The 54,631-nt window shown below is 71.5% G+C and carries 59 protein-coding genes and 2 pseudogenes (1 of these 61 cut by a window edge); 37 read left to right on the top strand and 24 right to left on the bottom strand.

Features of this window, described 5'->3' with window-relative positions:
* Positions 1–793 (bottom strand): IS5 family transposase gene (locus ACH4K1_RS31550; RefSeq protein ID WP_398092956.1). Its coding sequence is split into 2 segments (ribosomal slippage): positions 1–397 and positions 397–793, totalling 960 coding nucleotides; it reaches 166 nt to the left of the window's first position; the frame shifts between segments, so codons are not numbered across the junction.
* Between ACH4K1_RS31550 and ACH4K1_RS31545 the strand changes: the two genes are divergently transcribed.
* On the top strand, positions 782–1,411 hold the full coding sequence (locus tag ACH4K1_RS31545; RefSeq protein WP_398092955.1) for a class I SAM-dependent methyltransferase: 630 nt from the start codon (positions 782–784) through the stop codon (positions 1,409–1,411). The genes ACH4K1_RS31550 and ACH4K1_RS31545 overlap by 12 nt on opposite strands.
* A 170-nt stretch (positions 1,412–1,581) precedes the next feature.
* Here ACH4K1_RS31545 and ACH4K1_RS31540 read toward each other — a convergent pair whose 3' ends face one another.
* Together ACH4K1_RS31540 and ACH4K1_RS31535 are read right to left on the bottom strand one after the other, a co-directional pair.
* Positions 1,582–1,761, bottom strand: a complete 180-nt coding sequence (locus tag ACH4K1_RS31540) for a hypothetical protein (RefSeq protein ID WP_398092954.1) — start codon at positions 1,759–1,761, stop codon at positions 1,582–1,584.
* Between the two features lie 24 nt (positions 1,762–1,785).
* A complete protein-coding gene (locus ACH4K1_RS31535; protein WP_398092953.1) occupies positions 1,786–2,646 on the bottom strand; it encodes a helix-turn-helix domain-containing protein in 861 nt (286 codons plus the stop codon).
* Between the two features lie 942 nt (positions 2,647–3,588).
* Here ACH4K1_RS31535 and ACH4K1_RS31530 point away from each other — a divergent pair.
* The 6 genes from ACH4K1_RS31530 (at position 3,589) to ACH4K1_RS31505 (ending at position 7,189) form a co-directional block, all read left to right on the top strand.
* Complete coding sequence (locus ACH4K1_RS31530; protein ID WP_398092952.1) at positions 3,589–3,999, top strand: aldo/keto reductase; 411 nt, start codon at positions 3,589–3,591, stop codon at positions 3,997–3,999.
* A gap of 94 nt (positions 4,000–4,093) precedes the next feature.
* Positions 4,094–4,345 (top strand): aldo/keto reductase, encoded by a 252-nt coding sequence (locus ACH4K1_RS31525; RefSeq protein WP_398092951.1) that lies wholly within the window; start codon positions 4,094–4,096, stop codon positions 4,343–4,345.
* A 17-nt stretch (positions 4,346–4,362) separates the two neighbouring features.
* Complete coding sequence (locus ACH4K1_RS31520; protein WP_398092950.1) at positions 4,363–4,686, top strand: carboxymuconolactone decarboxylase family protein; 324 nt, start codon at positions 4,363–4,365, stop codon at positions 4,684–4,686.
* A 75-nt stretch (positions 4,687–4,761) separates the two neighbouring features.
* A complete protein-coding gene (locus ACH4K1_RS31515; protein ID WP_398092949.1) occupies positions 4,762–5,604 on the top strand; it encodes an SDR family oxidoreductase in 843 nt (280 codons plus the stop codon).
* Positions 5,605–5,747: 143 nt separating this feature from the next.
* Entirely contained in the window at positions 5,748–6,170 is a 423-nt protein-coding gene (locus ACH4K1_RS31510; RefSeq protein WP_398092948.1) for a cupin domain-containing protein, read from the top strand.
* A gap of 32 nt (positions 6,171–6,202) precedes the next feature.
* Entirely contained in the window at positions 6,203–7,189 is a 987-nt protein-coding gene (locus tag ACH4K1_RS31505) for a zinc-binding alcohol dehydrogenase family protein (protein WP_398092947.1), read from the top strand.
* 78 nt (positions 7,190–7,267) lie between these two features.
* Here the strand turns inward: ACH4K1_RS31505 and ACH4K1_RS31500 are convergent.
* The 5 genes and pseudogenes from ACH4K1_RS31500 to ACH4K1_RS31480 form a co-directional block, all read right to left on the bottom strand.
* Positions 7,268–7,697 (bottom strand): annotated as a pseudogene (locus ACH4K1_RS31500) (hypothetical protein); the annotation flags it as partial.
* Between the two features lie 56 nt (positions 7,698–7,753).
* Positions 7,754–8,014: a hypothetical protein gene (locus ACH4K1_RS31495; protein WP_398092946.1), complete on the bottom strand. Its 261-nt coding sequence runs from the start codon at positions 8,012–8,014 to the stop codon at positions 7,754–7,756.
* Between the two features lie 107 nt (positions 8,015–8,121).
* Positions 8,122–8,790 carry a response regulator gene (locus tag ACH4K1_RS31490; protein WP_398092945.1) on the bottom strand — a complete coding sequence of 223 codons (669 nt, stop codon included), beginning with the start codon at positions 8,788–8,790 and terminating at the stop codon, positions 8,122–8,124.
* Positions 8,787–9,914: a sensor histidine kinase gene (locus tag ACH4K1_RS31485; RefSeq protein ID WP_398092944.1), complete on the bottom strand. Its 1,128-nt coding sequence runs from the start codon at positions 9,912–9,914 to the stop codon at positions 8,787–8,789. Before ACH4K1_RS31485 ends, ACH4K1_RS31490 begins: the two co-directional genes overlap by 4 nt.
* A 118-nt stretch (positions 9,915–10,032) precedes the next feature.
* Positions 10,033–10,467: a hypothetical protein gene (locus ACH4K1_RS31480; protein ID WP_398092943.1), complete on the bottom strand. Its 435-nt coding sequence runs from the start codon at positions 10,465–10,467 to the stop codon at positions 10,033–10,035.
* A 492-nt stretch (positions 10,468–10,959) separates the two neighbouring features.
* Here ACH4K1_RS31480 and ACH4K1_RS31475 point away from each other — a divergent pair, with 492 nt between their 5' ends.
* From ACH4K1_RS31475 to ACH4K1_RS31455, 5 genes are all read left to right on the top strand, one after another.
* Positions 10,960–11,607, top strand: a complete 648-nt coding sequence (locus ACH4K1_RS31475) for a DUF6518 family protein (RefSeq protein ID WP_398092942.1) — start codon at positions 10,960–10,962, stop codon at positions 11,605–11,607.
* Between the two features lie 398 nt (positions 11,608–12,005).
* Positions 12,006–13,256, top strand: a complete 1,251-nt coding sequence (locus ACH4K1_RS31470; RefSeq protein ID WP_398092941.1) for a cytochrome P450 — start codon at positions 12,006–12,008, stop codon at positions 13,254–13,256.
* Positions 13,253–13,459, top strand: coding sequence for a ferredoxin (locus ACH4K1_RS31465; protein WP_398092940.1), 207 nt, complete (start codon positions 13,253–13,255; stop codon positions 13,457–13,459). The genes ACH4K1_RS31470 and ACH4K1_RS31465 overlap by 4 nt, the downstream gene beginning before the upstream one ends.
* 573 nt (positions 13,460–14,032) lie before the next feature.
* Positions 14,033–14,449 (top strand): YybH family protein, encoded by a 417-nt coding sequence (locus ACH4K1_RS31460; protein ID WP_398092939.1) that lies wholly within the window; start codon positions 14,033–14,035, stop codon positions 14,447–14,449.
* A gap of 188 nt (positions 14,450–14,637) precedes the next feature.
* The gene (locus tag ACH4K1_RS31455) at positions 14,638–15,351 is read left to right on the top strand and encodes a DinB family protein (RefSeq protein WP_398092968.1); all 714 of its coding nucleotides are present in this window, start codon (positions 14,638–14,640) and stop codon (positions 15,349–15,351) included.
* A gap of 89 nt (positions 15,352–15,440) precedes the next feature.
* Here ACH4K1_RS31455 and ACH4K1_RS31450 read toward each other — a convergent pair whose 3' ends face one another.
* The gene (locus tag ACH4K1_RS31450) at positions 15,441–16,100 is read right to left on the bottom strand and encodes a pirin family protein (RefSeq protein WP_398092938.1); all 660 of its coding nucleotides are present in this window, start codon (positions 16,098–16,100) and stop codon (positions 15,441–15,443) included.
* A gap of 93 nt (positions 16,101–16,193) precedes the next feature.
* Positions 16,194–16,703, bottom strand: a complete 510-nt coding sequence (locus ACH4K1_RS31445) for an ATP-binding protein (RefSeq protein ID WP_398092937.1) — start codon at positions 16,701–16,703, stop codon at positions 16,194–16,196.
* A gap of 83 nt (positions 16,704–16,786) precedes the next feature.
* On the opposite strand from ACH4K1_RS31445, the gene ACH4K1_RS31440 reads away from it, so the two are divergent.
* The 8 genes from ACH4K1_RS31440 to fabF all read left to right on the top strand — a co-directional run bounded on the left by ACH4K1_RS31440 (position 16,787) and on the right by fabF (position 23,574).
* A complete protein-coding gene (locus ACH4K1_RS31440) occupies positions 16,787–17,611 on the top strand; it encodes a helix-turn-helix domain-containing protein (RefSeq protein WP_398092936.1) in 825 nt (274 codons plus the stop codon).
* A complete protein-coding gene (locus ACH4K1_RS31435; RefSeq protein WP_398092935.1) occupies positions 17,595–17,936 on the top strand; it encodes a DUF397 domain-containing protein in 342 nt (113 codons plus the stop codon). Before ACH4K1_RS31440 ends, ACH4K1_RS31435 begins: the two co-directional genes overlap by 17 nt.
* Positions 17,937–18,060: 124 nt before the next feature.
* The gene (locus ACH4K1_RS31430) at positions 18,061–18,468 is read left to right on the top strand and encodes a hypothetical protein (protein ID WP_398092934.1); all 408 of its coding nucleotides are present in this window, start codon (positions 18,061–18,063) and stop codon (positions 18,466–18,468) included.
* A gap of 207 nt (positions 18,469–18,675) precedes the next feature.
* Complete coding sequence (locus ACH4K1_RS31425; protein WP_398092933.1) at positions 18,676–19,875, top strand: PucR family transcriptional regulator; 1,200 nt, start codon at positions 18,676–18,678, stop codon at positions 19,873–19,875.
* A gap of 89 nt (positions 19,876–19,964) precedes the next feature.
* Positions 19,965–20,882, top strand: a complete 918-nt coding sequence (locus ACH4K1_RS31420; protein ID WP_398092932.1) for an ACP S-malonyltransferase — start codon at positions 19,965–19,967, stop codon at positions 20,880–20,882.
* A gap of 9 nt (positions 20,883–20,891) precedes the next feature.
* Positions 20,892–21,923 carry a ketoacyl-ACP synthase III gene (locus tag ACH4K1_RS31415; RefSeq protein WP_398092931.1) on the top strand — a complete coding sequence of 344 codons (1,032 nt, stop codon included), beginning with the start codon at positions 20,892–20,894 and terminating at the stop codon, positions 21,921–21,923.
* Positions 21,924–21,986: 63 nt separating this feature from the next.
* Positions 21,987–22,235, top strand: a complete 249-nt coding sequence (locus ACH4K1_RS31410) for an acyl carrier protein (protein WP_014045780.1) — start codon at positions 21,987–21,989, stop codon at positions 22,233–22,235.
* A 76-nt stretch (positions 22,236–22,311) separates the two neighbouring features.
* On the top strand, positions 22,312–23,574 hold the full coding sequence (gene fabF / locus ACH4K1_RS31405) for a beta-ketoacyl-ACP synthase II (RefSeq protein ID WP_398092930.1): 1,263 nt from the start codon (positions 22,312–22,314) through the stop codon (positions 23,572–23,574).
* A gap of 128 nt (positions 23,575–23,702) precedes the next feature.
* On the opposite strand, the gene ACH4K1_RS31400 is transcribed toward fabF, so the two are convergent.
* A complete protein-coding gene (locus ACH4K1_RS31400) occupies positions 23,703–24,197 on the bottom strand; it encodes a DUF3145 domain-containing protein (protein ID WP_228993372.1) in 495 nt (164 codons plus the stop codon).
* 373 nt (positions 24,198–24,570) lie between these two features.
* Between ACH4K1_RS31400 and ACH4K1_RS31395 the strand changes: the two genes are divergently transcribed.
* Positions 24,571–25,509: an SGNH/GDSL hydrolase family protein gene (locus ACH4K1_RS31395; RefSeq protein WP_398092929.1), complete on the top strand. Its 939-nt coding sequence runs from the start codon at positions 24,571–24,573 to the stop codon at positions 25,507–25,509.
* Between the two features lie 30 nt (positions 25,510–25,539).
* Positions 25,540–25,687: pseudogene (locus ACH4K1_RS31390) on the top strand (galactose-1-epimerase); the annotation flags it as partial.
* A 70-nt stretch (positions 25,688–25,757) separates the two neighbouring features.
* Here ACH4K1_RS31390 and ACH4K1_RS31385 read toward each other — a convergent pair.
* From ACH4K1_RS31385 to ACH4K1_RS31370, 4 genes are all read right to left on the bottom strand, one after another.
* Positions 25,758–26,366, bottom strand: coding sequence for a LysE family transporter (locus ACH4K1_RS31385; protein ID WP_398092928.1), 609 nt, complete (start codon positions 26,364–26,366; stop codon positions 25,758–25,760).
* Positions 26,363–27,193: an EI24 domain-containing protein gene (locus ACH4K1_RS31380; protein ID WP_398092927.1), complete on the bottom strand. Its 831-nt coding sequence runs from the start codon at positions 27,191–27,193 to the stop codon at positions 26,363–26,365. Before ACH4K1_RS31380 ends, ACH4K1_RS31385 begins: the two co-directional genes overlap by 4 nt.
* Before the next feature lie 82 nt (positions 27,194–27,275).
* Entirely contained in the window at positions 27,276–27,704 is a 429-nt protein-coding gene (locus ACH4K1_RS31375) for an organic hydroperoxide resistance protein (RefSeq protein ID WP_398092926.1), read from the bottom strand.
* Positions 27,705–27,801: 97 nt separating this feature from the next.
* Entirely contained in the window at positions 27,802–28,821 is a 1,020-nt protein-coding gene (locus ACH4K1_RS31370; protein WP_398092925.1) for an NADP-dependent oxidoreductase, read from the bottom strand.
* Between the two features lie 130 nt (positions 28,822–28,951).
* On the opposite strand from ACH4K1_RS31370, the gene ACH4K1_RS31365 reads away from it, so the two are divergent.
* The gene (locus tag ACH4K1_RS31365) at positions 28,952–29,386 is read left to right on the top strand and encodes a MarR family winged helix-turn-helix transcriptional regulator (protein WP_228993366.1); all 435 of its coding nucleotides are present in this window, start codon (positions 28,952–28,954) and stop codon (positions 29,384–29,386) included.
* Between the two features lie 121 nt (positions 29,387–29,507).
* Here the strand turns inward: ACH4K1_RS31365 and ACH4K1_RS31360 are convergent, their stop codons facing one another.
* Entirely contained in the window at positions 29,508–30,140 is a 633-nt protein-coding gene (locus ACH4K1_RS31360; protein ID WP_398092924.1) for a hypothetical protein, read from the bottom strand.
* Between the two features lie 217 nt (positions 30,141–30,357).
* On the opposite strand from ACH4K1_RS31360, the gene ACH4K1_RS31355 reads away from it, so the two are divergent.
* From ACH4K1_RS31355 to ACH4K1_RS31345, 3 genes are all read left to right on the top strand, one after another.
* Complete coding sequence (locus ACH4K1_RS31355) at positions 30,358–30,501, top strand: hypothetical protein (protein WP_398092923.1); 144 nt, start codon at positions 30,358–30,360, stop codon at positions 30,499–30,501.
* 141 nt (positions 30,502–30,642) lie between these two features.
* Positions 30,643–31,680 (top strand): rod shape-determining protein, encoded by a 1,038-nt coding sequence (locus tag ACH4K1_RS31350; protein ID WP_398092922.1) that lies wholly within the window; start codon positions 30,643–30,645, stop codon positions 31,678–31,680.
* A 163-nt stretch (positions 31,681–31,843) separates the two neighbouring features.
* Positions 31,844–33,640 carry a GAF domain-containing protein gene (locus ACH4K1_RS31345; RefSeq protein WP_398092967.1) on the top strand — a complete coding sequence of 599 codons (1,797 nt, stop codon included), beginning with the start codon at positions 31,844–31,846 and terminating at the stop codon, positions 33,638–33,640.
* A 206-nt stretch (positions 33,641–33,846) separates the two neighbouring features.
* Here the strand turns inward: ACH4K1_RS31345 and ACH4K1_RS31340 are convergent, their stop codons facing one another.
* The gene (locus ACH4K1_RS31340; protein ID WP_228993362.1) at positions 33,847–34,278 is read right to left on the bottom strand and encodes an Lrp/AsnC family transcriptional regulator; all 432 of its coding nucleotides are present in this window, start codon (positions 34,276–34,278) and stop codon (positions 33,847–33,849) included.
* 211 nt (positions 34,279–34,489) lie between these two features.
* Here ACH4K1_RS31340 and ACH4K1_RS31335 point away from each other — a divergent pair, with 211 nt between their 5' ends.
* Positions 34,490–36,010 carry an acyl-CoA synthetase gene (locus tag ACH4K1_RS31335; RefSeq protein ID WP_398092921.1) on the top strand — a complete coding sequence of 507 codons (1,521 nt, stop codon included), beginning with the start codon at positions 34,490–34,492 and terminating at the stop codon, positions 36,008–36,010.
* Positions 36,003–37,406, top strand: a complete 1,404-nt coding sequence (locus ACH4K1_RS31330; protein ID WP_398092920.1) for a carboxyl transferase domain-containing protein — start codon at positions 36,003–36,005, stop codon at positions 37,404–37,406. The genes ACH4K1_RS31335 and ACH4K1_RS31330 overlap by 8 nt, the downstream gene beginning before the upstream one ends.
* Before the next feature lie 98 nt (positions 37,407–37,504).
* Here the strand turns inward: ACH4K1_RS31330 and ACH4K1_RS31325 are convergent, their stop codons facing one another.
* A complete protein-coding gene (locus ACH4K1_RS31325; protein WP_398092919.1) occupies positions 37,505–38,770 on the bottom strand; it encodes an MFS transporter in 1,266 nt (421 codons plus the stop codon).
* A gap of 292 nt (positions 38,771–39,062) precedes the next feature.
* On the opposite strand from ACH4K1_RS31325, the gene ACH4K1_RS31320 reads away from it, so the two are divergent.
* From ACH4K1_RS31320 to ACH4K1_RS31285, 8 genes are all read left to right on the top strand, one after another.
* Entirely contained in the window at positions 39,063–39,494 is a 432-nt protein-coding gene (locus ACH4K1_RS31320; RefSeq protein ID WP_398092918.1) for a hypothetical protein, read from the top strand.
* 229 nt (positions 39,495–39,723) lie between these two features.
* Entirely contained in the window at positions 39,724–40,218 is a 495-nt protein-coding gene (locus tag ACH4K1_RS31315) for a hypothetical protein (protein WP_398092917.1), read from the top strand.
* A 40-nt stretch (positions 40,219–40,258) separates the two neighbouring features.
* Positions 40,259–42,559, top strand: coding sequence for a hypothetical protein (locus ACH4K1_RS31310; protein ID WP_398092916.1), 2,301 nt, complete (start codon positions 40,259–40,261; stop codon positions 42,557–42,559).
* 190 nt (positions 42,560–42,749) lie between these two features.
* Positions 42,750–43,199, top strand: coding sequence for a hypothetical protein (locus ACH4K1_RS31305; RefSeq protein ID WP_398092915.1), 450 nt, complete (start codon positions 42,750–42,752; stop codon positions 43,197–43,199).
* A gap of 293 nt (positions 43,200–43,492) precedes the next feature.
* Positions 43,493–43,759 (top strand): transposase, encoded by a 267-nt coding sequence (locus ACH4K1_RS31300; protein WP_398092966.1) that lies wholly within the window; start codon positions 43,493–43,495, stop codon positions 43,757–43,759.
* Between the two features lie 690 nt (positions 43,760–44,449).
* The gene (locus ACH4K1_RS31295; protein ID WP_398092914.1) at positions 44,450–45,253 is read left to right on the top strand and encodes a BTAD domain-containing putative transcriptional regulator; all 804 of its coding nucleotides are present in this window, start codon (positions 44,450–44,452) and stop codon (positions 45,251–45,253) included.
* Positions 45,254–45,364: 111 nt separating this feature from the next.
* Positions 45,365–46,654, top strand: coding sequence for an NDP-hexose 2,3-dehydratase family protein (locus ACH4K1_RS31290; protein ID WP_398092913.1), 1,290 nt, complete (start codon positions 45,365–45,367; stop codon positions 46,652–46,654).
* Positions 46,651–47,625: a Gfo/Idh/MocA family protein gene (locus ACH4K1_RS31285; RefSeq protein ID WP_398092912.1), complete on the top strand. Its 975-nt coding sequence runs from the start codon at positions 46,651–46,653 to the stop codon at positions 47,623–47,625. The genes ACH4K1_RS31290 and ACH4K1_RS31285 overlap by 4 nt, the downstream gene beginning before the upstream one ends.
* A 69-nt stretch (positions 47,626–47,694) precedes the next feature.
* Here the strand turns inward: ACH4K1_RS31285 and rfbH are convergent, their stop codons facing one another.
* The 6 genes from rfbH to ACH4K1_RS31255 are packed head-to-tail and all read right to left on the bottom strand — an operon-like array spanning position 47,695 to position 53,376.
* Entirely contained in the window at positions 47,695–48,993 is a 1,299-nt protein-coding gene (rfbH, locus tag ACH4K1_RS31280; RefSeq protein WP_398092911.1) for a lipopolysaccharide biosynthesis protein RfbH, read from the bottom strand.
* A gap of 38 nt (positions 48,994–49,031) precedes the next feature.
* Positions 49,032–49,619: an NADPH-dependent FMN reductase gene (locus tag ACH4K1_RS31275; RefSeq protein WP_398092910.1), complete on the bottom strand. Its 588-nt coding sequence runs from the start codon at positions 49,617–49,619 to the stop codon at positions 49,032–49,034.
* Between the two features lie 38 nt (positions 49,620–49,657).
* Positions 49,658–50,608: a 3-hydroxyacyl-CoA dehydrogenase NAD-binding domain-containing protein gene (locus ACH4K1_RS31270; protein WP_398092909.1), complete on the bottom strand. Its 951-nt coding sequence runs from the start codon at positions 50,606–50,608 to the stop codon at positions 49,658–49,660.
* 19 nt (positions 50,609–50,627) lie between these two features.
* Positions 50,628–51,692 (bottom strand): LLM class flavin-dependent oxidoreductase, encoded by a 1,065-nt coding sequence (locus ACH4K1_RS31265; protein ID WP_398092908.1) that lies wholly within the window; start codon positions 51,690–51,692, stop codon positions 50,628–50,630.
* 16 nt (positions 51,693–51,708) lie between these two features.
* Entirely contained in the window at positions 51,709–52,179 is a 471-nt protein-coding gene (locus ACH4K1_RS31260) for a nuclear transport factor 2 family protein (RefSeq protein WP_398092907.1), read from the bottom strand.
* Between the two features lie 51 nt (positions 52,180–52,230).
* Positions 52,231–53,376 (bottom strand): acyl-CoA dehydrogenase family protein, encoded by a 1,146-nt coding sequence (locus ACH4K1_RS31255; RefSeq protein ID WP_398092906.1) that lies wholly within the window; start codon positions 53,374–53,376, stop codon positions 52,231–52,233.
* A gap of 218 nt (positions 53,377–53,594) precedes the next feature.
* Here ACH4K1_RS31255 and ACH4K1_RS31250 point away from each other — a divergent pair, with 218 nt between their 5' ends.
* On the top strand, positions 53,595–54,425 hold the full coding sequence (locus ACH4K1_RS31250) for an SAM-dependent methyltransferase (RefSeq protein WP_398092905.1): 831 nt from the start codon (positions 53,595–53,597) through the stop codon (positions 54,423–54,425).
* Positions 54,426–54,631: the final 206 nt, after the last annotated feature.

The following is a 54,631-nucleotide window of genomic DNA, read 5'->3' as shown; positions in this document are numbered from 1 at the left end:
TGGTAGGTGACCTTGTCGAAGGTCGGCGGCCGGCCGCCGAGGGCTCCGCGTCGGTGGCGGTTCGCCGCCTGGTCACGGCGCTCGGGGATCGTGGCGGCGATGCCCCGGCGCCTCAGCAGATGGCGGATGGCCCTGCTGGAATACGCCTTGTCACCCAGCACACGGTCCGGTGTCGTGCGCGGGCGGCCCGTGCCGAGGCGCGGGGTGCGGAGGCCGTCGAGGACCTGGCCGAACGCCGTCGCGTCGTTGACGTTGCCGGGCGTGAGCACAATCGACAGGGGCAGGCCCCGGCCATCGACGGCGAGATGGACTTTGGTGGTCAGTCCGCCTCGGGAGCGGCCGAGGGCCTGGCGCGCCTGCGAGCGGCCCGGATCTTCCAGTTCGTCCCCGTTCGCATCCCCTTTTTGCGGGCGCCGACTGCGTGCTGGTGGGCTCGGTTGATGGTGGAGTCGACGGAGACGGTCCATTCCACCCGGCCCACCGCGTCATCGCGGACCTGAACGTGCTCCAGCAACCGTGCCCAGGTGCCGTCCGCCTCCCAGCGGGCGAACCGCTCGTAGACGGTCTGCCACGGCCCGAACCGGTCGGGAAGATCCCGCCACGGAGCCCCGGCCCGCCGCCGCCACAGCACCCCGTTGACCACCTGCCGGTGATCACGCCACGGACGGCCCCGTCCGTCCACCTGAGGCAAAAGGGGCTCTATCCGCCTCCATGCCGCATCCGTCAACTCACCTCGACCTGCCACAAGATCAATTATCAGACCGGCTATAGAGTCCTGCCCGTGGCAAATCATCAGGACGAGACCAGGACGGCCTACGACGGTGTCGTCGAGCTGTACGCATCGCTGTTCGCAAACCGGCTGGAGACACAGCCTTTCTCACGGGCCATGATCGGCACCTTCGCCGAACTGGTGCGCGCGACGGGCAACCTGCGGACAGCGGACGTCGGGTGCGGGCCCGGACATCTGACAGCCATGCTGCACGAACTCGGCCTGGACGCCTTCGGACTGGACCTTGCCCCCGGCATGGTCGACCACGCCCGGCAGGCCCATCCGGCGCTGCGCTTCCAAGAAGCGCGGATGGAATCACTGCCGATCGAGGACGCCGCGCTCGGCGGCGTACTGGCCCACTACTCAATGATTCACACCCCTCCGGGAGAACTACCGGAGCTGCTCGCCGAACAGGTACGCGTCCTGGCACCGGACGGTCTGCTCCTGGTCTCCTTCTTCGGGACCGACGGACAAGAACCGGTCCGGTTCGACCACAAGGTGGCGCCCGCCTACAGCTGGCCGGTGGATCGCCTCGCCGAACTGCTGGGCGATGCTGGGCTCGATCCCTTCGCCCGGCTGCTCCACGATCCAGCCTCTGATCGGGGCTTCCTCGACGCCCATCTACTGGCCCGCCGTTCGTAGCCACTACCCAGTCCCCCCCCCAGCCGATCGGCGCACCTCCGGATTGCCAGCTCAGCCGAATCTCGCTGATCAGACCGGAATTGTCAGACACCCCCTAGGACCGTCCGGCCGATCTCGACCGGGCCCGCCGCGTGCCCGGCCCTGATCCGCCGGCCGCCCCTCAGAGGTGGTCAGGCCCTTCCGGTACGGCAGGGGGGCAGAAACGGCAGCAGCACCGCCTCCGGAGGCAGCCGCGCCTCGCGCAGCGCGGGCACGAACCCGAGGACGGCGCCCAGGGAGAGCAGCACGGTGGGCGGGGCGGTACGGAGGCGACGGCTGACGACCTGGCCGAGCAGCAGTGGCGCCCCCACGGAGAGGCGTCCCGGGGGTGCAGGTCATGGGGCCGGATTCGTTTCGTGCTGCCGGTCGGCGGCCCAGGACGCCAGAATCCGCAGGCCGTCGTGGGTGGGGGAGCCGACCTCGGCTGTCCATACCACCAGCTGCTGGTCCGGGTCGGTGGTGGCGGTCAGGGTGTCCCAGTCCAGGGACAGTTTCCCTGCGACGGGGTGGTTCAGGACCTTGGTGCCCACGCTCAGGGCGGCCACATGGTGGGCGGCCCACCATGTGCGGAAATCGGCGTCCTGTACGCACAGCTCTCCGACCAGCGCGGTCAGGCGCGGATCGTCCGGATACTTCGCCGCCTCCATCCGCAATTGCGCGACCGCGGTACGGGCAACGCTTTTCCAGTCCGCGTACAGGGTGCGCATCCTCGGGTCGGTGAAAAGGATCCGCACGTAATTGCGGTGCTTTTCCGGCACGGCTCCGAAATCGGTGATCATGGCTGCGGCGAGCGGGTTCCAGGCGATGACGTCCATCCGGCGGCCCATCACGACCGCCGGGGTGGAGGTGAGATCGTCCAGAACCCTCCGCAGTTGCGGCTGAACCTTCTGCAGGGTGCGCCGTCGCGGCTTCGCGGTGTCCTTCCCCGCCAGGCCGAACAGATAGCGCCGCTGGTCCTCATCCAGGTGCAGAGCCTTTGCCAAGACCTCCAGTACCGGCGCGGATGCCGGCAGGCGCCCTTGTTCCAGGCGGGTGTAGTAGTCGGTGGAGATCGCCGCGAGCTGCGCGACCTCTTCTCTGCGCAGCCCGGCCACCCGGCGCGGACCGGCACTGTCGGGCAGGCCGACGGCGCGCGGGCTCAGCTCCGCGCGCCGCGCCTTCAGGAAGGCTCCCAGCTCGCTGCGGTTACTGCTCATGCCCCCACTCTCCCACCCGCTGCCCTGCGGACGGGAGGGAAGGTTTCCTCCCCCGAAGCCCACCTGCCCGGGAAGAAACTCTCCTCTGGGCAGATACCCGCGCCACGGCAACCTTGATCTGCGGCAACCGGTACGCCCCGGGCTCGGCAACGAATTGCTGCGGCCCGTGAATACAAGGAGGCGGACCGGGCGGGAATACAGCGCGAATAATTCCCTCCGCCCGCCCGCCGGACCGGAACAGGTTCGACCGCAGAAAAAGGACCGGCCTATCCGCAGCTGTGCATGCGCAAGAATTCCCGGCACCCCGGAAACATTCTACCGAGAGGCCAACGTGAACAGCAGAGCATTGTGCGCGGCAGGGGCCGTGGCGCTCACCCTGGCAGTGGCCGGGTGCGTCAGCGACGCAGAGGACGAGAACCGTTCTTCCGCAGGCGTGAAACAGGCCGGGAACTCTACGGATCGCTGCCCGAACCCCTCTCCCTCGTCGAAAACGACCGGCAGACCGATTACCGGGCCGGTCAGCTCGTCCACTGGCCGCCCGGCCCGGGCCTGGCCGTCTCTACGAGCACGCCGGATCCCCGGTTCCCGACCCGGGCATGGTGGTGCTGGGCACGATCGACACGGGCATGGACGCCTTCACCGGGCACGACGGTGCCGCCGAGGTCACCATCGACCGCGCCGGCTGATCCCTCCGCTTCCGGCCCTCGCCGCGCAGCCCGCGAAGGGGGACAGGGTTCTTCCCCGGGAAGAATCCCTCCTCTTTTCGGGCGCCCGAGCCGGTGCCAAGGTGGATGAGGCGGCGATGAGGTGCTCATCCGGAACACCAGAAACACCTTCCGGCACGGGTTCCCGCCTCCGCCCCTGAGGAATTTCGCACAGGGTCCGGCGTGCGGCGCCGGACACGCTTTCCGGAACGTTCCGGAGAACGGAGAAGAAGCCGCCGTGCAGCACATCGAACTGCGGCACCTGGATGTTTCCCGCATCGGGCTCGGTGCCCTGGGAATGTCCGGCTCCTCCACCGGAGCCGGAAGCGATGACGCGGAGTCGATCCGCACCGTCCACCGCGCACTCGACCGGGGCGTCACCTTCCTGGACGCCGCCGAGACCTACGGACCGTTCCGTAACGGGGAGCTACTCGGCCGCGCCCTGAGGGGCCGCCGCGACCAGGTGGCTCTGGCCACGAAGTTCGGCCTGGTCTCCCGCACTGCCGGCACGGCGTTCGGCCTGGTCTCCCGCACTGCGGGCACGGCGACACCGAACGAGGCCGATTCCTCCCCGGCGAGCATCCGCGCCGCTGTCGAAGGCCCCCCGCGAGGGCTGGACACCGGCCACATCAACCGTCCGCTCCCTTGAGGGCCTGGATGCGAGCGACTTCCGGGTCGGCAAGCCGCGCTTCAGCGGCGAGAACTTCCAGCGTGACCTGGCCACCGCCGACGAGGTGCAGGCCGTGGCCGACGAGGTGCACGCCGTAGCCGATCAGGCGGAGGCGGCACCGGCCCAGGTGGCACTGGCGTGGCTGCTGGCCAAGGGTGAAGACATGGCCCCCATCCCCGGCACCAAGCGGGTCTCCCGCGTCGAGGAGAACACCGCAGCCGACCGCCTCGTGCTGAGCGCCGACCAGCTCGCCCGGCTCGACAACCTGCCGCAGACCGTGGGCGAGCGGTTCCAGGAGGAGTACGGCCGGCCCATCGAGAACTGACCACGAAGGAACATCGCATGTCGCAGGAACCTTCCGCAGCGCAGAAGTCCATCGGTGACATCACCCCCAAGCTCGCCGACCTGACCGACCAGGTCCTCTTCGGCGACGTGTGGGAGCGGCCCGGCCTGTCCCCCAGGGACCGCAGCCTGGTCACCGTCACCGCGCTGATCGCCCTCTACCGCACCGACCAGCTCGGCTTTCACCTCAAGCTCGCCATGGAGAACGGGCTGACCGAGGAAGAACTGAGCGAGGCCATCACTCACCTGGCCTTCTACTCCGGATGGCCCAACGCGATGGGGGCCGCCGGCCGGCTCAAGGCGATCCTCGCCGACGCCGACTGACAGCACGCCACACCCCCACGTCACCAACCGGCGCCCCGCCCGGGAGCCGGCAGAACCAGAAGAAAGCAGCCCCTCATGAGCAAGGTCATCTTCGTCACCGGTGCCGGGCGCGGCCTGGGCACCGACATCGCCCGGCAGGCCCTGGACGCCGGCCACCGGGTCGCGGCCACCGCCCGCAACCCGCAGAAGGTCCTCGACGCCCTCGGAGGAGAGCGGGACAACCTGCTGGCCCTGCCGCTGGACATCACCAGCGCGGACGCCGCCCGCGCCGCGGTCAAGGCCGCAACGGACAGGTTCGGCCGGATCGACGTCCTGGTCAACAACGCGGCCATGTTCCAGGCCGGGTACTTCGAGGAGATCACCGACGCCCAGATGCGGGCGCAGATCGAGACCAACCTGTTCGGCCCGATGAACGTCACCCGCGCCGTCCTGCCCGTCATGCGCTCCCAGCGCGCCGGACACGTCGTCACGATCTCCTCGCTGGCCGGTGTGATCGGCCAGGAGTTCTGCGTCGCCTACGCCGCCTCCAAGTTCGGCGTCGAGGGCTGGATGGAGTCCCTGCGCTACGACCTGGAGCCCTTCGGCATCAAGACCACGATCGTCGAGCCCGGCTTCTTCCGCACCGAACTGCTGGTGGACGCCTCCACCAGCTGGGCGGACGACTCCATCGACGACTACGCCGAGCGCACCGCCGAGACGAAGAAGATGTGGCAGTCGATGAACGGCCAGCAGGCCGGCGACCCCGCCAAGCTCGCCGACGCCCTGCTCAAGGTCATCGACCTGGACACTCCGCCGCTGCGGTTCGTCGCCGGGGACGACGCCGTCCCGGCCATCGAGGCCAAGGGCGAGGAGATCGCCGAACAGGCCATCGCCTCCCGCCCCCTGGGCACCGGCCTCTCCCACGCCGACACAGCCTGACGGTCCCGATGTCCGAGGGCTGGAGCAGGCGCAACATCCTGTACGGAGTAGCCGCTCCGGCCGCAGCGGTCCCGCTGCCCACATCCTGCACCAGCGGTCCCGCCCCCGCCGCTGGCGCCTCCCCCGCCCAAGGAGAATCCGGCATGGAATTCATCAAGCCCAAGCCCACCGGCAAGGGGCCTGCGGAACAGTTCAACGGAGGCGTCTGGTACGACGTCATCCACGCCGGCAAGGAACCCTCCCGGATCCGCGCCAACCTGGTCCGTTTCGCCCCCGGCGCCCGCACCGCCTGGCACCACCACGCGGTCGGCCAGACCCTTCACGTCACCGCGGGCATCGCCCTGATCGGCACCCGCGACGGCACGGTCTACGAGGCGCACCCCGGCGAAACGGTGACCTGCCCGCCTGGCGAGGAGCATTGGCACGGCGCCACCGAGGAGAACTTCATGCAGCACCTGGCGCTGTGGGACGGCGTCGGCCCCGACGACGACCGGCCCGAGACCACCTGGCTGGAACACATCACCGACGCGCAGTACAACGCCAAGCGCACCCGCAACAGCAGCTGACGCCGACACCCCCATGGAAAGGAGCCTCACCCATGCCCGAGACGATGACCGCCCTGTTCGGCGGCTCCGGCCCCCACTGGACCGTCCGCCGAGTCCCGGTGCCCCAGCCCGGTCCCGGCCAGATCCTGGTACGCAACCGTGCCGTCGCCCTGAACAACGCCGACGTCTCGATGCTGGCCGACGCCGACCCCACGAGCGGAGGCACCGGTAAGGAGTACCGGGCGGGCTACGAGTTCGCCGGTGACGTCGCCGCCGTCGGTGACGGCGTGGACACCCCGGCCGTGGGTGACCGCGTGATGGGCACCACGCCGGAAAGCTTCGCGCAGTACGTCCTGGCCGACCACCGGCACATGGTGCCCATCCCCGCCGATCTCGGATACGAGGACGCCTCGGCACTGCCCACCGGGCTGCTGACTGAGCACGGCGCCATGATGACCGGCGGCTTCGAGAAGGGGCAGTCGGTCCTGATCACCGGGGCCACCTCCAGCATCGGCCTGATCGGCGTACAGATCGCCCGGGCCCTCGGAGCCGGACAGATCATCGCCACGACCCGTTCAGCCGGCAAGCGGGACCTGCTGGGGCGCGCGGGTGCCGACATCGTGGTGGTCACCGGCGAGCAGGACCTCACGCACGCCGTGCTGGACGCCACTGGCGGCGAAGGCGTCGACCTGGTCCTCGACCACGTCGGCGGCCAGACCTTCGCCGACTGTCTGCCGGCCACTCGCGTCGACGGGTCCGTGGTCAACATCGGACGCCTGGACAAGGCCGAATCCACCATCGACATCGACGCCCTGTCCTACCGGCACCTTCGCGTGTTCGGGGTGTCGTTCGGCTTCACCCGGGCCGCCGAACTCGGTGCGGTGCTCTCTGCAGCGGCCGCTCAGGTCGGCCCCGCCATCTCCGAGGGGCGGGTACGAGCGCTCCGGGACAGTACCTTCGGCCTGGAAAACGCCGCTCCCGCCGCCGAGCGCCTGCGTTCCCACCAGGCCCACGGAAAGATCGTCCTGACCGTGGCGTGACACCGGGCGGACTCCGGCCGGTGAAGAGGCGAACAGCCCCTTCTCCGGCCGGTCGTTCTCTTCGCCTTAGGAGCCGTCTCATGTGGCGAGTCGGCGGTAGCAGATGAGGGTGCAGGCGGTGCTGGTGGAGGCGAGGAAGTGGTCGGCCTTGCGTCCGTAACGTCGGTGGAGACGGCGGCAGCCGGCGAGCCGGGCCAGGGTGCGCTCCACGGTCCGGCGGTGGCGGCCCAGCCGTTGCGAGGACTCGACCCCCTTGCGGGCGATGCGGTGGGTGATGCCGCGTTCGCATAACCATCGCCGCAGGTGGGCGTAGTCGTAGCCCTTGTCGGACCTGTCAGCTCCCCCTTTTCAGGGCCCGCGTGTTCACCGAGCCGATCGCGCACCGCGACCAGTCCAGCTCGCCGCGGGCTCCGGGGTCGTCGAGGACCGGGCGGTGGAGCTCGGCCCCCACCCCGGCCTTCGACCACTCCGGGAACCACCGGCGGGCGGTGGCTCCGGACGGGCCGAAGACGCCGGCCTGTCTCGGTAACACCTCCTCGATGGGCGTGGATTCGACGGACATGGCTACCAGCCCTTGCTGTGGTGGTGGGTGGAGGAGCCGCCGGCCCTGCGTGCGCCGATGACGGCGCCGAGGACGCCACAGATGAGGGGTACGGCGACGAAGAAGGCCGGCAGCACGCCAGGGCCGTCTCCGTCGAGGGTGCGGTTCAAGACGGGGTGGAAGAAGGCGGCCACTGTCTCGGTCAGCAGGAACCCTGCGGCTGTGCCGACCAGAAGGCCGAGCAGCGAGGCTGCGGCTTTGCCGGTGAGGGACGGTGAGCTCATGCCCCTGAGTCTGCGATGCGGGGGTGGGCCAGGGCGTCAGTCCGTGGCGGACACCTGGGCTGCCCCAGCGGTTGCTGCCCGGCAGCCGGGGCGTACCCCGCTGGTTGTCAGTCGGTGAGCCAGCCCGGGCTGACCATGCCCGACTCATAGGCCAGGATCACCAGTTGAGAGCGGTCGCGGACGTCCAGCTTGCTCATGATCCGGCTGACGTGGGTCTTGGCGGTGGCGGGGCTGAGCACCAGCCGGGCGGCGATCTCGTCGTTGGTGAGGCCTGCCGCGACCAGTTCCATGACCTCGCGCTCCCGGCCGGTGAGCACGGCCAACCGGGGACTGGGCGCCGGGGCCTTGACGCGCCCGGCGAACTCGGCGATCAGCCGGCGGGTGATCGACGGGCTGATCAGCGCGTCCCCCCGGGCTGCGACCCTTACCGCCTGCAGCAGTTCCTCGGGCTCGGTGTCCTTGACCAGGAAGCCGGTGGCGCCGGCGCGCAGCGCGCCGTACACGTAGTCGTCCACGTCGAAGGTGGTCAGCATGACGACCTTCACGTCGGCCAGCCGTGAGTCGGCTGCGATCTGCCGGGCGGCTTCCAGCCCGTCGGAGCCCGGCATCCGGATGTCCATGAGGACGACATCGGGCTGCAGCGCACGGCAGGCGGCGACCGCCTCTTCGCCGTCGCTGACCTCGCCGACGACGACGAGGTCGTCCTCGTCCTCAAGGATCGAGCGGAAACCGGCGCGCACCAGGCGCTGGTCGTCTGCAAGGAGAACCTTGATCATGGCTGGAGGTGGCTCCGGGTCTTGTACGGGATGCGCGCGGTGACAGCGAATCCGCCGCCGGGTCCTGGGCCCGCGCTCAGCCCGCCGCCCAGGATAGCCGCCCGCTCACGCATGCCGGCGATGCCGGAGCCGGGAGCGGCGGTGGCCGTGCAGCGTCCGTTGTCGGTGACAGTGAGGTTGAGCTCGCGAGGGGCGTAGTCGATCCGGACCGCGACGGCGGAGGCGCCTTGGGCATGCCGGGCGACGTTGGTGAGTGACTCCTGCAGGATGCGGAAGACGGCGAGGTCCACGGCGGCGGTCAGCGGGTGCGGCCGCCCGATGCGGTCCACCGTCACTTCGAGCCCTGCCCGGCGGGCGGAGGCCACGAGGTCGTCCAGCCGGTCCAGCCCCGGGGCGGGCGCAGTCGGCGCCGCCTCGTCGACCTGACGCAGGATGCCGAGCGTGGTGCGAAGCTCGCTGAGCGCCTCCTTGCTGCTCGCCTTGATCGCGGCGAGGGCTTCCTCAGCCTGTGCGGGGTTCTTCTTCAGCCGGTGCAGTGCGGCGCTGGCCTGCACGTTGATCAGCGAGATGTTGTGGCCGATGACGTCGTGCAGTTCGCGGGCGATCCGTAGCCGCTCCTCAGTGGCGCGGCGGGCGGCCTCCTGTTCGGCGTAGGCGCCGCGGCCATGAAACATGGTGCCCAGGGCTATGACGGCGACAAGCCAGCCGGTGAGCATGAAGATGGTGATCCCGTTGATCTCGTCGTTGCCGGCCAGGGAGCCGGCCCCGATGCCGATCACCATCACGGCAGCGATGGCGATGGCTGCGCGCAGGCCGCCGGTGGCTGCCACGGCGTACAGGGCCACAACGGGGACGATCATGAGAGGCCCGTCATAGCTGCTGACGAGGTAGTACGCACCAGTGGCCGCGGTGCAGACACCGGCGACCGCCACCGGCCACCGCCGGCGGAAGTACAGCGCCCCGCAGGCAAGGGCGATCAGTACCCAGGAGGCCGCAGTGGCGCCCACAGACTCCAGCCGGTCCTGCGGGAATAGTGAGCGTAAGCTGCCGAGCACCACCGCAAGACCGACCGCGCCGGCGGCAGCGACGTCGGCGGCGCGCCCCCTGGGCATCTGCGGCGGCATCCGCCCAGCGTAGGGGAACCGCCTGCGTACGGCAGGCGCACCACTGCGGCACGTGGCCATACCAGGTTTCCGGTAAGGGGCAGCCCCGCACCCCTTGGAGGCGGCGACGCCGCCCCGGTCAGTGCCGAACACCGCGCAGCCGCTGCAGACCCTGGGCGCACACACCGCACAGGGCGCCCCAGCCCATATTCGTGAGGGTGACCATGACCAGAGCGATGGGGTTGGTGATCGGGCCCTGCAGCTCACCCTCCAACACGGGCGACAGGACCGCGGCAAGCAACGTCGAGGCGATCGCGTAACCGATGCCCGCCGCCACCAACTGCAGCAGCGGCTCACGAACCCGGCTGAACCCGGCGACGCCGATCCACACGAGCGAGACCACCGCTGTGAGAACCAGCGGCGTGGCCGGCTTGCCGAGCTCCTCGCTCCACCCGACGATCGAGAAGACCGGCCTGATCAGCGCGAAGAGGCCGAGACCGATCACCATCGGCCAGCGCAGCCGCTGGAGGAGCGGGGCGGAGGGGGTGGGGGAGGCGGGGTGCTGTGGGTTCATGCCTCCAGCTGAGCGCACGGCCGGCCGCAGGGCATCGGCCTGGAGAGGACACCTGCCCTACCCCAGTGGTTGCGGTCGCGCCGGGTCGGCTGCACCCACGGTTGTGCCGGCCGGCCGCAGCGTCCTGGTGGCTCTACGAGAACGCTGTGCTCTTCGGGTCGCCACCGCGAGCGAGGAGTTCGCCGGAGTGCGGGGCGCGGCGGATGTCCAGGAAACGGTCGGCACGGGCATGGAGGCGTCTCTCCACGGCGATCGGCGGGCGTGTGCCGAGTGGCGGCCCGGCCGTGCGGGCGCCGGCCGCGTGCCGGTGGGTCCGGCAGGACGTCGGGGCGACGCCGACCGTGCCCTGTGGGCCCGGTGTCGCGGATGCGGTCAGGAACCGCCGCGCGGACGGCGGGGGGCGGGCGCCAGGCGGGCACGGGACGGCCGGTGCGTGCACAACGCCCGGCGGCTATGCATCGAGGGTATACATGCGATGTATAGTCTCGGATCATGGCTTCTCCGACCGCGTCCCGACGCGACACCCTCAGCATCCCCGGCGTCGTCCTCACCGCGACCGTTCTCTTCGGACTGCTGCTCGGCGGGGCGACGTACGGCCTGCACGGACTGACCCCCGTGTTGGACCGGGCGACCAACTCGACGTCCACCTGGATCATCTGGACCGCCGTAGCCGGTGCGCTGCTCCGCTCCCGGTGGCTCGCCGTCTGGGGCGGGGCGCTGATGATGCTCGCCACCTGTTGCGGCTACTACGCGGCGTCCGCGCTCGGAGGCACCTTCGGGAGCGGAGGGCTCGGAACCGCCGCCGTCTGGTCGGTGGCCGGGCTGGCCGGAGGCCCCCTGCTGGGATGGGCGGGGTGGACCGTACGGCGCGGGCGGGGCGACCTGCGAGCGGTCGCCGGGGCCGCGGTCGCCATGGTGGTGCTGGGTGAGGGGCTCTGGATGGGGCTGGCGCTTCGTTACTGGGGAGAGGCGGCCGTCTTCCTCACCGTCGGCGCGCTGCTCGCCGCCCTCCTGACCGTCTACCTGGCGCGCACCGGAGCACGCCGCTACTGGCTGTGCGCCGCGCTCGCTCCCGTGGGCGGTCTCGTCTTCTACCTCGCCGAGAAGACCATCCTCAACAGCCTGATCGGAACGGTGTGACGCCGGCCGTCCCCTCGCTCGTCGAACGCGCCGGCCTCGGCCGCTCGTTCCGCGCCCGGAGAGCCGTGCAGGCGCCGGCCCTCCCGAGCCGGTCCCCGGAACGCGACGGATGAGGCCGTCCGTCGCGGACGCCATCGTTCCGTTCCGGACGCGCTCATGAACGGATCCGGCCCCGCGTGGACGACATTCCGGTCACTGCCGTCGGACCGTCCCCGCGCGACCTCGACGAATGCGCGACTGTTCGGATCTGTGCGAACGGCACCGGCCAGATCGCGGGGTCCGGCGAAGTGGCCGGTCCGCACGTCGACGCATTAGGTGCCCGAGGCATCCAATGGGGTGTGAGGTCCGGAGCGGCCCGCTCCGGACCTATCACCGAGCACTGCGAGGCGACCGCTCCCATGACGGAATCCACGACGGAACCGGCCCGCCAGGACGCTGCCCTCACCGGCACCACCACCGAACCGACCCCCGCTCCACCGTTCCCGCAGGACCGCGAGTGCCCCTACCACCCGCCCACCGGGTACGACCCCCTGCGCGCGGACCGGCCGTTGAGCCGGATCACGCTCTACGACGGGCGCCCGGCCTGGGCCGTCACCGGACACGCCCTGGCCCGCCGGCTCCTGGCCGACCCCCGGCTCTCCACCGACCGCACCCACCCCGCCTTCCCCGTCCCGGCCGAGCGGTTCGCGCAGACCCGGCAGCGGCGCGTGGCCCTGCTCGGCGTCGACGACCCCGAGCACAACACCCAGCGCAGGATGCTCATCCCGAGCTTCTCCGTGAAACGGATCGCCGCACTGCGTCCCCCTATCCAGCAGACGGTGGACCGGTTGCTGGACGCCATGGAGCGGCAGGGGCCGCCGTCCGAACTGGTCGCCGACTTCGCGCTGCCGGTACCGTCCATGGTGATCTGCGCCCTCCTCGGCGTGCCCTACGCCGACCACGCGCTCTTCGAAGGCTGTTCGCGGCGGCTCCTGCGCGGTCCGGGCGCGGACGACGTGGACGCGGCCCGCGTCGAACTGGAGGAGTACCTGGGCGCGTTGATCGACCGCAAACGCGCCGACCCGGGGGAAGGACTGCTGGACGAGCTGATCCACCGGGACCATCCGGACGGACCCGTGAGCCGCGAGGACCTCGTCTCCTTCGCCCTGATCCTGCTCGTCGCCGGACACGAGACGACGGCGAACATGATCTCGCTCGGTACGTTCACCCTGCTGCGCCACCCCGGCCAACTGGCGGCGCTGCGCTCGGGGGAGACGACGACGGCCGTCGTGGTCGAGGAGTTGCTGCGGTTCCTCTCCATCGCCGATGGGCTGCAACGCCTCGCGATCGAGGACATCGAGGTGGACGGGACGACGATCCGCGAGGGGGAGGGCGTCTTCTTCTCCACCTCGCTCGTCAACCGCGACGCCGACGTGTTCGCGAACCCGGAGACCCTGGACTGGGAGCGGTCCGCCCGGCACCACCTCGCCTTCGGGTTCGGCGTCCACCAGTGCCTGGGCCAGAACCTGGCCCGCGCCGAACTCGACATCGCGCTCCGCACGCTCTTCGAACGGCTGCCCGCGCTCAGGCTCGCCGTACCGGCGGACGAGGTGAGGCACAAACCCGGCGACACCGTCCAGGGCCTGCTCGAACTGCCCGTGGCCTGGTGAGCGGCGTGGACGTCCACGTCGACAAGGAACGCTGCGTGGGAGCCGGCATGTGCGCCCTGACCGCGCCGGAGGTGTTCACGCAGGACGACGACGGGTTCAGCGAGGTGCTTCCCGGCGGCCCGGCCGCCGCGGCCGGCCACCCGCTGGTACGGGAAGCCGCACGGGCCTGCCCGGTCGGGGCGGTGACCCTGACCGACGACTGACCCTCACGGGTCCGGGCGCCGGACCGGAGCCGGTGGGACGCGTGGGCACGCGCCCCACCGGGTCGCGGCCGGCGGGGTGTGTCCGGCGGATCGGGGCCGGACCCGGTCAAGACCCGTTGGACACGCTCCAGGCACCCGGCGGGAGTCCTCGTCGCCCCCGCGCTCCCGGCCGGGGAGTGCCATCGGGATCAGTTCGTAGAAGACGAGGTGGGCCAGCAGCGGGAAGGGAACGGCGGTCAGGAGGGCCAGAAGGCGTTCCCTGTGGGTGCGGGCCCATGAGCAGTGGCACGAGGACCATCACGGCGAAACGGCCCCTGCCTCGGTGGCGTAGCGCAGCACCCAGGGGTGGTGGACGGCTTCCGTGCCGAAGACGCCGGTCGGCGGCGGGTTCGGTCGCCGCCATGGGGCAGGACGGGCCGGTCCGTCAGCGTTCGCCCTGACGCGCGGTACGGCGGCGAGCATGTCGAGCGGGCGCCGTCAGCTTCGACGTCTCCTGTGGAAGACGGTCGCAGTAACGGCGCCGGGGGCCTCCCCCGCACACGCGCCGACGGAATCCGAGAGGACTGACGAACCATGCGGGACGACGCCGAGCAGATCCGAGCGCTCATCGAAAGGTGGGCCGAAGCAGTGCACCGGGGCCGGATCGACACCGTCCTGGCGGATCATGCCGCGGACATCGTGATGTTCGACGTCCCGCCGCCCTACCGCGGCGTACGCGGAGCCGACGCCTACCGGCAGGTCTGGCCGGCCTTCTTCGAGTGGCAGGCCCAGGGAGCCGCCTTCGACATCGAGGAGATGGAGGTCACCGCCGGCGTGGACGTCGCCTTCGCCCACGCGCTCGTACGCTGCGGCACGGAGGACGAACTCGCGGCGCGCCCCGGGCTCCGGCTGCGGCTCACCCTGGGGCTGCGCAAGGAGGCGGACCGCTGGGTGATCGCACATGAGCACCACTCGTTCCCCGATCTGAGCAGTCCCGGCGCCGAGGCATAGGGCGTACCGGGCACGACCGCTGGTCCGGCAGGACCGCGGTGGCCTCCCCCTCGTCCGGGGGAACCACATGACCGCCGCGGCGGGTGGCCCGGGCCGCCCGGTTATTTCGCTCGCGGGGGCCGGGGCCCGGCGGCTACCGTCCTCCGGACGCCGTGGACCGCCCGGCGCGCGACGAGGAGGAGCTGCGCATGAGCGGCCAGGGTCAGCGGACCGACCGGCTGGGCATCCTGATCGACCAGTTCGACCAGGCCCGGGAGATGGCCGAGGTCCGGCTGCGGGGGCTCGGGGACGAGGAGTACCTCTGGGAGCCCGCACCGGGCAGCTGGTCGATCCGGCGCCGGGAGGAGGCGGTGACGCCCCGGGCGTACGGGCCGGGCGCCTGGGTCCTCGACAAGGGCGCCCCTCAGATCCCGGCGAGCGAGTACGCGGAGGTCGCGCGGCAGGCGGCGGACGGGATGTCCGTCGCGAAGATCGCCGAGGACTGGAGCGTGAGCGTCGAACGGGTCGAGGAGGTCCTGGCGTTCACCGGCGAGCCGGAGCCCGACGTCGTACCGGTCACGACCATCGCGTGGCGGCTCGGGCATCTGCACTCGGACTTCGCGGGCCGGTGGGAGTGGACCTTCGGCGAGCGCTGCCGGGATCCGCACCTCCTGGTCGACTTCACCCCGTCCGCGACGCTCGCGGTCGAACGCTTGTGGGAGACGCTCGACCGCCACCGCGCGAGCGTGGCGACCCTCACCGAGGAGCAGCTCGACACGGTCGGCCTCTCCCAGTACCCGTACGGCTCCGATCCGGACGACGCGTACATCGGCACGCTGGCCAACGCCAACCTGGAGCTGATCCACCACATGGCCGAGATCGCCCTGCTCCGCGACCTGTGGCGGGCCCGCCGGGTCTCGTAGCCCCGGGGCCCCGGGCCTCGTGCGTAGCCGGGGCCCGGGTCTCGTGGCCACGGGGACCCCGGGCCTCGTTCACCGCCAGGGGCCGGGTCTCAGTCCGCCAGCTCCCACACCAGCAGTTCGGCGGGCCCCTCCACCGCGACCGCCGCCAGGTCCCGCGCGCCGGTGATCCGGGCGGCGTCGCCGGGCCCCAGCTCCTCGCCGCCCAGGGCGACCCTCCCCCGCACCACGTGCGCGTACAGGCGCGCCGCGTCCGGGACCGCCGTGCGCTCACCCTTGGCCGGCCGGCGGACGTGGAGCACCGCGCCCGCGCCGGGCAGGGCGTACGGGGTGGAGTCGGCGATGCCGGGCACGACCGTGTACGAGGGTTCACCGCCCGGCTCCAGAGGGGCCAGCCACATCTGGAGGAACGTCAACGGACCGGCGCCGTCGTTGCGTTCGACGTGCCGGACCCCGGAGGCGGCGCTCAGGTGGGCCACGTCCCCGGCGCGGACGACGGTGGAGTGCCCGGCCGAGTCGCGGTGGGTCAGCTCGCCCTCGACCACCCAGGTGACGATCTCCGTATGGCTGTGCGGGTGCTCCTCGAACCCGGCGCCCGGGGCCAGCCGCTCCTCGTTGCAGGCCAGGACCGGCCCGAAGCGGAGGTTGTCCGGGTCGTAGAAGGGGCCGAAGGAGAGGGCGTGCCGGGTGTCGATCCCGGCGGCCTCGTCCCCGCCCCGGTAGCGGTCCTCGGACCGGTGCACGGATATCACCGGGCCACGGTAGCCCGGCGTACGGGCCCGCACACGGCAGGGCCCGTACGGTTCCGGGGCTGCGCTACACCGCCCCGGCACCGTGGCCGCCGTTCACGGACGCGGCTGCGCCACCGGTTCCGGCCTCGGTTCGGGCCTCGGTTCCGGCTTCGCCCTCCGGAGGCGGCTGCCGCCCAACTCCGGCGGGGTCAGGCACTCGAACCAGATGGTCTTCCCGAGCTGGTCCCACTGCTTCACGATGCCCCAGTCGTCGGTGACGGCGTTGACGAGCACGAGCCCCCGGCCCCCTTCCTCCATCGGGTCGCCCTTGACGGCGAGCGGCAGGACGGGGCTGTCGTCCGCGACCTCGACGCGGACGCCCTCGCGGTTCGGCAGTCGGAAGATGCAGGTCCGGCCGCGCCGGCCGGGGACGTGGCGCACGACGTTGGCGATCAGCTCGGTGAGCGCCAACTCCGCCGCGTCGGCGAGGAACGGCAGCTCCCACGTCGTGAGGTGGAGCCGCAGGACACGGCGCAGGTGCCGGGCGGAGTGCTCGCTGAGAGCCAGGTCGGCACGGTAGACGGGCTCCCCGGGATTCCTCCGGGGGACGAGTACGTGATTCATGTCACCAGGCTGCGACGTACTGGCTACGCTCGGCTACGTACCGAAACGAACGCCGCGAGGCGTTGCACCCGGAGGTCCGCACCGTGGCCAACATCCAGACGCTCGATCCCGACGCCTCCCCGCTGAACTACTTCGGCTGGGAGTTGCGCCGCCAGCGTGAGGCCGCCGGTCTGACGCAGCCGCAGCTGGGCAACATCATCTTCTGCACCGGCTCGCTGGTCGGCCAGGTCGAGACGACGAAGAAGATCCCGACCCGCGACTTCTCGGAGCGCGTGGACGCGGCGCTGGGCACGGACGGCGTGTTCTCGCGGCTGGTGGGGCTGGTGCTGCGGAGCCAACTGCCGACGTGGTTCCAGGCGTACGCGGACATGGAGGCGAAGGCGACGTACATCTCCACGTACCAGGCGCAGTTGGTGCACGGCCTGTTGCAGACGGAGGAGTACGCGCGGGCGGTGCTGGCCACCGGCATGCCCAAGGATCTCGACGGTCTGCTCGCGGCCCGGATGGAGCGCCAGCGCGTCCTGCAGAAGGAGAAGCCGCCGCTGGCGTGGGCGATCCTGGACGAGGCCGTGCTGTACCGGCCGATCGGCGGCGAAGAGGTGATGCGGGCCCAACTCCAGAAGCTGTTGGACTTCGCGAACCACCGCTGGGTGCGCATCCAGGTACTGCCGTTCGAGGCGGGCGAACACGCTAGCTTGGCAGGCTCGTTCAACCAGCTGCGCTTCGAGGACGACCCGGACATCGTCTACACCGAGGACCTCATCTCCGGCCATATGACGGCCAACCCGGAAACGGTCCGGGAGTCCTCGCTCCGATACGCTCATCTCCAGGCCACCGCACTCTCCGTCGAGAAATCGGTGGCGCGGATCAGCCGCGTGATGGAGGAGCGTTATGGAGTACGGCCCTGACCTGACGAACGCGGACTGGCGCAAGTCCAGCTACAGCGGAAACACCGGCGGCGACTGCGTCGAATGCACCGTGACCGGCGGCGCGGCCTGGCGGACGTCCTCGTACAGCGGCAGCACCGGCGGCGAGTGCGTCGAATGCACCGTCACCGGCGGCGCGGCCTGGCAGAAGTCCTCGTACAGCGGCAACACCGGCGGCGAGTGCGTCGAGGTGGCCGGCGACTCCCCCTGCGGGTCCGTCCCCGTGCGCGACAGCAAGAACCCGACCGGCCCCGCCATCGTCCTGGGGGCCCGCGCCTGGCAGACGTTCGTGGACGAGCTGCGCTGACACGGTCTTCGCCAACGGCGGGGCGGTACGGGCGACTCACCCCCGTACCGCCCCGCTCCGCGTCGTGGCCCGACCGCTCCCCCGTACGGGAAGCGGCAACCGCCCACTGCTAGATTCATCCGCCATGCGATCACGAGACTACGACCTCGAATTCCGGGAGCGGGCCGCCCGCACACGTGACGTGGGGGCCCTCCTCCTGGTGGTCGCGGGCCTGTTGTGGGGCTGGTGCGCCATCCTGCTGATGACGGAGTACTCGATCGAGACGGACCGGGGCAACGAACGGGAGTGCGCGGCCCGTCTGTTCACGGACCGGGGCACCGCCAACGAAGGCGTCTACAACGGCGACTACTGCGCCGACGAACGCGACTGGCCCGAGGCGCTGCTCGTCCTCGGGCTCTCCCTCCCCGTGGCGCTCGCGGGGACCGCGCTGGTCACCACCGGCAGCGTGAGCCGCCGGATGAGCGCCCACGCCCAGGCGATGCGCGAACTGGACCGGCTGGCGGACAAGCGCGAGAAGCAGACCGGGGCCTGACCGCACCCCCGCCGGGCCCCGCCCCGGTCGGCGCGGGTCGGGGACGTACGTACGTACGGAGACGGTGACGGCGGCCACGACGAGGGCGGCCGCGCCCCGACGACGGCGCTCCGGACCGGCCGCGGCGGCCACCGCCCTACCCGCCGGTACGGGGCTCCCTCGCCCCGGCCCGCCGATCCACCGGCCCGATAAGGCAGTCTTGTCCTCGTGCCCCGACCCGATCCTGAGCAGCCCCCCGCCCACGACGCCCACCTGCACGCCGCGACCCTGAAGAGGCTGGAGCAGTCCTCCGGCCGGCTGGCCGCGAACGCGATTGCCCGCATGGACGAATCGCTGCCGTGGTACCGGGCGATGCCTCCGGAGAACCGGTCCTGGATCGGCCTGGTCGCCCAGGCCGGTATCGCCGCGTTCACCGAGTGGTTCCGGCATCCCGAGACCCCGCAGGCCATCTCGACCGACGTGTTCGGCACCGCCCCGCGCGAACTGACCCGGGCCATCACCCTGCGGCAGACCGTGGAGATGGTGCGCACCACGATCGAGGTCATGGAGGCCGCGATCGACGAGGTGGCCGCCCCCGGCGACGAGTCGGTGCTGCGGGAGGCGCTGCTCGTCTACGCGCGCGAGATCGCCTTCGCCACCGCCCAGGTCTACGCGCAGGCCGCCGAGGCCCGCGGCGCCTGGGACGCCCGGCTGGAGTCCCTGGTGGTGAACGCGGTGCTCTCCGGCGAGGCCGACGAGGGGGCCGTCTCCCGGGCCGCCGCGCTCGGCTGGAACTCGCCCGAGCACGTGTGTGTCGTCCTCGGCACCGCGCCGGACGGGGACAGCGAGCTGACCGTCGAGGCGATCCGGCGCGCCGCCCGGCACGCCAAGCTCCAGGTCCTCACCGGCGTCCTCGGCCACCGGCTCGTGGTCATCGCGGGCGGCAGCGACAACCCTCTCCAGGTGGCGAAGGGCCTGATCGGCCCGTACGCGGCCGGGCCGGTCGTCGCCGGTCCCGTCGTGCCGGACCTCCTCGCGGCCACCCGGTCCGCGCAGGCGGCGGCGGCCGGGCTGAAGGCGTGCGCTGCGTGGCAGGACGCGCCGCGCCCGGTGCTGGCGGACGATCTCCTCCCGGAACGCGCGATGGCCGGAGACCCCGCTGCGCGCGACCAGCTGGTGGAGGAGATCTACAGACCGCTGGAGGAAGCCGGGTCGGCCCTGCTGGAAACGCTGAGCGTCTATCTGGAGCAGGCGAGCAGTCTGGAGGGCGCCGCCCGGATGCTCTTCGTACACCCCAACACCGTGCGCTACCGGCTGCGACGTGTGACGGACGTCACCGGTTGGTCACCCTCCGATGTGCGCTCCGCCTTCACGCTGCGGATCGCCCTCATCCTGGGGCGCTTGGCCGCAGCCGATCCTCAGTCCTAGACTTTTGTCGGACTTCAACAATTCCCCTGACGGTTCTTCGTCCCTGTCCCCACGGGCGTACCGGGCCGTCCACAAGAGAGAGTGTGAGGGTGCTCGTACTCGTCGCTCCCGGCCAAGGCGCTCAGACGCCCGGCTTCCTGACTCCCTGGCTCGACCTCCCCGGTGCCGCCGACCGCATCGCGGCCTGGTCCGACGCCATCGGGCTCGACCTTGCCCACTACGGCACGAAGGCCGACGCGGACGAGATCCGCGACACGGCCGTGGCGCAGCCGCTCCTGGTGGCTGCCGGACTGCTCTCGGCGTCCGCTCTGGACGCCGCCGCCCCGGACGTCGTCGCGGGCCACAGCGTCGGTGAGATCACCGCCGCCGCGCTCGCCGGCGTCATCGACGACGAGGCCGCGCTGCGCTTCGTCCGGACCCGGGGGCTCGGCATGGCCGAGGCCGCCGCCGTCACCGAGACCGGGATGGCCGCCCTCCTCGGCGGCGACCCGGCCGTCACGGTCCCCCACCTGGAGAAGCTGGGGCTGACCCCGGCCAACGTCAACGGCGGCGGCCAGATCGTCGCCGCCGGCACCGCCGCCCAGCTCGCCGCCCTGGAGGCCGACAAGCCCGAGGGCGTCAGGCGGATCGTTCCGCTGAAGGTGGCCGGCGCGTTCCACACGCACCACATGGCTCCGGCCGTGGAGAAGCTGCGCGCGGCGGTCGGGGATCTGACGGTCTCCGACCCGACCGTGCGTTACGTTTCCAACGCCGACGGCCACACCGTGGCCACCGGCACCGAGGTCGTCGCCCGGCTGGTCGGGCAGGTCGCCAACCCGGTCCGCTGGGACCTGTGCATGGAGACCTTCCAGTCCCTGGGCGTCACCGCACTCGTCGAGCTGAGCCCGGGCGGCACGCTGACCGGCCTCGCCAAGCGGGCGCTGCCCGGCGTACGGACGCTGGCGCTCAAGACCCCCGACGACCTCGACGCGGCCCGCGCGCTCATCTCCGAGCACGCGGGCGTCTAAGGAGCGAGCATGTCGAAGATCAAGCCCAGCAAGGGCGCCCCGTACGCGCGGATCATCGGTGTCGGCGGCTACCGCCCGACCCGGGTCGTGCCGAACGAGGTGATCCTCGAGACGATCGACTCGTCCGACGAGTGGATCCGCTCCCGCTCCGGCATCGTCACCCGCCACTGGGCCTCCGACGAGGAGACCGTGGCCGCGATGTCGATCGAGGCGTCCGGCAAGGCCATCGCCGACGCGGGAATCGACCCCGACCGAATCGGCGCGGTCGTCGTCTCGACCGTCTCGCACTTCAAGCAGACCCCGGCCGTGGCGACCGAGATCGCGCACAAGATCGGCGCGGGCAGGCCCGCCGCCTTCGACATCTCCGCCGGCTGCGCGGGCTTCGGCTACGGCCTGACCCTCGCCAAGGGCATGATCGTCGAGGGTTCGGCGGAGTACGTCCTGGTCATCGGCGTGGAGCGGCTCAGCGACCTGACCGACCTGGAGGACCGCGCGACGGCCTTCCTGTTCGGCGACGGTGCGGGCGCGGTCGTCGTCGGCCCCTCCCAGGAACCGGCCATCGGCCCGACCGTGTGGGGCTCCGAGGGCGACAAGTCCGAGACCATCAAGCAGACGGTGGCCTGGAACGACCTGCACGTCGGCGACGTCTCCACGCTGCCGCTCGACTCCAAGGGCGAGATCAAGTTCCCCGCCATCACGCAGGAGGGCCAGGCGGTCTTCCGCTGGGCCGTCTTCGAGATGGCGAAGGTCGCCCAGCAGGCGCTGGACGCGGCCGGGATCTCCCCGGAGGACCTGGACGTCTTCATCCCGCACCAGGCCAACATGCGGATCATCGACTCGATGGTGAAGACCCTGAAACTGCCGGAACACGTCACGGTCGCCCGTGACATCGAGTCCACCGGCAACACGTCCGCCGCCTCGATCCCGCTCGCGATGGAGCGGCTCCTGGCGACCGGTCAGGCGAAGAGCGGCGACACCGCGCTCGTCATCGGCTTCGGGGCGGGTCTCGTCTACGCCGCGACGGTCGTTACCCTCCCCTAGGCACACCGGACCTTTTGGCCCGTGCGCACGTACACCGAACAAACCCACCGAAGGAGCGCCAAGATGGCCGCCACGCAGGAAGAGATCGTCACCGGTCTCGCCGAGATCGTCAACGAGATCGCCGGTATCCCGGTCGAGGACGTCCAGCTGGACAAGTCCTTCACCGACGACCTGGACGTCGACTCGCTGTCCATGGTCGAGGTCGTCGTCGCCGCCGAGGAGCGCTTCGACGTCAAGATCCCCGACGAGGACGTCAAGAACCTCAAGACGGTCGGCGACGCCGCCGACTACATCCTGAAGCACCAGGGCTGACCCCAGCCCGGCTGTGTCGCCACCCGGCGGTGGCGCCGCTGATTCACGACCCTCTACACGTGGAGAAGATTTTCCAGTGAACTCGACCAATCGCACCGTGGTCGTCACCGGTATCGGCGCAACCACTCCGCTGGGTGGCGACTCCGCATCGACCTGGGAAGGTCTGATGGCCGGCCGGTCCGGCGTCAAGCCTCTCGAAGGCGAGCGCTTCGCCGAACTGCCCGTCCGGATCGCCGCCCTCGCGGCCGTCGACCCGGGCGACGTACTCCCCCGCCCGCTGGCCCGCAAGCTGGACCGCTCCGCGCAGTTCGCGCTGATCGCGGCCCGCGAGGCGTGGGCGGACGCGGGCTTCACCGCCAAGGCCGGCGAGGACGAGTCCATCGCCCCCGAGCGCCTCGGCTCGGTCATCGCCTCCGGCATCGGCGGCGTGATCACCCTGCTCGACCAGTACGACGTGCTCAAGGAGAAGGGCGTACGCCGCGTCTCACCGCACACCGTTCCCATGCTCATGCCCAACGGCCCGGCGGCCAACGTCGGCCTGGAGGTCAACGCCCAGGCCGGCGTCCACACGCCCGTCTCCGCCTGCGCCTCGGGCGCGGAGGCGATCGGGTACGCCGTCGAGATGATCCGCACCGGCCGGGCCGACGTGGTCGTCGCCGGTGGCACGGAGGCGGCGATCCACCCGCTGCCGATCGCCGCGTTCGCCAACATGATGGCGATGTCCAAGAGCAACGACGAGCCCGAGAAGGCGTCGCGTCCGTACGACACCGGCCGGGACGGGTTCGTCCTCGGCGAGGGCGCGGGCGTCGTCGTCCTGGAGTCCGCCGACCACGCCGCCAAGCGTGGCGCGAAGGTCTACTGCGAGGTGCTGGGCCAGGGCCTGTCGGCCGACGCCCACCACATCGCGCAGCCCGAGCCGTCCGGGCGGGGCATCGCCGCCGCGATGCAGAACCTGCTGGACTCCAGCGACCTCAAGCCGTCCGAGGTGGTCCACCTCAACGCGCACGCCACCTCGACGCCGCAGGGCGACATCGCGGAGATCAAGGCGCTGCGCAAGGTGCTGGGCGAGGACCTGGACCACGTCGCGATCTCCGCGACGAAGTCGATGACGGGCCACCTGCTGGGCGGCGCGGGCGGCATCGAGACGGTGGCCACCGTCCTCGCGCTGCACCACCGCACGGCCCCCCCGACCATCAACGTCGAGGACCTGGACGCGGAGATCGACGCGGACATCGTGCGCGGCGAGCCCCGGGCGCTGCCCGAGGGCCCGATCGCGGCGATCAACAACTCGTTCGGGTTCGGCGGCCACAACGTGGTGCTGGCCTTCCGGTCCGTGTGACCCCCGCTTTACGGCTGAAGCCCGCTTCCCGGTTCCCGGGAGGCGGGCTTCGTCATGCGATCGGGCCGGGGCGGGCGCCGGGAGGGGGCACACCACCTGGTGGAGGCCGGGGCAGGCCCCGGGGGGAATCACACCACTTGGTGGAGCCAGCGGACGGGCGCGCCCTCGCCGGCGTGGCGGAAGGACTCCAGCTCGTCGTCCCACGGCTTGCCGAGCAGGGAGGAGATCTCCGTCTCCAGGTCGCTCTCGCCGCGCACCGAGCGCGCCAGGGCGGCCCGCAGCCGGTCCTCGGGGACCAGGATGTCGCCGTGCAGGCCGGTGACGGCGTGGAAGATGCCGAGGCCGGGGGTGGAGCTGTAGCGCTCGCCCTCGGCGGTGGCGCACGGCTCGGCCGTCACCTCGAAGCGCAGCAGGTCCCAGCCGCGCAGGGCGGAGGCGAGCTGCGAGGCGGTGCCGACGCGGCCCTGCCAGGAGAATTCGGACCGCCAGGTGCCGGGCGCGGCCGGCTGCCTGATCCAGTCCAACTGCACCCGCACACCGAGGACGCCCCCCACTGCCCACTCGACGTGTGGGCACAGCGCGCGTGGTGCGGAGTGAACGTACAGGACTCCACGTGTCGTCACCGGAACCTCCCGTGTGGGACGAAGTACGCCTTCCCCAACGGCCTCGCGTCCGGACCGCCTCTTTTCGGCCGAACCCCGAGGTTGTCATCAGTAAACAGCATCGGGAGTTAATCTCCTGAAAAGGGACAGTATGTGACGGGATGTAATGTACCGGAGCCACCCCGGTGCACGCGGGCGGGCGGGACGCCACTGGTTCGACGGGGAAAAGCTACCGTGCGCCGGGGCCGTCCGTGTGACGTACGGTCGGTCTCGGGCCCCTGTTCCGCCGGGTTTCACCCGGCAGGGCGCGCACACCCCCGACCTGGGGACCGTGCGCGTGCCAGGGGCATGTCCAGAGGCATACGCCACGGGGTGGCCGGAGGGGGTCCGAACGATGCCGGAGCGTGCGACACGCCCACGAACGCGTACCGCTGCCGCCGCGTTGACGGCGCTCGCGTGCCTCGGCACGGCAGCCTTGGCCGGATGTAGCGGCGGCGGCGCGGAGAACGGCGTGTCGGGGAACGCCCCGGCCTCCTCGCGCGCCGCGTCGCCGTCCCCCTCCCCCACTCCGGACTGGAACCCCCGCCCCCGGTCGATCGCGGCGGTCGGCGACTCGATCACCCGGGGCTTCGACGCCTGCTCGGTGCTGGCCGACTGCCCGGAGGTGTCGTGGGCGACCGGTACGGACGCCTCGGTGCGCTCCCTCGCGGTCCGGCTGCTCGGCCCGTCGAAGGCGGCGGAGCGAAGCTGGAACCACGCGGTGTCGGGCTCCCGGATGGTGCAGCTGCCCGAGCAGATGGCACGGGCGGCGAAGGAGCGGCCGGAGCTGGTGACGGTGATGACGGGCGCGAACGACGCGTGCCGGGACTCGGTGCGGCTGATGACGCCGGTGGCCGATTTCCGTACGTACTTCGAGGCGTCGATGCGGCAGCTGCGGGCCGGGGCGCCGAAGGCGCGGGTGTACGTCTCCAGCGTGCCCGACCTGAAGCGGCTCTGGTCGACGGGGCGGACGAGCGAGCTGGGCAAGAAGATCTGGCGGCTCGGGATCTGCCGGTCGATGCTGGCCGACGCGGACGACCTGGGCCCGGCGGCGGTCGCCCGGCGGGACGCGGTGCAGGACCGGGTGGTGGCGTACAACGAGGTGCTGCGGGACGTGTGCGCGAAGGACCGCTACTGCCGCTACGACGGCGGGGCGGTGTTCGCCTACCGGTTCACCGGCACGCAGCTGAGCCCGTGGGACTGGTTCCACCCGAGCCGGGACGGCCAGGCCCGGCTGGCGGAGATCGCCTACCGCACCGTCACGGCCGCGGAGCCGCCCGCGCAGGGCCGGTGACCGGGGCAAGCGGTACGGACCACGGACCCGGCGGTACGGACGGAAGGCGTCGGCGCCCTCGCGGACGGTTCGCCCGGCCGCCCGGTGGACGCCGGAGCGGGACGGGGCCCGCGTACGCGTCCTCACCTGCGGGGCGATCGCGCGGTCGGTGGAGGCGCCGGGCCGGGACGGCTCCCGGCCGCGGCTTCCGCCTCAGCGCACCGAGTACGCGTTCTCGGTGCGCTGAGGCGCTTCCGGCGGCGCTCCGGTCAGCGGGCCAGGCCGAGCGTGACGCCGAGGCCGACGAGGACCGAGCCGATCGAACGGTTCAGGGCCTTCTGGCGGCGCAGCATCGCGCCGCGCAGCCGGGAGTGCGAGAAGAACAGGGCGACCAGGGAGAACCAGCCGAGGTGGGCGGCCGACATGAACAGGCCGTACCCCGCCTGCTGCCAGAGCGCGGTACCGGGGCCGACGACCTGGGTGAAGGTGGCGACGACGAACAGGGTCGTCTTCGGGTTGAGGGCGTTGGTCAGGAACCCGCTGCGCAGCGCCCCGAAGGGGGAGAGCCCCGGCCGGTCCGTCAGATCGACGTCGAGGTCGGCGCGGGCCAGGAAGGTGCGCACCCCGATGTAGATCAGGTACGCGGCGCCCGCCAGCTTGACCGCGGTGAACAGGGCGGTCGAGGAGGCGATGAGCAGCCCGACGCCGAGCATCGTGTACGTGACGTGGACCAGGACGCCCGCCGCGACGCCGGTCGCCGCGAGGACGCCGGTGGTGCGCCCGTACAGGTAGCTGTTGCGGACGACCATGGCGAAGTCGGCGCCCGGGGAGACGACCGCGAGGACGGTGATGGCGGCGACCGCCAGCAGCTCGGTCACGCGGACCACGGTCGGGGGGCCGGTGCGCCGGCGTCGTCGCCGGCGGTGCCGGGCCCGACGCCGGGCTCCGTGTCCGGGGCCGGGGCCGGGGCGGGGCCGACCAGGTCGCGGGCGAGGAGGGTGGCCCCGGCGACGGCTCCGGGCATCAGGAACACCGCGACGACCGGGATGAGGAAGGCGAGGGTCAGCGGGACGCCGAAGCCGAGGACCAGCATCCGGCGGCCCCGCAGCAGGGCGAGGCGGTCCTTGAGGACCATGCCCCTGCGCTGGAGGGCGACGGCGGTCAGCTCCTCGGCGAGGAAGTAGCCGGAGACGCAGAAGCCGATCGCGGGGACCGCGGTCTGGCCGATGACGGGGATGAAACCGCAGGCGAAGAGGACGATCCCGTAGAGGGCGACGCGCAGCAGGATGCGGACGGAGTCGCGGGCGGAGATCCACAGTTCGCGCCAGAACGGCAGTCCGGACTCGGGGACGTCGCCGCCCTCGCTGCGGTCGACCTCCTCGGAGAGCGATTCGTAGAAGGGCTGGCCGACCAGCAGGGTGACGGCGGTGAAGGTGATGACCGCGAGGAACAGGCCGAAGACGAAGACGAGCGCGGTCAGTCCGGTGCGCAGCATCCCCTGCCAGGGGGAGGACCAGTCGTCGGCGAACGGGGTCGCCCAGCCGACGAGGTCGTCGGCCCCGTAACCGAGGCCGACCAGGGCTCCGGCGTAGACGACGAGGGTGACCAGTCCGGGCAGCAGACCGAATCCGAACCACCGCCCGTGCCGGGCAACCCAGCGCTGCCCCTTCACCAAGTAACCGAAACCCGCCCCGAGATCGCTCATGGGCGTCAGCGTACTGGCGTGCGGAAACGTGCGAGGACCGCACCCCGGGGCGGGGTGCGGTCCTCGTGGAAGCCGTGACCGGTCAGACGACCGAGAGCTCGACCTTGATGTTGCCGCGGGTGGCGTTCGAGTACGGGCAGACCTGGTGGGCCTTCTCGACGAGCGCCTGAGCGGTGGCGGCGTCGACGTTCGGGATGGAGGCGCTGATCGCGACCTCCAGGCCGAAGCCGCCGGCCTCCGTCTTGCCGATCGAGACCGAGGCGGTCACGGTCGAGCCGGAGACGTCGGCCTTCTCCTGGCGGGCGACGACGCCCAGCGCGCCCTGGAAGCAGGCGCTGTAGCCCGCCGCGAAGAGCTGCTCCGGGTTGGTGCCCGCCCCGCTGCCGCCCATGGCCTTCGGCGGGTTCACGACGACGTCGAGCTGACCGTCGTCGGAGGAGACCCGGCCGTCGCGGCCGTTCTCGGCGGTGGCGGCGGCGGTGTAGGCGACGTCGATCTTCTGGATGGTCATGGTGTGAACATTCCTCCGGTTGGTGCGCCGCGACTCGCGCCCACGATCGCGACGGCCTGGACACGAGCCTAACGGGTGACCGCGGTCGGAGGCGGGGTCAGGCCAGGGAAACGATCATCTTGCCGGTGTTCTCGCCGCGCAGCAGGCCCATGAAGGCGTCGAAGCCCTTCTCGATGCCCTCGACCTTCGTCTCCTGGTACTTCAGCTCGCCCGAGGCCAGCCAGCCGGCGACGTCCTGGACGAACTGCGGCTGGAGGTCGGCGTGGTCGCCGACGAGCATGCCCTGCAGGCGCAGCCGCTTGCCGATGATCAGCGCCATGTTGCTCGGGCCGGGGGTCGGCTCGGTGGAGTTGTACTGAGCGATCATGCCGCAGATGGTGGCGCGGCCGTGCACGTTGAACGAGGAGATCGCGGCTTCGAGGTGGTCGCCGCCGACGTTGTCGAAGTAGACGTCGATGCCGTCGGGGGCGGCTTCCTTGAGCTGGTCGCGGACGGGCCCGTTCTTGTAGTTGAACGCGGCGTCGAAGCCGTACTCCTCGGTGAGGAGCTTGACCTTCTCGTCGGAGCCGGCGGAGCCGATGACCCGGGAGGCGCCCTTGAGCTTCGCCATCTGGCCGACCTGGCTGCCCACGGCCCCGGCCGCGCCGGAGACGAAGACCGCGTCGCCCTCCTTGAAGGAGGCGACGTCGAACAGGCCGGCGTAGGCGGTGAGTCCGGTCATGCCGAGCACGCCGAGGTAGGCGGAGAGCGGGGCGAGGTCGGGGTCGACCTTGACCGCGTGCTTGGCGGGCACGTCGGCGATCTCGCGCCAGCCGAGGCCGTGCAGGACGTGGTCGCCCACGGCGAAGCCCTCGGCCTCCGAGGCGATGACCTCGCCGACCGCGCCGCCGTCCATCGGGTGGTCGAGCTTGAAGGGCGGGGTGTACGACTTCACGTCGTTCATCCGGCCGCGCATGTACGGGTCGACGGAGAAGTACTTGTTGCGGACGAGGATGCGGCCTTCGGCCGGAGCGGCCACCGCGACCTCACGCAGCGCGAAGTCATCGGCCCGGGGCCACCCGTGGGGACGGGCGACGAGGTGCCATTCGCGGCTGGACGTGGGAAGTGCTGCAGACATGGGCTCGGGTTCTCCTCAATGTCCTACGGGGGTGAGCCTCCGCGCTCGTCGGCGCGAAAAGCTTCATGACATGAAACAACCATGCTCCTGAATATTTCATGATGTCAAGCAAATCGGTACGCTGTCGTCCATGGCCACTCGCACAGACCCCCTGACCCTTGAGGTCGTCGAACTCATCGGCGCCGTGGTGGCGCGCTACCACGAGGAGTACGACCGGGCCGCCGCCGAGCACACCCTCACCGGCGCGCAGGCGCGGGTCCTCGGGCTGCTCTCCCTCGCTCCGCTGCCGATGCGGAAGATCGCGGTCAGGCTGAAGTGCGAGCCGTCGAACGTCACCGGCATCATCGACCGGCTGGAGGCGCGCGGCCTGGTCGAGCGCCGGCCCGATCCGGCCGACCGGCGGGTGAAGCTGGCCGCCGCGACGGACGAGGGCCGCCGCACGGCGCGGGAGCTGCGGGACGCGCTGGACTTCGCCCGGGAGCCGCTGGCCGGCCTCTCGGACGCGGAGCGCACGATGCTCCGGGACCTGCTGCGCCGGATGCTGGGCGAGGAGGCCGCCGCTTAACGGCGCGATCCCGGCGGGGAGGCCGCTCAGCGGTGCGATCCCAGCGGGGAGGCCGCTCGCCGGGCGTGCTCCACCCGCGCCGCTCCCCCTCCGCGCACCGCCACAGGAAGCGCCGCTCCCTCTACGTGCACCACCACAGGAAGCGGGTGCAGCTCGGGGACGGCGTCGGGGTGGGCGTCGGCTCGGCCGGGGGCGGCGGGGGCGCGGGAGCGGTCGTCGACTGCTCCGGCCCGCCCGGCCCCGGCGGAGCGGTGGACGGGCCGTCGGGCGTGCCGGACGGGGCCGGCTCGTCGGACGGGGAGGCGGTGGACCTGTCCGGCGCCGGGGTTTCGGGGTTCGAGGTGTCCACCGGCTCCGGAGGGCGTCCGCCGCGGCCCTCGGCGGGTGAGGCGTCCGGGCCGGGGTCCGTGGCCGTCCCGGCCCGGGAGGCGGCGGGGCCGGGATGGCGGGGGGCGGCGGTGGAGGACTCTGCGGGCGGCGCCTCGGTGGGGCCGCCCGGGGCCTCGCGTACGAAGTCGGCGGCGGTGTCGTCCCGCTCGGGCTCCCCGGCCAGCTCCGCCAGGGCCACCGCGCCCGCCGCGAGCAGCAGCCCGAGGGCCCCGAGCAGCACGGCCCGACCGCGTCGGCGGCGCCCGGTGCGCGCCGCCCGCCGCCGGGCACCGGTACGGACGGCCCCTGCCCCGCCGTCGCGCGCGCCGGAGGGGGAGGCCGTCCCGTACCCCCCGTCCGGCGCGGGGCCGACGGGTTCGGGCATGACATAGGGGGACAGCGCCTGGGCCGGCGTTCCGCACCCGGCGCAGGCCAGGGCCCCGTTGAGATGCCGTCGGCACGGGTGGCAGTAATCCATGGCGCCCGCAGACTAGGCGGCCGCGGAACGACCGGGGAAGCCACCCAGGTGAGGATTGTGTGAGGAAGATCGAATTCCGGTGACGGCCGGTCCGATACGCCTGACATGCGGAAGGACGGGCCGCATGACCCCTCCCGCCCCCCTGCCGCTCCAGCCCGCCCCGCTCCGCCGGACGGCCCGGTCGCCGGTGGCCACCGGCCCGGCGTCCGGCCGGGAACGGGTCGCGGAGCTCCCCCGGGGCCGGTCCCGGCGGCTGCTTGCGGAGTGAGCGGAAGGGAAGCTGATCGCCCGTCAGCTCCCCTCCTCTTACGGCGCAGCCCAACGCGCGCGACGGCCCGGACGGCGCGACCATGCAAGGAGAGACCGGCTGCCCGCCGGTGCCACCGTCCGCGCGCTCGGGAGAATCGCCGTGACCGTCAGCCTTGAGCAGTTGCAGCGTTGCCATGTCGCCGTCGACCTCGGGGCCGCGAGGACCCGGGTGTACATCAAGGGGCTCGGGCTCGTCGTGGACGAACCGAGCGTCGCCGCCGTCAACACCCGTACCGGCTCCCTCATCGCCGTCGGCGCGCTCGCCGAGCAGATGACCGGCCGCACCCCCGACTACATCCGGGTGGCCCGCCCGGTCTCCGGCGGCACGGTCGTCGACATCGAGATGGCCCAGCGGATGCTGCGCCATCTTCTGGGCGACAAGCTCCGCCGCCAACTGCGTCGCAAGCCCCGGCTGCGCGCCGCCGCCTGCACCCCGCACGAGGCCGATCCGCTGGCCCAGCGGGCGACGGTGGAGACGCTGGTCGGCCTCGGCGCCCGCCGGGTCGAGCTGGTGGACACCCTGATCGCGGCGGCCGTGGGCTGCGGCCTGCCGGTCGAGCAGCCGACCGCCACCATGATCATGGTGTGCGGGGCCGCCACCACCCAGATCGCCGTGCTCTCGCTCGGCTCGATCGTGACCGCCGTACGCATCCCGGTGGGCGGCAACGCGATCGACGAGGCGATCATCCAGCACCTGCGCCAGCACCACCAGCTGCTGCTGCCGAGCCAGTCGGTGCGCCCGCTCCAGGTGACCCTGCACGGCAACGGCCTCCAGCTCACCGGCCCCGCCCTCACCGAGATCCACGGCCGCGACGTGGCGACGGGGCTGGCCCGGTCGGTGCAGGTCGACACCGCCGCCGTACGGCAGGCCATCCACACCCCGCTCACGGCGGTGCTCGACGGGGTCGGCAAGGTGCTCCGCGAGTGCCCGCCGGACCTGGTGGCCGACCTGGCGGACCGCGGGATCATGATGGTGGGCGGCAGCGCGCTGCTGCCTGGCCTCGACCAGATGCTGCGCGACGCGACCGGGATGCCGGTGCACATCGCCGAGCGGCCGGACGCCTGCTCGGTGCTCGGGCTGGGGGCGATGCTGGACGGCAAGGTCCAGCCGATGGTCCTCAACCCGCTGGCGGGGTGAGCCGGCCGGCACGGGCCGGGTGGCGGGGCCGGCGGCCGGGACGGCCCGCGCGACACGACCGGTACGGACAGCACGGACGGTACGGATGAAGGGGACCGTGGAGCCCGAGCGCGGCGAGCCCGGTGGGGACGAGCCCGGCGCGGACGCCGCCGGGCGGCTGCCGATGCTGCTGGAGGCGGTACTCGACGTCGGCAGCGATCTGGAGCTGGGCTCCACCCTCCAGCAGATCGTGGACACCGCCACCGCGCTGACCGGGGCCCGCCGGGGGGCGCTCGGGGTGCTGGACCCCGACCGGGACCGGGTCGAGGCCCTGTACACCGCCGGAATGACGGAGGCGGAACGGCGGCGCCTCGACCTCTTCCCCGACGCCCCCGCAGCCACCCCGGCTCCGGCGCCCGCCGCGATCGGGACGCCCCGCCCGGACTCCGCAGCCGACCCCGCCCCGCACACCCCGCCGCCCGGCGCCGCACGCCCCGCCCCGGGCTCCGGGCCGGAAATCTCCCCGCACCCCGCTGCGGGCCCCGCCCCGGGCTCCGGGCCGGAAATCTCCCCGCACCCCGCTGCGGGCCCCGCCCCGGACCACTCCCCCGGCCTTCCGGCGGGGCGGGACCTCCTGCGGGCCCCGATCCTCGTGCACACCGAGGAGTTCGGCCGGCTCCACCTCTCCGGCAAGCCGTCCGGCCCGTTCACCGACATCGACCTGGCCCTGCTGCGGGCCCTGGCCGCCCAGGCGGGCATCGCGATCGGCAACGCCCGGCTGTACGCGGCGGCCCGACAGCGCGAGCGGTGGATCACGGGGGCGGCGGCCGTCACCACCGCCCTGCTGACCGGCACCGACGCGGCCGACGCGTTGATGACGGTGGCCGAACGGGCCCGGGTGCTGGCGGACGCCTCTGCCGGGGTGATCCTCCAGCCCACCGAGGAGGGCGGCATGGAGATCGTGACCGCCTCCACCCGGGACGACCCGGCGGGCATCGTCGGCACGGTGATCGAGCCCGGTTCCCCCGTGCTGGTCCAGTTGCTCGGCGGCGAACCGGTCTTCATCGACGACTCGGCCACCGACCCCCGGATGACCACCGGCGTACGTTCCCGCTTCGGGCCGAGCATGATGCTGCCGCTGCAGAGCGGCGGACGGCTCATCGGCACGCTCGCTCTGCCCCGGCGGCGCGGCGAGCGCCCCTACACGGATCTGGACCGGCTGCTGGCGACCCAGTTCGCCTCGCAGGCGGCCCTCGCCCTGGTCCTGGCGGACGCGCAGGCCGACCGGGAACAGCTCGCGGTGTACGAGGACCGCGACCGGATCGCCCGCGACCTGCACGATCTGGTGGTCCAGCGGCTCTTCGCCACCGAGATGATGCTGGAGTCGACCCGCCGCAGGGCCGCCGCGGGGGCGGGCGGCGCGGGGGCCGAGGCGGATGCGGGACATGGAACGGGGGCGGGGGCCGAGGCGGATGCGGGACGTGGAACGGGGGCGGGCGACGCCGGCTCCGGTGCCGGGGCGGGGCCGGAGGCCGAGGCGGACGCGGGGGCCGGGGCGGGTGATCTGCTGGGCCGGGCGGTGGACGAACTGGACTCCACGATCCAGGAGGTCCGCACCGCGATCTTCGCCCTCCAGCAGCCGCCCGCCGAGGCCCCGGCCACCTTCCGGGGCCGGGTGCTGCGGGAGACCGGGGGCGCGGCGGCACTGCTCGGCTTCCCGCCGTCGGTGCGGTTCGCCGGGGCGGTGGACGCGCTGGTGGACGAGGAGACGGGCCGGGAGCTGCTGGCCGCCCTGCGCGGGGCGCTGGCCGCCGCGCACCGCAGGCCCGGGGTGTCGGCCATCGAGGTGGAGGTGGACGCCACGGTCCGGCTGCCGGACGGGCGGGAGGGGGTACGGCTGATGGTCGCGGACGACGGGCGCGGCGAGGACGGCCGACCGACGACGGTGACCTGGCAGTCCCCGCTCCGACCGGGGCGGTAGGGCCCGGCGGCTCAGCGCGCTCCGGTGGCGACCGCACCCGCGCGGCCCCCGCGCGGAGCGCGCTCGGCGCTCCGGGACCGGTGACGTTCAGGCTCCGGGGCCGGTGAGGCTCCGGCTCCGGCCCCGGTGAGACTCCGGCTCCGGCTCCGGACCGGTGACGTTCAGGCCCCGGGCCGGTGACGTTCGGGCGCTGGTCCTGCGGGCACTCAGTGCTTCGGGGCCGCGCGCAGGGCGATCCGGGTGGTGGTGTGGGCGACGCCCGCCTCCCGTTTCAGGCGGCGCAGCAGAGTGTCCAGCGCCCCCGGGTCGGCGGCGGTGGCCCGCACGAGGTAGTCGTGGCCGCCCGTCAGGTGCACCACCTCGGTGATGCCGGGCAGCACCAGCACCGACCGCTCGAACTCCTCGTTCGTCGTGTCGAGTCGCAGCGTCACATCGATGAAGGCCACCAGGCCCGAACGGGTGTCGGCGGCCGGGTCGACGATCACGGTGAAGCCGCGGATGACGCCGTCGCGGCGCATCCGGCGGACCCGGTCGCCCGCCGCGTTGGCGCTGAGCCCCACGCGTACGCCCAGATCCCGGTACGAGATGCGGGCGTCCTCCTGGAGAATGCCGAGGATTTCCCTGTCCAGCCGATCCATAGGTCAATTGTCCCAGCTTATGGCGATACCGGCCGGGGGACGTTCGGTCGCCCGGTCGGCGCAGGCCGGCGGTCCGCCGGGCGCCCCGGGGCCCGTGTCCGGTTCCGCCGAACACGGGCGGGCGGGTCGGGCACGGACCGGCTGCGTGACGCTCCCCTCATGGGCTCCGGAGGCCGTACGGGAACCGGTGCGACGGCCTAGGCTTCCCGGCGTGACCTCCCTCCTGCTCCCCGCGCTCCACTCCCCCACCGGCCCGGCGGCCGCGCGGGAGGCCGTCCGCTTCGGCGACCTCTCCCTGACCTACGGCCGGCTGGCCGAGGCGTCCGCCGCGCTCGCCGCCCGTATCGCGGACGCGGGCCGGGTCGCCGTCTGGGCCACCCCGACGGCGGAGACGGTGCTCGCGGTGGTGGCCGCCCTGCGCGCCGGAGTCCCGGCGGTTCCGCTCAACCCCCGTACCGGAGAACGCGAGTTGGCGCACATCCTGGCCGACAGCGCGCCCACGGCCGTGCTGGCGGGCCCGGACGACGCGCTGCCGCCCGCGCTGGCGAAGCTGCGGCGGGTGACGGTGGACGCCCGGGCGGCGGCGACGGCCGAAGCCGGAGAGGGGCACGAGGGCGAGGAGGCCCGCCCCGAGGCGGCCGCCCTCATCGTCTACACCTCCGGCACCACCGGGCCGCCGAAGGGGGCGGTCCTGCCCCGCCGGGCCGTCGCCGCCTCCCTGGACGCGTTGGAGGACGCCTGGGGATGGACCGGCGACGACGTCCTGGTCCACGCGCTTCCGCTGTTCCACGTGCACGGGCTGATCCTGGGCGTGCTAGGCCCGCTGCGGCGCGGCGGTTCCGTACGCCACCTGGGGAAGTTCTCGCCGGACGGCGTCGCCCGGGAGCTGGGGTCCGGCGGAACCATGCTGTTCGGGGTGCCGACGATGTACCACCGGCTGGCGGAGCTGCTGGACGGGAGGGACCGGGCGCCCTCGGCGGGCGACCCCGGCCCGGAGGCGCCCGGAGCGCCGGCCGAGGTGCTGGCGGCGGCGCTGGCCGGGGCCCGGCTGCTGGTCTCCGGGTCGGCGGCGCTGCCCGTGCACGACCACGAACGCATCGCGGCGGCGACCGGGCGGCGGGTGATCGAACGGTACGGGATGACGGAGACCCTGATGAACACCGGAATCCGGGCGGACGGGGCCCCGCGTCCCGGAACGGTGGGCCCGCCGCTCGCCGGGGTGGAGCTGCGCCTGGTGGAGGACGACGGCACGGTGCTCGACGCCCCCGGGGCGATCGGCGAGATCCAGGTCCGGGGCCCGAACCTCTTCAGCGGTTACCTCAACCGGCCCGACGCCACCGCCGCCGCCCTCACGGCGGACGGCTACTTCCGTACGGGCGACGTCGGCACCGTGGACGAGGACGGCTACGTCACCCTCGTCGGACGCAAGGCCACCGATCTGATCAAGAGCGGCGGCTACAAGATCGGCGCGGGCGAGATCGAGAACGCGCTCCTCGCCCACCCCGGGGTCCGGGAGGCGGCGGTCACCGGCGAGGCCGACCCGGACCTCGGCGAGCGGGTGGTGGCCTGGGTGGTCGCCTCGGCCCCCGACTCTCCGCCCTCCCCCGAGGAGTTGGCGGACCACGTGGCCGCCCAGCTCGCCCCGCACAAACGCCCGCGCACCGTGCGCTACCTGGACGCCCTGCCCCGCAACGACCTGGGCAAGATCATGAAGAGGTCGCTCCGTGCCTGACGAGACCCCCGCCCCGGCGACGGCCCGGGAGATGATCGCCCTGCTCACCGGCGGGGCGGGCTTCACCGAACACCGTCCGGCGCCGCGTTTCCAGCCGCCGGACGGCCCGCTCGGCTGGGCGGGGTACGACGCGGCGCGCGAACGTGCCACGGCCCGGACCGGCGAGGAAGAGTCGGTCGTGTACGGCACCGGGGCCGTCGGGGACCGCGCCTGCGTCCTGCTCTCCTTCGAATTCGGTTTCCTGGGCGGCTCGCTGGGCGGGCTGACGGGTGACCGGCTGACGGCCGCGTACGAGCTGGCCCTGACCCGGCGGCTTCCCCTGCTCGCGCTGGTCGCCACCGGGGGCAGCCGGATGCAGGAGGGCATGATCGCCCTCACCCAGCTCCAGCGGGTGGCGGCCGCCTCCGTCCGGCTGCGCGCGGCCGGGCTCCCGCAGATCGCGGTGGTCCGCGACCCGACGACCGGCGGCGGCTGGGCCACGGTGGGCGCGGGCGCCGATGTGGTGCTGGCGCTGCCGGGCGCACAGATCGGCTTCGCCGGTTCCCGGGTACGGCCGCCGGACGCCGACCCGTACGCGTACGGGGCCGAGGGCCAGTTCGCGGCGGGCCAGGTGGACGCGGTCGTCCCGGCCGACGAGCTGGCCACCGCGGTGGAGCACTGGCTGCGCGTACTCGGCCCGCACGAAGCCCTCCCGGCCGCCCCGGTACCGCGTGCGCTGGCGGCGTCCGGCGCGGAGGCGGCGACCGGAGCCGAGCCGCTGCCGCACGAGCGGTCGGCGGCGCGGCTCCCCCGGACCGGGCGGGAGGCGGTGGCGCGGGCGCGGGATGCTCGACGGCCGCGCGCGGAGGCGTACCTGGCCGACTACCTCACCGTGCGGCTCCCCCTCCACGGGGACCGCTGCGGCGGCACGGACCCGGGCCTGCTGAGCGGTTTCGGGCTGCGCGCGGACGGGCTGCCCGTGGCGTACGTCGCCCAGTGCGGGACGCCCACCCGCCCGGCCGGGTACCGCGCGGCGGCCCGGACGATCCGGCTGGCGGACCGCCTCGGCGTCCCCGTCCTGACCCTGGTCGACACCCCGGGCGCCGCCAATGACGCCGAGGCGGAACAGACCGGGGCGGGCGCGGCCATCGCGGACGCCTTCGCGGCGGTCGCGGCGGCCCGGGTGCCGGTGACGACGCTGGTGATCGGCGAAGGCGGCTCGGGCGGGGCGCTGGCACTCGCGGCGCCGGGCAACACCCATGTCACGGCGGACGGTTACTTCTCCGTCATCGCCCCGGAACTGGCCGCCGCGATCCTCAAGCGTCCGTCCTCGGAGACCGGCGCCACCGCCGACCAGTTGCGGCTGCGTCCGCAGGACCTGCTGGAGCTGGGCGTCGTCCGCTCGATCGTGGAGTAGCCCGTACGCGGCCGTACGACGGGACCGCTCCCGGGCCCGTAGGGCGGACTCCCGCGCGGCCGTGGGGGGCAGGTGCGCACGGCCGTAGGGGGGTGCCCTCAGGGCTGCGGGTCGCGGGCGTCGTAGCGGGCGAAGGCGCGCCACTTCAGCGCGAGCAGGGCCACCCCCGCCACGCACAGGAGGCCGCCGCCGGTGACGGCGACCGCGGGTGTGGCGAGGTCGGCCACCGACCCGGCCAGGAAGTCGCCGAGCCGGGGCCCGCCCGCCACGACGACGATGAACACGCCCTGGAGCCGGCCGCGCAGTTCGTCGGGCACGGCCGCTTGGAGCATGGTGTTGCGGAAGACCATGGAGACGGTGTCGGCGCACCCGGCGAGGGCCAGGAACAGCAGCCCGAGCCAGAGGTTGCGGGTCAGCCCGAAGACGGCGACGGCCGCGCCCCAGGAGCCCACGGCCAGCAGGATCGCCAGCCCGTGCCGCCGGATGCGGCCGAGCCATCCGGAGAACACCCCGCCGAGCAGCGCGCCCAGGGCCGGGGCGGCGACGAGCAGCCCGGTGGTCCGCGCGTCGCCCCCGTACCAGAGGACGGCGACGGCCGGGAAGAGGGCGCGGGGGTGGGCCAGGACCATGGCGCACAGGTCGGTGAAGAAGGTCATCCGCAGGTTGGGCCGGGTTCCGAGGAACCGCAGCCCGTCCAGGACGGAGGCCCGCTTGCCCGCCCCGCCGCCCTCGCGGTCGGGCAGCATCGAGGGCAGCCGCCACATCGCGTACAGGGAGGCGGTGAAGCAGACGGCGTCCACGGTGTACGCGGCCCGGTAGCCCCACCAGCCGACGATCAGTCCGCCCAGCATCGGTCCGACGAGCATGCCCGTCGTGCTGGTCATGGTGGTCAACGCGTTGGCGGCCGGCAGTTGTTCGGCCGGCAGCAGCCGCGCGATCATCGAGGAGCGGGCCGGCGCGTTGAGGGCGAAGCAGACGGCCTGGAGGGCGACGATCGCGTACAGCGGGCCGACGTGCTCGACGTCCACGACGGTCGTCGCCACCAGGACGAGGGAGAGGCCGAACGACCCGAAGGCGCTGAACAGTCCGAGCTTGCGCCGGTCGACGGTGTCGGCGACGGCCCCTCCGTAGAGCCCGAAGACGACGAGCGGCACGAGCGAGCAGAACCCGATGAGCCCGACCGAGAACGCGGACCCGGTGATGTCGTAGACCTGGAGCGACACCGCCAGCGCCGTCATGCCCTGCCCGATCCAGGACACGGTGTTCCCGAACCAGAGCCGCCGGTAGTCGGGGGAGGTCCGCAGGGGCGTGAGGTCGGCGAGTATGTGGGTGCGGGGTGCACGCGGTTCGGCTGATTCGGTCACAGGGGATGGTAGCCAGGACGCTTGGTCCGACGGTTCCGGGGGCGGGGACACCACCGCGCCCAGCAGGGACGACCGAGTGGGTTGCCGGCCGGGCCGGAAGCAGGGACGCCCACCGGGATACGGTCGGAGCCGTCCTTGCCACCCTCCCGAGAGGCCTCTCGCGTTGTCTGCCCGTGGAACTCTTCGGCGTCGTCGGTTCACCGGCAGGGCCTTCTCCCTGTCGGCCGCCGTCGCTCTCGCCGCCACCCTGTCGGCGTGCTCCGGCGGTGAACCGCCCGAGAAGGCGTACACCGTGCCCAGCTCCTTGTGCGGGATCTCCGTGGACCCCGCGCTGGTGAAGGCCGTGCTGCCCGGCGGCGACTCCCTCACCACGGCCACCGAGAAGCCCAACGGCGGAACGGTCCGCTGCAACCTGTCCGTGGACGGCAAGCTGGTCCTCAGCCTCGCCCAGGGCTGGTGGAGCGAGGGGAAGACCACGGCAGCGGTATCGCCGGCGTACCCCGGCACGAAGGACGGAACGATGTCCGAAGACGAACGCTTCATCTACAGCGGGCAGGCGGGCGTCGGCAGGACCGTCCCTTCCTGCAAGACGTCGGAACACCCGGAGCAGGACCTCTACACAGCGGTCGAGACCCGCGACACGGGCATCGACGACCCCACCGCCATCGAGAAGCTGCTCGTCGCCTACACCAAGGCGGTCGAGGGATCAACGGCCTGCCGGTAAGACGTCGACTCGCGCCGAGTCTTCGTACGAAGCAAAGGCGAGCAAACCGCTCGACTGCAGGACATCGTGCAGCGCCGCTCCCGAAACCTCCACGAGATGGTCACCACCACCGTCCAAGGATCGGAGTGCGCCCGACGTGAACACCTGGTCGAGTTGCTAGCTTGGCTCGAAGCAGAGGCGCCCACCGGGCGCGACAGAACACAGCGGGTGCGCGGGGGAAGGGTTCTTCATGGCATGGGACGAGTGGGAGCAGCTGAAGGCGGATGCCGTTCAGCGTCAGGCCACCGGAATGCAGCTGAACCAGCTCGACCCCGGGGGCGGCGGCTCCGCGACCCTGCCCGGGCAGACCGGCGATCTCAAGGTGAGCAACGGCGATCTGGTGAAGATCGGCAGCCAGGCGCACGGCCTCTACGACCAGCTCTGGGGCAAGGCCCGGGTGGCCGTCCCCAGCAGCGACAAGGCGGCCGGTGATCTGAGTAGCCAGGGCTTCGCGCTGGGCGGTGGGCTCAAGCACGTGGCGAAACGGTGGGACGAACAGCTGAAGTCGCTCATGGACGCGTGCGCCCACATCGCCAACCACATGCAGGTCACCAAGAAGGTGCACGCCGGTGACCACCACTACATCCAACGCCAGATGAGCAGCATCGACACCCTGGACGCCGGGTTCGACGAGCGGGTCGGCGAGCCGGGGAAGAAGAACCCGGCGTACGAGCAGAAGAAGTAGCGGCGCGACCACCGAGACGTAACAGGAGAATCGACCACCTATGGATCTCGACGCGCTGCGCTTCGGCAACTTCGCCACGCTCGACGAAGCGGTCACCGACTGGGGCCTGCTCGTGCGCAACCTCGCGCAGCTGAAGAAGCAGGCCCGGGACGGGTTGCACAAAGCCGCCAACGCGGCCGACTGGGCCGGCTTGAACGCTCAGGTCACCAAGGAGTTCGTCGGCAAGACCGCAGGTGAGTTCGCCGATGCCCACACCCAGGCCAACACCATCCACAAGATCCTTACCGACACCCGCGACGAGTTGCGGCAGTACAAGAAGGATCTGGAGGAAGCCATCAGCCGTGGGGCCCGGAAGAATCTGACCGTCACCAGCACCGGCGGCGGCGGTTTCACGGTCACGATGAACATCCACCCGGACCGCGCGGCGAAGGGCACGTCCGTCCCCGAGCACGGCGAGAGCGATGTCACCGCGCTGCGGGACGAGGTGCAGGGCATCCTCAAAAAGGCCACGGAGAGCGACAACTCGGCGAGCAAGGTCCTGACCGCGCTGGCCGACCAGGCCAAGACGGGCTTCTCGGACGCCTCCTACAAGGACCGCGACTCCGCGGTCGAGGCCGTGGAGGCAGCCGAGAGCCTCGCCAAGATCGCGGCGAAGAACCCCGAGGACATCACGTCCGCCGACTTCGACAAGATCAACAGCGGTCTGGCCACCTACAAGGACGACCCGCTGTTCGCCGAGCGGTTCGCCACGCAGCTCGGGCCCAAGAAGACCCTGGAGTTCTGGCAGGGCATCAACGACTACGCCGTGAACCCGCACGTCGGCGGCGAACGGCTCGACAAGTTGGACGACCTCCAGCGCAGTCTCGGCCTCACGCTCGCCACCGCCACCCAGAGCGACTCCGCCGACATGACGAGCTGGAAGGGCAACATGATCAAGCTCGGCGACCAGCCCATCGGCCGGGAGGGCGGCGGCCCCATGGGCTTCCAGGTCATGAGCAATCTGATGCGGACCGGCGACTACGACGACCAGTTCCTCAAGAGCTACGGCACCAAGCTCATGGAGACGGAACGCAGGCTCACCGGCAACGGCGAGCACGACAACATGGCGTGGCAGCACAGGGGACCGGACCCGTGGCTCAACCGGATCGGCGAGGACAGCGGCAGCGACCCGCTGACCGGCTATCTCAAGGGGTTGTCCAACAGCCCGGACGCGGCGACCGACTTCTTCAACCAGGAGTACGTGTCCAAGGAGGACTCCCCCTTCGAGCGCGACACGGACGGCAACGGCAAGAACGGGAAGATCCCGCTCTCCAACTTCCAGTACCTCTTCGAGGAGCGGGAGTGGCCGCAGGAGACCAACTTCAAGGGCGACGACGACAACACCGGCCGCAACACCCTCGCCCTCGCCCTGGAGGCCGCCACGACCGGGCACCCGGCGGGCGAATTGCCGACAGCGGACACCCCGGCCCACAACGAGGGGCAGACCAAGCTCTTCGAGTCCCTCGTGGCCTCCGTCGCGGACGACAACGAACGGCTCACCAAGCACAACTACATGGTCGACAGCATCGGGCAGATCACCTCGGAGTACCTGCCGGACATCAACCGGGCCATGACGAACGACTCCGACGGGGAGACGGACAAGCTGTTCCCTGTCGCCGGAAGCTCCGCCACGCTCAACCACCGTGAAGTGAACGCCCTGTTGCTGACCGTGGGGCAGAACGCCGAGGGGTACGCGGCCGTGGAGGTGGCCAACAAGCAGTACATGGCGAACCTCATGGACTACCACATGAACCCGGATCTGCCGGCGGACAAGGTCTACTCGAAGGACACCGAGTTCGCCATCCGTGAGGTCGCCCATGGTTCGGGCGAAGTGTCCGGCTCACTGGCCATGGGCCGCCAGGAGGCGGTCGCCGGCGAAGCCGAGGAAAAGGACAAGAAGTACGAACAGTCCATGGCCCAGTGGAAGAACGCCATCTCCGGGGGGATCGGTACGGGTATCGGCGTCGGCACGTCGTTCGTCGCCAGCCCCGTCGGCGGCGCGGTGGCCGGCGGCGCGGCGGAGACGGTGAGCAGCATGGTCCTCGAATCCTTCTTCAAGGACGCCGAAGGGAAGGCCAAGGACAACGCCGGCCCCGTCATGGGCGAGCGGTGGGAGGACGGCGTTGACAAGAACTCGGAGTACACCGAGAAAGCTGTCGAGGTGGCAGCGAAGACGCACGGCCGTGACGACCTGATGGACAACAGCATCGACGAGAAGGCACGAGCGGCCACCCAGGACGGGTTCCGGGCCGCAGGCACGAACACCGAGCAGCTGAATCCTCATTTGAAGACCGACATCTGACCACATCTCCGGGGGCAGCCCTTACGTGTCCTCCCGACCCCGTCTCGAAAGGCTTCCCGCGTTGTCTGCCCGTGGATCTCTCCGGCGTCACCGGTTCATTGGTCCGGCCGCCTCCCTGTCGGCCGCCGTCGCTCTCGCCGCCACCCTGTCGGCGTGCTCCGGCGATGAACCGCCCGAGAAGGCGTACACCGTGCCCAGCTCCTTGTGCGGGATCTCCGTGGACCCCGCGCTGGTGAAGGCCGTGCTGCCCGGCGGCGACTCCCTCACCACGGCCACCGAGAAGCCCAACGGCGGAACAGTCCGCTGCAACCTGTCCGTGGACGGCAAGCTGGCCCTCAGCCTCGCCCAGGCCTGGTGGACTCAGGGGCAGACCACGGCGACCGTCTCGCAGGGGTACTCCGATACGGACGACGGGACCATGTCGGAGGACCTCCGCTTCGTCCATACCGGCAAAGCCGGCGTCGGGAAGACCGTCTCTTCCTGCGAGGTGTCGAGACAGCCGGAGCAGGACCTCTACACCGTGGTCCAGACCCGCGACACGGGCATCGACGACCCGGAAGCCATCGAGAAGCTGCTCGTCGCCTACACCAAGGCGGTCGAGGGATCAGCGGCCTGCCGGGAGCCCGCCGCCGGATCTTGATCCGAACGGATGAAACGGGGGCCGCCGCTGTGGAGTGGCGGCCCCCGTTTCACGTTCCCGCCGGCAGAAACGGTTCTCTACGAGATCAGGACGGTGGGGCGGATGGGACTCGAATCCGCTCCAGTGACGCCTCTCGCCCGCGACGATGCCAGAACAACGGACAGAGCCACCCGTCTCCATCCCGCTGCATCCCCATCAACCCGGCTCGAACGGGGCCGGTCAGGCGTTCGCCACACCCCTTCGCCCCCACCGCACGGCCTCTCCGATGGGACGGTAAATCGTGAGGCGCAGACCTGGGGGCCCATCTGCCGCGGAACTCCTTCCGCTATGCGGCCCGCCAGGACCGGGGCAAGGTCGCCGAACTCCTCAAGCCCGTCTGCACGGCGCCCACAGAGGAGGCTGTCCTGGAGCGGTTGGCCGAATTCGCCGAGGCCTGGGGCCGAAAGTATCCGGCGCTCGTCCCGCTCCGGGAGAATACGTGGTTCGCCACCACCTTTCACGGCCCCGCTCCCGACAGCCCGTCAGTAACCCTAACAACCCTTGACGCACCGCCCAGTTGACAGAAATCGTCACCGGTGCTCCTGGAGTACCGCACACTGGGGCGGCTGGTGCTGGAGAGTGAGTTGGGCCCGTGGCCGGCGAAGGAGCGGGCGCGCCGGACGGCAGCCGAGGAGAAGCGGACCGGCGTCGAGTCAACGCCTTCCCGCGTCGCAGGGGCGACTATTCGCCACGTTGGCCATGCGATCTTGCCGCTTTCGGACGGCGTGTTGAACAGTCCTCATTTTTAAAGGTAGTTGAGTTTCGAAGCGGACAGTCTACAGGCGCAGCGGGGCCGCTGGACGCACATGCGCGACTTTCCCGGCTCTCTCCCGGTCCGGGTGGTGCCATTCCCCGTAGATGCGGTTCCGGATGGGCGGGCCCCTCACAAAAAAGAAACCTTACGTATTTTTCTTTTTTACCGTGGTGAGATTTCTCAGGAGCGACGGAGTGGCGGGTGTGTCATTTCTCTGCGCCGCATTGCCCAGAGATCTATGCATTCACCCCTCGCCGTTACGCGTTGGAAACGTTCCGGACAGAGGTAGAAGGTGGCCGGATGTGGTGGGACGCCCAGAAACCGCCTACTTCAAAAACCCTCCGGATGGTTTCCTGTTGGGGCGGATGCTTCTCTTGGGAGTGCCGTGGGTTCGGGGGAGCCGCATTGCTTCACCGCCGACCACCCAAAGTGACCGATCGACGAGTGGAGACGCGCTATGAGGTTCAGCCTGCTCGGTTCCTTCGAAATCACCACCGGCTCCGGAACGCCGTGCACCCTGAGATCTCCCAAGGTCCGGCAGGTACTCGCCCTGCTGCTCGCCCGGGCCAACGAAGTCGTCCCGGTGGACGCGCTGATACAGGAGCTGTGGGGCGACTCGCCGCCCCGCAGTGCGCTGACGACTCTCCAGACATACGTGTACCACGCGCGAAAGGCGTTCGCCCAGGAAGGGCTCACGACCTCCGCCAGGCCGCTCCTGGTCACCTGCCCGCCCGGCTACCGGATGGAGGTGGAGAGCGGCGAACTGGACGTCGCCCTCTTCGAGGAGCGCATCAGGGAGGCGCGCAACAAGCTCCGGGAGGGCGACGACGAGACGGCACTGCGGCTGCTCTCCGACGCCCTCGGAATGTGGCGGGGCCGCGTCCTCGCCGACATCCTTGCAGGTGACGTGCTCACGTCACATATCGCCTATCTGGAAGAGCTGCGGCTGCGCACCATCGAACTCCGCATCGAGACCAGCATCCGGCTGGGACACAGGCGCGAACTCGTCGCGGAGCTCCGCTCCCTGGTCAAGGACCACCCGCTCAACGAGTGGTTCCACGGCCAGCTCATCTCCATCCTCAGCCTCTCCGGCCGCCGCGGCGAGGCGCTGGAGGCGTACCGGAACCTGCGGCAACTGCTGAACGACGAGCTCGGCCTCGACCCCTCGGCCGAGCTCCAGCGGCTCCACCAGGAGGTACTCAACCCCTCGCAGGGGGGGCGCTCCCCGTTCATGTTCCGGGGGCTCGTCGCCGTCGGCTGAGCGGTACCGAGACTTCGAGCGGCGCCCGAGCGAGGCGTCACACGGTCACCGGATCATGGGCGGACGCGCGCGGGGGGACCGCCGCGCGATCCGCCCTCTGGGAGGTTGGTCATGTTCGGAAGCATGCCGGAGTTCCGCGCCTGGTTCACGGAGCGACAGCAGGCTCATACCTACCGGGTGACCCCGGTTCCCCTCGACCGCCTGGACGGCTGGGAGGCCGATCCCGCCGAGGGGCTGATCCGCCACCGTACGGGGCGGTTCTTCACGGTGGAGGGACTGGAGGTCAGCACGGGCCACGGCGAGGGGAGCTCCTGGGCGCAGCCCATCATCAACCAGCCGGAGTCCGGAATCCTGGGCATCCTGGTGAAGCGGATCGAAGGCGTTCCGCACTACCTGCTCCAGGCGAAGATGGAACCGGGGAACGTCAACACCCTGCAGCTGTCGCCCACGGTCCAGGCCACCCACAGCAACTACACCCGGGTGCACCGGGGAACCGCGGTGCCCTACCTGGAACACTTCCTCGCCCCCCGGCGCGGGAAGGTCGTCTTCGACGCCCTGCAGTCCGAACAGGGAGCCTGGTTCCTGCAGAAGAGGAACCGCAACATGATCGTCGAGGTGGACGAGGAGATTCCGGTGCTCGACCGGTTCTGCTGGCTGACCCGGGAGCAGATCGGCGAGCTGCTGCGCCACGACAACCTGGTGAACATGGACACCCGGACCGTGCTGGCCGGTCTTCCGCTGCCGGCCCGCCCCGACGAGCCCGCCGCGCACACCACCGCGGAGGTTCTCAGCTGGTTCACCGAGGCCAAGGCGGGGCGCAGGCTGGAACGCTCCCGCGTCCGGCTGGACAGCATGAAGGACTGGGCCCTGGAGGACGGGCGCATCACCCACGGAAGCGGCCGCTACTTCTCCGTGATCGGCGTGGACGTGGAGGCGGGCGACCGGGAGGTGACCCGGTGGTCGCAGCCGATGATCGCCCCCGTCGGCCGCGGGCTCATCGGCTTCCTGACCCGGACCGTCCAGGGGGTCCGGCACCTTCTGGTCCAGGCGTGCACCGAGGCCGGCACCCGCGACGTGGTCGAGGTGGGGCCCACGGTGCGGTGCAACCCCGGCAACTTCGACCCGGAGCCGTCCGCCTCGCGGCCGAGGTTCCTCGACCACGTCCTGTCCGCCCCGCCGTCCCGAATCCGTCTGGACGTGATCCACTCGGAAGAGGGCGGCCGCTTCTACCGGGCGGAGAATCGTTACGTCGTGGTCGAGGCGGATGAGGACCTGCCCGACGAAGCGCCGGACGGCTTCCTGTGGGTGACTGTCGCCCAGTTGTCCGAGCTGGTGCTCCACGGCAACGTCGTCACCGTCGAGGCCCGCAACCTCCTCGCCTCCCTGCGGTTCATCGCGTGATCCGCCTCGGCCTCATGGGCTGCGCCGACATCGCGCTGAGACGCATCCTTCCCGCCGTGGCGGCGACCGACGGGATCGAACTGGCCGCTGTGGCCAGCCGCGACCCCGACACCGCCCGCTTCGTCGCCCAGTGCGCCGACGCCGAACCGGTCGACGACTACCGGGCCCTGCTGGAGCACCCGGGCGTCGACGCCGTGTACCTGCCGCTGCCTCCGGTGATGCACGCCGAGTGGATCGACCGGTCGCTGCGCGCGGGCAAGCACGTCCTGGCGGAGAAGCCGCTGACCATCAGCTACGAGACGACCAGCGCGATGGTGGCGCTGGCCCGTGCCTCGCGGCTGGTGCTGCGGGAGAACTACATGTTCCTCCACCACGGCCAGCACCAGCGGGTACGGGAGCTGCTGGACGAGGGAGCCATCGGGGAACTGCGCTCCTTCTCCGCCTCCTTCGCCATCCCCGCCCGCCCCCCGCAGGACATCCGGCTGCGGCCGGAGCTCGGCGGCGGCGCTCTGTTCGACGTGTGCGGCTATCCGCTCCGGGCGGCGCTGCTGCTGCTCGGGCCGGACCTGAAGCTGCTGGGCGCGGGGCTGCGCCTGGACCCGGAGCAGCGGGTCGACATCGGAGGCAGCGCCCTGCTGCGCCGGGCCGACGGGGTGACCGCTCACCTGTCGTTCGGCATGGACCATCAGTACACGTCCGAGTACGAGCTGCTGGGCAGCACCGGGCGGATCCGCCTGCGGCACGCCTTCACTCCGCCCGCCGACCACCGGCCGGTGCTGAGCATCGAGCGGGGAACCTCCCGGGAGGAACTCGTACTGCAGCAGGAGGACCAGTACGCGGCGGCGATCGCCGCCTTCGTGCACGACATCACCACGGAGAACACGGCCGTGGACCCGGCGACCGTCCGACAGGCCGGGTTCGTCGCGGCGATCCACCGGAAGGCCGACCGCTCGTTCGGCTGCACCCCCTGAACGGCCTCGGCTCCCCTCGCGCCCGCTGTACCGGGTGCGAGGGGAGCCGTGTTCCGCGGCCGGCGGGCCTCAGGAGTTCTTCGAGGTGAAGTCCCTGATGGACTCCGCCATGTAGTCGACCATCTCCTCGCTGAGACCGGGGTAGACGCCGATCCAGAAGGTGTCCGTGGTGACCTTGTCGCTGTTCTCCAGGGAGCCGCTGATGCGGTGGGGATGGTCGATGTAGGCCGGGTGACGGGTGAGGTTGCCGGCGAAGAACCGCCGGGTCCCGATCCTGCGCTCCTCCAGGAAGCTCACCAGGTCCTTGCGGGTGTACCGGGCGTCGGAGGCCACGGTGACGGCGAAGCCGAACCAGCTGGGATCGCTGTCCGGGGTGGCCCTGGGGAGGATCAGCCCCGGGACCGAGTCCAGCCCCTCGCGCAGCCGCCGCCAGTTGGCCCGCCGCGCCGCCCCGAACTCCGGCAGCTTGCGCAGCTGGCTGAGGCCCAGGGCCGCCTGCAGGTCCGTCGACTTCAGGTTGTAGCCGACGTGCGAGAAGATGTACTTGTGGTCGTAGCCGTGCGGCAGCGTGCCCATCTGGTAGTCGAACCGTTTGAAGCAACGGTTGTTCTCACCGGGCTCGCACCAGCAGTCCCGGCCCCAGTCCCGCATCGACTCCACGATCCTGGCGAGTGCCAGATTGTCGGTGAGCACACAGCCGCCCTCGCCCATCGCGATGTGGTGGGCGGGGTAGAAACTGGTCGTCGCGATGTCGCCGAAGGTGCCTGTCGGCCGGGAGCGGTACGTGGAGCCGACCGCATCGCAGTTGTCCTCGATCAGGAACAGCTCGCGGTCGGAGGCGATCCGCGCGACCTCCTCCGCGGCGAAGGGGTTGCCCAGCGAATGGGCGATCATGATGGCCTTCGTGCGCGGTCCGATGGCCTCGACGATCCGTTCCGGGGTGGTGTTGTAGGTGCCCAGCTCCACATCGACGAAGACGGGGACCAGCCCGTTCTGGATGATCGGATTCACCGTGGTCGGGAAGCCGGCCGCGACGGTGATCACCTCGTCACCGGGGACCAGCCGGCGGTCCTCCAACTGGGGTGAGGTGAGGGCGGACAGCGCGAGCAGGTTCGCCGATGAACCGGAGTTCGCCAGATGGGCCTTGCGGAGCTTGAAGACCTTGGCGAACTCCCGCTCGAAGGTGCGGGAGCTCACCCCCGCGGCGATCCGCATGTCCAGGGCCGCCTCCACCAGAGCCATCCGGTCCTCGGCGTCGAACACCGCCCCCGACGGCCACACTTCGGAGACGCCCGGCTCGAACTCCTTCTCGTCGCTGCCGTGGTAGGCGCGGACCTGTTCCAGGATGCTGGCCTTGGCTTCGTTCACTTCTCATCGCCTCCCAGGGCGTCTTCAGCGAGTCGCTGTCATGCCGTGTACGGCTGCTTCTCGCGCCCCGCGCGCAGCGTCCTGCCCCACCAGGCCAGCTGGTCGAGGAGGACTTCGGCGGCCTTGCCGATCGGCTCCGGGGCGTGCGGGCGTCCCTCCGCGTCGAACTGCTCCCACATGTTGTGGAAGCTCACGACGTCGCGCAGGGTGACGGCGTGCATCTCCGCGAAGACCTGCCGGAGCTGCTCCACGGCCCGCTGGCCGCCGGCCATGCCTCCGTAGGAGACGAACGAGACCGGCTTCGCCTGCCAGGCGGTGTACACGTAGTCGATGGCCAGCTTGAGAGAGGCGGGATAACCGTGGTTGTACTCGGGGGTGATCACGACATAGCCGTCGAGCGCCTCGACGCGGTCGGCCAGGCCAGGCGTCTCGGCCGGCTCCGGCCGTGCGTCGAGCGTCAGCTTGAGCTCGTCGAGGATCGCCGGCTCGGCGAGGTCGATGACCTGTATGTCCAGGTCGGTACGGTTGCGAGCCTCGGCGGTGAACCAGTCGGCGATGGTGTCGGCGTACCGTCCGGTGCGGACGCTTCCGATGATGATGCCGATCTTGAGGGGTGCTTCGGACATGAGGGATGGACCTCGCTCCTGGTACTCGGATAGGTGCTCTACACGTTCGGCGGCTGAGCGGCGAGCGCCTTCAGCACGGCCACCTGCTTGATGTCGCGGGCCTGGACGAGCTCCGCGTAGCTCCGGTCGCCGAACGCCTCCTCCGCCTGCTGGACCAGCGTCTCGATGAGCCCGTCGTCCACCTTCGGGCGCCCCAGCAGCTCCCAGCCCTGCTCCAGGCCGACCGCGCGACCGGTGAGCCACTTGCGCAGGCCCCCCTCGCCGCCGCCCAGGTGGAAGGCCTGGAAGGGGCCGATGGTGGACCAGCGCAGCCCGATGGAGTTGGTCACGACCTCGTCCAGCTCTCCCACGGTGACCACGCCCTCGCGTACGAGGTGGATCGACTCCCGGAGCATGGCGTTCTGCAGCCGGTTGGCCGCGAAGGCGAGGATCTGCCTGCGCAGGACGACCGGGTGCCGGCCGACCGAGCGGTAGAACTCCACCGCCTCCCCCACCGCCGCCGGGTCCGTCCCCTCGCCCGCCACGACCTCGACCAGCGGCACCACGTGGGGCGGATTGAACGGGTGGCCCACGACGAGCCGGCGGGCGTCCGCCATCCGCGCCCCCATGTCGTCGGGGCTCAGCATCGAGGTGGAGGACAGGAGCAGCGCACCGGCCGGCGCCGCCTTGCCCACCCGCTCGAACAGTTCCTGCTTCAGCGCCAGGTCGTCGGGGGCGTTCTCCACGACGACGTCGGCGTCCGCCACCGCCCTCTCCAGATCGGGCTCGAACTCCAGCCGGGAGGCGGCGTCGGCCAACCGGTCCGCCTGCTCCGGCAGGAAGGGGGCGTAGAGCTCCAGGGCGTCCTGGACGATCCGCTCCGCGTCCGGGCGACGGCTGTTGACCCGCACCCGCAGCCCGTATCCGAGGAAGAGCGCGATCCAGCTCAGGCCGATGGTGCCCGCTCCGATCACCGTGACCGTACGGGTGTTCTCGTTCTGCTCGCTCATGCGCTTGCCCGACCTCGCCTCATCGCTGGGACAGTTTGGGGATGACCTGCTCGGCCATCAGCCGCATCGTGGTGGCGGCGTCCTCGAAGCCGAGGTGACCCGAGTGGACGCCGAGGCTGATGGTGATGTCGTCGCCGAACCAGTCGGCGATGTCCTCCAGTTGGGACCTGACCTGTTCCGGGGAGCCGATGAGGAGCTTCTTGGCGTCCATCTTGTCCTCGAAGTGGGACCTCTTCGTCGCCTCGAACAGCCGCTCGTAACCCGGGTAGGCGGAGCTGGTGGTGGTGCCCCACGACTGCACCGCCCGGTGGATCGCCGCGGTGTTGCGGTCGTCGTCGTGGCGTCCCAGACGGCGGGCCTCCTCGCCGTTGGGGGCGACCACGCACGGGTAGCTGAAGTGGATCTGCTCGGTTCCCGGTGTGTGGCCGGAGGCGGCCCATTCCGCGCGGTAGACGCTCAGCCGGTTCTTCAGCTCGTCGGTGGACATCACGTTGGGCACCGTCTGCAGGCTGTGCCCCGCACGCCCCGCCTCGGCGCAGGACTCGGCGCTGCGGGCGGTGGTGACGAAGACGGGCGGATGCGGCTGCTGGACCGGACGCGGCAGCAGGGTGACCGGGCCGAACTGGTGGAACCGGCCGTCGAAGACGACGTCCTCCTCCGTCCAGAGCCGCTTGATGGCCTGCACACCCTCGACGAAGCGGTCCTTGCTCTCGTCCATGGGGATGCCGAAAGCCTTGAACTCGTCCGGCAGGAAGGCCCGTCCGAACGCGGCGTCCACCCGGCCGTTCGAGATGTTGTCGAGCATGGCGAGCTTGCCGGCCAGCTTGACGGGGTGCTGGAACGCGGGGATGGTCGCACTCGTGCCGAGCCGGATGCGGCTGGTGCGGCCCGCCGCCGCGGCCAGGAAGGTGACCGGGTCGGGGCTGTAGCCGCCGTACGAGAAGAAGTAGTGCTCCACCATTTTGACGTGGACGAAGCCCAGTTCCTCGGCCAGGTCGACCAGCCGGAGGCTCTCGTCGAAGTACTGCTGGGCCGACCGGTCGGCCGGTCCGACGGTGGGAAAGAAGACGATCCCGAACTTCATGCTGACTCCTCGTCGCTCAGTCTTGGGGCGAACCGTCGTGGCTCAGATTCCGGTGGCGCACCTGCCAGACCCCGTCCACCGCGACCAGGTGGTCGTGGCACACCACGCTGGCGAAGACGTCCAGCGCACCGCCGCGCGGAGTACGCATCGCCAGCGCGTACGTACGGGCGCGCAGGCTCCCGTCGTCCTGCGGGCTGACGTCGAGCATGCTCAGCCAGTGCCGGAAATCGATCCCGTCCCGCTCCAGCCGCTCCTGCCGGGCGCGGCTGGAGAGCCGGATCGCCTCCCTGCCCCGTACCGGCTCCTTCAGCCGGCCGGCCTCCTCGAAGACCGCGTCCTCCGTGAAGGTCCCGGCCCACTCGTCGGGCTTTCCGTCGTCGATGAGGCCCATCTGGCGGGCGTAGAACTGCTGCACCTGCGCGTAGAGGTCGGCGGACACATAGCCCTTGGGGCCCGCTGCGGAGGTGTCGGCCTGCGTACTCGTCATTCCGGTCGCCTTTCGTCGGTCGGGAGGTGGTCGGGAGGTGGTCGCCCGGGGTCAGCTGTCCCGCTCCGCCCCGGGCTCCCGGGCCTGGGCCAGGAGATGCTCCCCGTAGGCGGTGGCCGCGGGGGCGAAGCGGAGCGCCACATGGCTGGAGAGGGTGTGCACGTCCCGCCAGACACGCTGGAGGGGGTTCGAGGCGAGCTGCCCGGTGCTGCCGACGGTGCGGTACAGCAGTTCGACGGTGTCGACGAGCCGCTCCACCGCCGCGGCGCAGTCCACCGGGTTGCGCAACGCCTCGCCGGCCGTCGCCGCGTCGGAATCGGCGACCCCGGCGGCCCGTTCGAGCAGCAGCGCCGCCGCGTCGACATCGGTGGCGGCGCGGGTCAGCGTCAGCCGGGGCAGCGGATCGGCCTCGACGGGCCGGGCGCCCGGAGCCGTGTGCCGGGACCAGCTCCGCAGCGCCCGACGTGCCGCACCGAGCGCGGGGGCGCCGAACAGCAGACCGCTCACCAGGCGCAGCGGCGCCGTGTGGCAGCGGGCCGTCGAAACCGTGCTGCGTCCGGCCATCACCTGCGCGCGGGGAAAGCCCCGGTGCTCCGGTACGAACACGTCGTCGGCGACCAGCGTGTCGCCGGCCGTGCCGCGCATGCCCACGGCGTCCCAGCTCTCCGTCACCGTGTACTCCCGCCGGGGCAGCGCGAAGAACCACGCCTCCCGGCCGCACTCGCCGGACACCGTCGCGCACACCAGCGCCCAGTCGGAGAAGCCCACCCCGCTGGTGAACTCCCACCGCCCGCTCAACCGCCAGCCGCCGGCCGTCCTCGTCGCGTCGCCCCGTGGCATCAGGGCGCCCACCACCACGGTGTCCGCGCCCTTGGCCCAGAGATCCCGCTGACCCTGCTCGGGCAGGTACGCGCCCATCCGTGCGGCGCCCGCGATCACCGATGCCGTCCAGGCCGCCGAGGTGCAGCCGTCGCCGAGCACGGCGGTGGCGCGCAGCAGGTCCGTGCTCCGGCCGGCGGTTCCGCCCCACTCCCGGGGCACGAAGTGCCGGGCGAAGCCCGCGTCGAGGATCCCGTCCAGGACATCCCTGTGCAGCACTCCGTCACGGTCCGCTCCGACGGCGTGGCGGTCGGCCACGGCCGCGAGCCGCTGCGCCCTGGTCGGCAGTTCGGTGGTGGTTGTCGGCTGGCCCGGCATGCGACCCACTTCCTCGCTCGTCGTAGCACTGAGGCGTTGCACAAGGTGCCCGCGGCCGATCCAGCCCGGCTGGAGGAGCACTCGATGCCCGCGTCGCTCCCCGGCCGCGCGGGAGAGGGGGAGCGGGCCCGCCTGGACACCCGTACGAGGAGCCTTCGAGCGAGGCGCAACAGGGTGGGCCACGGCCGGGTGACCACCACTGAGACGAGGAGTCCCGCATGTCGCAGTACGGAGCGAAGAGCGCCGACGAGGTAGGCGAGTACTTCGACGACCGGAACTGGCTCTACGAGTTGTTCGGAACCGCCGCCTTCAATCTGCACATCGGCTGGTTCGACGGTGCGGACGAGGAGACCGAACCCAAGGACCGGCTCATCGACGTACTGGTGGAGGCGTGCGGGCTCGGCAAGGGCCAGCGGCTGCTGGACGTGGGATGCGGCTTCGGCCGTCCGGCGATCCGGGCCGCGCAGATCACCGGCGCCCACGTCACCGGGATCAACATCAGCGCGAAGCAGGTCGAGCAGGCCACCGCGCTCGCCGCCGAGGCCGGGCTCTCGGAGACCGTGGTCTTCGAGCAGGCCGACGGCATGCGTCTGCCCTACCCGGACGACTCCTTCGAGCATGTCTGGGCCGTGGAGTCGGTGATGTACATGTCCGACCGTGATCAGGCGTTGCGGGAGATCCAGCGGGTGCTGGTGCCCGGCGGTACGTTCGTGCTCTCCGACTACGTGGAGCGCACCGAGCTGACGGCCGAGCAGCGCAGCGCGCTGAAGGAGGGCTTCACGGTCGATGCGCTCCCGACCGCGGAGGAGTACCGCGCGATGCTCGGATCGGCGGGGCTGACGGTGGAGCGGTTCGACGACGCGACCGAACAGCTGCGGGTCTCCGCCGCCAGGATTCCCCAGCAGCTGGAGAAGAACGCCCCCATCATCGCGGAGAAGGCCGGACAGGAGTACGCCGACGAGTTCAAGGCCATGGTCACCCGGGTGGGCGTCCTGGAGCGCGACGTGCTCGGCTATCTGATCGCCGTGGCCGGGAAGCCGAAGGGCTGAATCCGCCTGCCCGGTGCGGTGTCCCGGTGCGGTGTCCCGGTGCGGTGTCCCGGACGAAGGGGGCCCGGGGGGGGGGGGGGGGGGGGGGGGCCGGGCCCCCCCCGGGGGGGGCCCCCCCCGGGAACGGAAAATGTAACCCGGGTCGTCGAACGACCGGACCGCCGCCGGACTGACGAGCCTGCCCGCCGCGAGAGCGGGCAGCGAGA

Source organism: Streptomyces sp. NPDC017448, assembly GCF_044330565.1.
Lineage (GTDB): Bacteria > Actinomycetota > Actinomycetes > Streptomycetales > Streptomycetaceae > Streptomyces.
Note: the sequence above shows the minus strand (reverse complement) of the source record. Positions and strands in the feature narration are given on the sequence as shown.

Coding starts and splice junctions, on each gene's coding strand:
- ACH4K1_RS31265 (WP_398092908.1), bottom strand. CDS start 51,692: ATGAAGTTCGGGATCGTCTTCTTTCCCACCGTCGGACCGGCCGACCGG.
- ACH4K1_RS31470 (WP_398092941.1), top strand. CDS start 12,006: ATGACGGAATCCACGACGGAACCGGCCCGCCAGGACGCTGCCCTCACC.
- ACH4K1_RS31515 (WP_398092949.1), top strand. CDS start 4,762: ATGAGCAAGGTCATCTTCGTCACCGGTGCCGGGCGCGGCCTGGGCACC.
- ACH4K1_RS31520 (WP_398092950.1), top strand. CDS start 4,363: ATGTCGCAGGAACCTTCCGCAGCGCAGAAGTCCATCGGTGACATCACC.
- ACH4K1_RS31490 (WP_398092945.1), bottom strand. CDS start 8,790: ATGATCAAGGTTCTCCTTGCAGACGACCAGCGCCTGGTGCGCGCCGGT.
- ACH4K1_RS31315 (WP_398092917.1), top strand. CDS start 39,724: ATGGCATGGGACGAGTGGGAGCAGCTGAAGGCGGATGCCGTTCAGCGT.
- ACH4K1_RS31370 (WP_398092925.1), bottom strand. CDS start 28,821: ATGTCTGCAGCACTTCCCACGTCCAGCCGCGAATGGCACCTCGTCGCC.
- ACH4K1_RS31355 (WP_398092923.1), top strand. CDS start 30,358: ATGACCCCTCCCGCCCCCCTGCCGCTCCAGCCCGCCCCGCTCCGCCGG.
- ACH4K1_RS31415 (WP_398092931.1), top strand. CDS start 20,892: ATGTCGAAGATCAAGCCCAGCAAGGGCGCCCCGTACGCGCGGATCATC.
- ACH4K1_RS31290 (WP_398092913.1), top strand. CDS start 45,365: ATGTTCGGAAGCATGCCGGAGTTCCGCGCCTGGTTCACGGAGCGACAG.
- ACH4K1_RS31410 (WP_014045780.1), top strand. CDS start 21,987: ATGGCCGCCACGCAGGAAGAGATCGTCACCGGTCTCGCCGAGATCGTC.
- ACH4K1_RS31295 (WP_398092914.1), top strand. CDS start 44,450: ATGAGGTTCAGCCTGCTCGGTTCCTTCGAAATCACCACCGGCTCCGGA.
- ACH4K1_RS31455 (WP_398092968.1), top strand. CDS start 14,638: ATGAGCGGCCAGGGTCAGCGGACCGACCGGCTGGGCATCCTGATCGAC.
- ACH4K1_RS31395 (WP_398092929.1), top strand. CDS start 24,571: ATGCCGGAGCGTGCGACACGCCCACGAACGCGTACCGCTGCCGCCGCG.
- ACH4K1_RS31505 (WP_398092947.1), top strand. CDS start 6,203: ATGCCCGAGACGATGACCGCCCTGTTCGGCGGCTCCGGCCCCCACTGG.
- ACH4K1_RS31365 (WP_228993366.1), top strand. CDS start 28,952: ATGGCCACTCGCACAGACCCCCTGACCCTTGAGGTCGTCGAACTCATC.
- ACH4K1_RS31375 (WP_398092926.1), bottom strand. CDS start 27,704: ATGACCATCCAGAAGATCGACGTCGCCTACACCGCCGCCGCCACCGCC.
- ACH4K1_RS31435 (WP_398092935.1), top strand. CDS start 17,595: ATGGAGTACGGCCCTGACCTGACGAACGCGGACTGGCGCAAGTCCAGC.
- ACH4K1_RS31360 (WP_398092924.1), bottom strand. CDS start 30,140: ATGCCCGAACCCGTCGGCCCCGCGCCGGACGGGGGGTACGGGACGGCC.
- ACH4K1_RS31270 (WP_398092909.1), bottom strand. CDS start 50,608: ATGAGCGAGCAGAACGAGAACACCCGTACGGTCACGGTGATCGGAGCG.
- ACH4K1_RS31480 (WP_398092943.1), bottom strand. CDS start 10,467: ATGAACCCACAGCACCCCGCCTCCCCCACCCCCTCCGCCCCGCTCCTC.
- ACH4K1_RS31485 (WP_398092944.1), bottom strand. CDS start 9,914: ATGCCGCCGCAGATGCCCAGGGGGCGCGCCGCCGACGTCGCTGCCGCC.
- ACH4K1_RS31250 (WP_398092905.1), top strand. CDS start 53,595: ATGTCGCAGTACGGAGCGAAGAGCGCCGACGAGGTAGGCGAGTACTTC.
- ACH4K1_RS31345 (WP_398092967.1), top strand. CDS start 31,844: ATGCTGCTGGAGGCGGTACTCGACGTCGGCAGCGATCTGGAGCTGGGC.
- ACH4K1_RS31380 (WP_398092927.1), bottom strand. CDS start 27,193: ATGAGCGATCTCGGGGCGGGTTTCGGTTACTTGGTGAAGGGGCAGCGC.
- ACH4K1_RS31340 (WP_228993362.1), bottom strand. CDS start 34,278: ATGGATCGGCTGGACAGGGAAATCCTCGGCATTCTCCAGGAGGACGCC.
- ACH4K1_RS31430 (WP_398092934.1), top strand. CDS start 18,061: ATGCGATCACGAGACTACGACCTCGAATTCCGGGAGCGGGCCGCCCGC.
- ACH4K1_RS31510 (WP_398092948.1), top strand. CDS start 5,748: ATGGAATTCATCAAGCCCAAGCCCACCGGCAAGGGGCCTGCGGAACAG.
- ACH4K1_RS31275 (WP_398092910.1), bottom strand. CDS start 49,619: ATGTCCGAAGCACCCCTCAAGATCGGCATCATCATCGGAAGCGTCCGC.
- ACH4K1_RS31445 (WP_398092937.1), bottom strand. CDS start 16,703: ATGAATCACGTACTCGTCCCCCGGAGGAATCCCGGGGAGCCCGTCTAC.
- ACH4K1_RS31535 (WP_398092953.1), bottom strand. CDS start 2,646: ATGAGCAGTAACCGCAGCGAGCTGGGAGCCTTCCTGAAGGCGCGGCGC.
- ACH4K1_RS31310 (WP_398092916.1), top strand. CDS start 40,259: ATGGATCTCGACGCGCTGCGCTTCGGCAACTTCGCCACGCTCGACGAA.
- ACH4K1_RS31460 (WP_398092939.1), top strand. CDS start 14,033: ATGCGGGACGACGCCGAGCAGATCCGAGCGCTCATCGAAAGGTGGGCC.
- ACH4K1_RS31260 (WP_398092907.1), bottom strand. CDS start 52,179: ATGACGAGTACGCAGGCCGACACCTCCGCAGCGGGCCCCAAGGGCTAT.
- ACH4K1_RS31255 (WP_398092906.1), bottom strand. CDS start 53,376: ATGCCGGGCCAGCCGACAACCACCACCGAACTGCCGACCAGGGCGCAG.
- ACH4K1_RS31475 (WP_398092942.1), top strand. CDS start 10,960: ATGGCTTCTCCGACCGCGTCCCGACGCGACACCCTCAGCATCCCCGGC.
- ACH4K1_RS31495 (WP_398092946.1), bottom strand. CDS start 8,014: ATGAGCTCACCGTCCCTCACCGGCAAAGCCGCAGCCTCGCTGCTCGGC.